This window comes from Ruegeria sp. AM9, assembly GCF_056540565.1.
On sequence record NZ_JBQFWY010000001.1, the window covers coordinates 784,055 to 838,438 of the forward strand.

62 protein-coding genes (2 of these 62 only partly in view) are annotated in these 54,384 nt (G+C 60.5%); 33 read left to right on the forward strand and 29 right to left on the reverse strand.

Going from position 1 to position 54,384, the window contains the following annotated elements:
- Positions 1–41, forward strand: the 3' end of a protein-coding gene (locus tag ACR0DO_RS03970) for a nitroreductase family protein (protein WP_480556819.1). The gene continues 538 nt to the left of window position 1, outside the view; only the last 41 of its 579 coding nucleotides appear in the window; the start codon falls outside the window, past its left edge; it ends in the stop codon at positions 39–41.
- Positions 41–736, forward strand: coding sequence for an EI24 domain-containing protein (locus ACR0DO_RS03975; protein WP_480556820.1), 696 nt, complete (start codon positions 41–43; stop codon positions 734–736). Before ACR0DO_RS03970 ends, ACR0DO_RS03975 begins: the two co-directional genes overlap by 1 nt.
- Positions 737–739: 3 nt before the next feature.
- On the opposite strand, the gene ACR0DO_RS03980 is transcribed toward ACR0DO_RS03975, so the two are convergent.
- Positions 740–1,015 carry a DUF1467 family protein gene (locus tag ACR0DO_RS03980; protein ID WP_170440869.1) on the reverse strand — a complete coding sequence of 92 codons (276 nt, stop codon included), beginning with the start codon at positions 1,013–1,015 and terminating at the stop codon, positions 740–742.
- Between the two features lie 16 nt (positions 1,016–1,031).
- Positions 1,032–1,436, reverse strand: a complete 405-nt coding sequence (mce, locus tag ACR0DO_RS03985) for a methylmalonyl-CoA epimerase (protein ID WP_170440867.1) — start codon at positions 1,434–1,436, stop codon at positions 1,032–1,034.
- Between the two features lie 134 nt (positions 1,437–1,570).
- Between mce and ACR0DO_RS03990 the strand changes: the two genes are divergently transcribed.
- Entirely contained in the window at positions 1,571–2,287 is a 717-nt protein-coding gene (locus ACR0DO_RS03990; protein WP_480556821.1) for a response regulator, read from the forward strand.
- Between the two features lie 190 nt (positions 2,288–2,477).
- Here the strand turns inward: ACR0DO_RS03990 and aspS are convergent, their stop codons facing one another.
- The 4 genes from aspS to ACR0DO_RS04010 all read right to left on the reverse strand — a co-directional run bounded on the left by aspS (position 2,478) and on the right by ACR0DO_RS04010 (position 6,728).
- A complete protein-coding gene (aspS, locus tag ACR0DO_RS03995; protein ID WP_480556822.1) occupies positions 2,478–4,253 on the reverse strand; it encodes an aspartate--tRNA ligase in 1,776 nt (591 codons plus the stop codon).
- Positions 4,254–4,330: 77 nt separating this feature from the next.
- Entirely contained in the window at positions 4,331–5,002 is a 672-nt protein-coding gene (locus tag ACR0DO_RS04000) for a CPBP family intramembrane glutamic endopeptidase (RefSeq protein ID WP_480556823.1), read from the reverse strand.
- The gene (locus tag ACR0DO_RS04005) at positions 4,999–5,646 is read right to left on the reverse strand and encodes an aminotransferase class IV family protein (protein WP_480556824.1); all 648 of its coding nucleotides are present in this window, start codon (positions 5,644–5,646) and stop codon (positions 4,999–5,001) included. The genes ACR0DO_RS04000 and ACR0DO_RS04005 overlap by 4 nt, the downstream gene beginning before the upstream one ends.
- Positions 5,601–6,728, reverse strand: coding sequence for an aminodeoxychorismate synthase component I (locus ACR0DO_RS04010; RefSeq protein WP_480556972.1), 1,128 nt, complete (start codon positions 6,726–6,728; stop codon positions 5,601–5,603). Before ACR0DO_RS04010 ends, ACR0DO_RS04005 begins: the two co-directional genes overlap by 46 nt.
- Positions 6,729–6,904: 176 nt before the next feature.
- Here ACR0DO_RS04010 and carB point away from each other — a divergent pair, with 176 nt between their 5' ends.
- Together carB and ACR0DO_RS04020 are read left to right on the forward strand one after the other, a co-directional pair.
- Positions 6,905–10,249: a carbamoyl-phosphate synthase large subunit gene (gene carB, locus ACR0DO_RS04015; RefSeq protein WP_480556825.1), complete on the forward strand. Its 3,345-nt coding sequence runs from the start codon at positions 6,905–6,907 to the stop codon at positions 10,247–10,249.
- Positions 10,250–10,503: 254 nt separating this feature from the next.
- Positions 10,504–10,914: a VOC family protein gene (locus ACR0DO_RS04020; protein ID WP_480556826.1), complete on the forward strand. Its 411-nt coding sequence runs from the start codon at positions 10,504–10,506 to the stop codon at positions 10,912–10,914.
- Positions 10,915–10,934: 20 nt separating this feature from the next.
- On the opposite strand, the gene ACR0DO_RS04025 is transcribed toward ACR0DO_RS04020, so the two are convergent.
- Genes ACR0DO_RS04025 through ACR0DO_RS04035 form a run of 3 tightly spaced genes read right to left on the reverse strand, consistent with a single transcriptional unit; the run spans position 10,935 to position 15,488 of the window.
- Positions 10,935–13,976 carry an efflux RND transporter permease subunit gene (locus tag ACR0DO_RS04025; RefSeq protein WP_480556827.1) on the reverse strand — a complete coding sequence of 1,014 codons (3,042 nt, stop codon included), beginning with the start codon at positions 13,974–13,976 and terminating at the stop codon, positions 10,935–10,937.
- Between the two features lie 10 nt (positions 13,977–13,986).
- Entirely contained in the window at positions 13,987–15,024 is a 1,038-nt protein-coding gene (locus ACR0DO_RS04030) for an efflux RND transporter periplasmic adaptor subunit (protein ID WP_480556828.1), read from the reverse strand.
- A complete protein-coding gene (locus ACR0DO_RS04035; protein ID WP_480556829.1) occupies positions 15,021–15,488 on the reverse strand; it encodes a MarR family winged helix-turn-helix transcriptional regulator in 468 nt (155 codons plus the stop codon). The genes ACR0DO_RS04030 and ACR0DO_RS04035 overlap by 4 nt, the downstream gene beginning before the upstream one ends.
- Positions 15,489–15,655: 167 nt before the next feature.
- On the opposite strand from ACR0DO_RS04035, the gene ACR0DO_RS04040 reads away from it, so the two are divergent.
- Together ACR0DO_RS04040 and ACR0DO_RS04045 are read left to right on the forward strand one after the other, a co-directional pair.
- Positions 15,656–16,780, forward strand: a complete 1,125-nt coding sequence (locus tag ACR0DO_RS04040) for a beta-ketoacyl-ACP synthase III (protein ID WP_480556830.1) — start codon at positions 15,656–15,658, stop codon at positions 16,778–16,780.
- Between the two features lie 153 nt (positions 16,781–16,933).
- Positions 16,934–17,491, forward strand: coding sequence for a class I SAM-dependent methyltransferase (locus tag ACR0DO_RS04045; protein WP_480556973.1), 558 nt, complete (start codon positions 16,934–16,936; stop codon positions 17,489–17,491).
- A gap of 40 nt (positions 17,492–17,531) precedes the next feature.
- Here ACR0DO_RS04045 and ACR0DO_RS04050 read toward each other — a convergent pair whose 3' ends face one another.
- On the reverse strand, positions 17,532–17,993 hold the full coding sequence (locus ACR0DO_RS04050; RefSeq protein WP_170440842.1) for a hypothetical protein: 462 nt from the start codon (positions 17,991–17,993) through the stop codon (positions 17,532–17,534).
- Positions 17,994–18,351: 358 nt separating this feature from the next.
- Between ACR0DO_RS04050 and ACR0DO_RS04055 the strand changes: the two genes are divergently transcribed.
- Positions 18,352–18,930, forward strand: a complete 579-nt coding sequence (locus ACR0DO_RS04055; protein ID WP_480556831.1) for a thymidine kinase — start codon at positions 18,352–18,354, stop codon at positions 18,928–18,930.
- On the opposite strand, the gene ACR0DO_RS04060 is transcribed toward ACR0DO_RS04055, so the two are convergent.
- The 5 genes from ACR0DO_RS04060 to ACR0DO_RS04080 all read right to left on the reverse strand — a co-directional run bounded on the left by ACR0DO_RS04060 (position 18,927) and on the right by ACR0DO_RS04080 (position 22,122).
- Complete coding sequence (locus ACR0DO_RS04060) at positions 18,927–19,877, reverse strand: 2-hydroxyacid dehydrogenase (protein WP_480556832.1); 951 nt, start codon at positions 19,875–19,877, stop codon at positions 18,927–18,929. The genes ACR0DO_RS04055 and ACR0DO_RS04060 overlap by 4 nt on opposite strands.
- Positions 19,877–20,215 carry a tRNA-binding protein gene (locus ACR0DO_RS04065; RefSeq protein WP_480556833.1) on the reverse strand — a complete coding sequence of 113 codons (339 nt, stop codon included), beginning with the start codon at positions 20,213–20,215 and terminating at the stop codon, positions 19,877–19,879. Before ACR0DO_RS04065 ends, ACR0DO_RS04060 begins: the two co-directional genes overlap by 1 nt.
- Positions 20,208–21,023 (reverse strand): pyrroline-5-carboxylate reductase, encoded by an 816-nt coding sequence (gene proC, locus ACR0DO_RS04070; RefSeq protein WP_480556834.1) that lies wholly within the window; start codon positions 21,021–21,023, stop codon positions 20,208–20,210. The genes ACR0DO_RS04065 and proC overlap by 8 nt, the downstream gene beginning before the upstream one ends.
- 36 nt (positions 21,024–21,059) lie before the next feature.
- The gene (locus ACR0DO_RS04075; RefSeq protein WP_480556835.1) at positions 21,060–21,560 is read right to left on the reverse strand and encodes a type III secretion system chaperone family protein; all 501 of its coding nucleotides are present in this window, start codon (positions 21,558–21,560) and stop codon (positions 21,060–21,062) included.
- A gap of 313 nt (positions 21,561–21,873) precedes the next feature.
- Positions 21,874–22,122: an accessory factor UbiK family protein gene (locus ACR0DO_RS04080; protein WP_050604795.1), complete on the reverse strand. Its 249-nt coding sequence runs from the start codon at positions 22,120–22,122 to the stop codon at positions 21,874–21,876.
- Positions 22,123–22,219: 97 nt separating this feature from the next.
- Between ACR0DO_RS04080 and lgt the strand changes: the two genes are divergently transcribed.
- From lgt to ACR0DO_RS04105, 5 genes are all read left to right on the forward strand, one after another.
- Positions 22,220–23,107, forward strand: a complete 888-nt coding sequence (gene lgt / locus ACR0DO_RS04085; protein WP_480556836.1) for a prolipoprotein diacylglyceryl transferase — start codon at positions 22,220–22,222, stop codon at positions 23,105–23,107.
- On the forward strand, positions 23,104–24,171 hold the full coding sequence (locus ACR0DO_RS04090; RefSeq protein WP_480556837.1) for a class I SAM-dependent methyltransferase: 1,068 nt from the start codon (positions 23,104–23,106) through the stop codon (positions 24,169–24,171). Before lgt ends, ACR0DO_RS04090 begins: the two co-directional genes overlap by 4 nt.
- Complete coding sequence (gene pgeF / locus ACR0DO_RS04095) at positions 24,168–24,926, forward strand: peptidoglycan editing factor PgeF (protein WP_480556838.1); 759 nt, start codon at positions 24,168–24,170, stop codon at positions 24,924–24,926. Before ACR0DO_RS04090 ends, pgeF begins: the two co-directional genes overlap by 4 nt.
- Positions 24,927–25,197: 271 nt before the next feature.
- Positions 25,198–25,326 (forward strand): hypothetical protein, encoded by a 129-nt coding sequence (locus ACR0DO_RS04100; RefSeq protein WP_480442649.1) that lies wholly within the window; start codon positions 25,198–25,200, stop codon positions 25,324–25,326.
- A 332-nt stretch (positions 25,327–25,658) separates the two neighbouring features.
- Positions 25,659–26,441: a Hint domain-containing protein gene (locus ACR0DO_RS04105; protein ID WP_480556839.1), complete on the forward strand. Its 783-nt coding sequence runs from the start codon at positions 25,659–25,661 to the stop codon at positions 26,439–26,441.
- Positions 26,442–26,556: 115 nt separating this feature from the next.
- Here the strand turns inward: ACR0DO_RS04105 and ACR0DO_RS04110 are convergent, their stop codons facing one another.
- The gene (locus tag ACR0DO_RS04110) at positions 26,557–27,057 is read right to left on the reverse strand and encodes an Lrp/AsnC family transcriptional regulator (protein WP_170440823.1); all 501 of its coding nucleotides are present in this window, start codon (positions 27,055–27,057) and stop codon (positions 26,557–26,559) included.
- Positions 27,058–27,283: 226 nt separating this feature from the next.
- Between ACR0DO_RS04110 and trxB the strand changes: the two genes are divergently transcribed.
- The 4 genes from trxB (at position 27,284) to ACR0DO_RS04130 (ending at position 32,352) form a co-directional block, all read left to right on the forward strand.
- Positions 27,284–28,225, forward strand: a complete 942-nt coding sequence (trxB, locus tag ACR0DO_RS04115; RefSeq protein WP_480556840.1) for a thioredoxin-disulfide reductase — start codon at positions 27,284–27,286, stop codon at positions 28,223–28,225.
- A gap of 4 nt (positions 28,226–28,229) precedes the next feature.
- Positions 28,230–28,688, forward strand: a complete 459-nt coding sequence (locus ACR0DO_RS04120; protein WP_480556841.1) for an RES family NAD+ phosphorylase — start codon at positions 28,230–28,232, stop codon at positions 28,686–28,688.
- Positions 28,689–28,746: 58 nt separating this feature from the next.
- A complete protein-coding gene (locus ACR0DO_RS04125) occupies positions 28,747–30,417 on the forward strand; it encodes an adenylate/guanylate cyclase domain-containing protein (RefSeq protein WP_480556842.1) in 1,671 nt (556 codons plus the stop codon).
- 216 nt (positions 30,418–30,633) lie between these two features.
- Positions 30,634–32,352 carry a bifunctional sulfate adenylyltransferase/adenylylsulfate kinase gene (locus ACR0DO_RS04130; RefSeq protein WP_480556843.1) on the forward strand — a complete coding sequence of 573 codons (1,719 nt, stop codon included), beginning with the start codon at positions 30,634–30,636 and terminating at the stop codon, positions 32,350–32,352.
- A gap of 53 nt (positions 32,353–32,405) precedes the next feature.
- Here the strand turns inward: ACR0DO_RS04130 and ACR0DO_RS04135 are convergent, their stop codons facing one another.
- The 4 genes from ACR0DO_RS04135 to ACR0DO_RS04150 form a co-directional block, all read right to left on the reverse strand.
- Positions 32,406–33,266, reverse strand: coding sequence for a hypothetical protein (locus tag ACR0DO_RS04135; RefSeq protein ID WP_480556844.1), 861 nt, complete (start codon positions 33,264–33,266; stop codon positions 32,406–32,408).
- Positions 33,263–34,150: a PhzF family phenazine biosynthesis protein gene (locus tag ACR0DO_RS04140; protein WP_480556845.1), complete on the reverse strand. Its 888-nt coding sequence runs from the start codon at positions 34,148–34,150 to the stop codon at positions 33,263–33,265. The genes ACR0DO_RS04135 and ACR0DO_RS04140 overlap by 4 nt, the downstream gene beginning before the upstream one ends.
- 86 nt (positions 34,151–34,236) lie before the next feature.
- The gene (locus ACR0DO_RS04145) at positions 34,237–34,461 is read right to left on the reverse strand and encodes a DUF1150 family protein (RefSeq protein ID WP_170423088.1); all 225 of its coding nucleotides are present in this window, start codon (positions 34,459–34,461) and stop codon (positions 34,237–34,239) included.
- A 5-nt stretch (positions 34,462–34,466) separates the two neighbouring features.
- Positions 34,467–34,880: an Hsp20 family protein gene (locus ACR0DO_RS04150; protein ID WP_085821398.1), complete on the reverse strand. Its 414-nt coding sequence runs from the start codon at positions 34,878–34,880 to the stop codon at positions 34,467–34,469.
- Positions 34,881–35,044: 164 nt separating this feature from the next.
- On the opposite strand from ACR0DO_RS04150, the gene ACR0DO_RS04155 reads away from it, so the two are divergent.
- The 4 genes from ACR0DO_RS04155 (at position 35,045) to ACR0DO_RS04170 (ending at position 37,642) form a co-directional block, all read left to right on the forward strand.
- The gene (locus ACR0DO_RS04155; protein ID WP_170440808.1) at positions 35,045–35,269 is read left to right on the forward strand and encodes a YdcH family protein; all 225 of its coding nucleotides are present in this window, start codon (positions 35,045–35,047) and stop codon (positions 35,267–35,269) included.
- A 65-nt stretch (positions 35,270–35,334) separates the two neighbouring features.
- Positions 35,335–35,820: a 5-(carboxyamino)imidazole ribonucleotide mutase gene (gene purE / locus ACR0DO_RS04160; protein ID WP_480556846.1), complete on the forward strand. Its 486-nt coding sequence runs from the start codon at positions 35,335–35,337 to the stop codon at positions 35,818–35,820.
- Complete coding sequence (locus ACR0DO_RS04165) at positions 35,817–36,578, forward strand: NAD(P)-binding domain-containing protein (RefSeq protein ID WP_480556847.1); 762 nt, start codon at positions 35,817–35,819, stop codon at positions 36,576–36,578. Before purE ends, ACR0DO_RS04165 begins: the two co-directional genes overlap by 4 nt.
- Positions 36,575–37,642, forward strand: coding sequence for a 5-(carboxyamino)imidazole ribonucleotide synthase (locus tag ACR0DO_RS04170; RefSeq protein WP_480556848.1), 1,068 nt, complete (start codon positions 36,575–36,577; stop codon positions 37,640–37,642). The genes ACR0DO_RS04165 and ACR0DO_RS04170 overlap by 4 nt, the downstream gene beginning before the upstream one ends.
- Positions 37,643–37,700: 58 nt before the next feature.
- On the opposite strand, the gene ACR0DO_RS04175 is transcribed toward ACR0DO_RS04170, so the two are convergent.
- The 6 genes from ACR0DO_RS04175 to ACR0DO_RS04200 all read right to left on the reverse strand — a co-directional run bounded on the left by ACR0DO_RS04175 (position 37,701) and on the right by ACR0DO_RS04200 (position 43,563).
- The gene (locus ACR0DO_RS04175) at positions 37,701–38,852 is read right to left on the reverse strand and encodes an alpha-D-ribose 1-methylphosphonate 5-triphosphate diphosphatase (RefSeq protein ID WP_480556849.1); all 1,152 of its coding nucleotides are present in this window, start codon (positions 38,850–38,852) and stop codon (positions 37,701–37,703) included.
- On the reverse strand, positions 38,849–39,622 hold the full coding sequence (locus ACR0DO_RS04180; protein ID WP_480556850.1) for an alpha/beta fold hydrolase: 774 nt from the start codon (positions 39,620–39,622) through the stop codon (positions 38,849–38,851). Before ACR0DO_RS04180 ends, ACR0DO_RS04175 begins: the two co-directional genes overlap by 4 nt.
- 30 nt (positions 39,623–39,652) lie before the next feature.
- The gene (locus tag ACR0DO_RS04185) at positions 39,653–40,504 is read right to left on the reverse strand and encodes a DMT family transporter (RefSeq protein ID WP_480556851.1); all 852 of its coding nucleotides are present in this window, start codon (positions 40,502–40,504) and stop codon (positions 39,653–39,655) included.
- A gap of 246 nt (positions 40,505–40,750) precedes the next feature.
- A complete protein-coding gene (groL, locus tag ACR0DO_RS04190) occupies positions 40,751–42,394 on the reverse strand; it encodes a chaperonin GroEL (RefSeq protein ID WP_480556852.1) in 1,644 nt (547 codons plus the stop codon).
- A 54-nt stretch (positions 42,395–42,448) separates the two neighbouring features.
- Positions 42,449–42,736, reverse strand: coding sequence for a co-chaperone GroES (groES, locus tag ACR0DO_RS04195; protein WP_039523824.1), 288 nt, complete (start codon positions 42,734–42,736; stop codon positions 42,449–42,451).
- 152 nt (positions 42,737–42,888) lie between these two features.
- Positions 42,889–43,563 (reverse strand): DUF2161 domain-containing phosphodiesterase, encoded by a 675-nt coding sequence (locus tag ACR0DO_RS04200; protein ID WP_480556853.1) that lies wholly within the window; start codon positions 43,561–43,563, stop codon positions 42,889–42,891.
- A 124-nt stretch (positions 43,564–43,687) separates the two neighbouring features.
- On the opposite strand from ACR0DO_RS04200, the gene ACR0DO_RS04205 reads away from it, so the two are divergent.
- Entirely contained in the window at positions 43,688–44,668 is a 981-nt protein-coding gene (locus ACR0DO_RS04205; RefSeq protein WP_480556854.1) for a TraB/GumN family protein, read from the forward strand.
- Positions 44,669–44,779: 111 nt separating this feature from the next.
- Positions 44,780–45,700, forward strand: coding sequence for a manganese-dependent inorganic pyrophosphatase (locus tag ACR0DO_RS04210; RefSeq protein ID WP_480556855.1), 921 nt, complete (start codon positions 44,780–44,782; stop codon positions 45,698–45,700).
- A 29-nt stretch (positions 45,701–45,729) separates the two neighbouring features.
- On the opposite strand, the gene ACR0DO_RS04215 is transcribed toward ACR0DO_RS04210, so the two are convergent.
- Positions 45,730–46,536, reverse strand: a complete 807-nt coding sequence (locus ACR0DO_RS04215; protein ID WP_480556856.1) for a hypothetical protein — start codon at positions 46,534–46,536, stop codon at positions 45,730–45,732.
- A gap of 157 nt (positions 46,537–46,693) precedes the next feature.
- Here ACR0DO_RS04215 and ACR0DO_RS04220 point away from each other — a divergent pair, with 157 nt between their 5' ends.
- The 7 genes from ACR0DO_RS04220 (at position 46,694) to ACR0DO_RS04250 (ending at position 51,000) form a co-directional block, all read left to right on the forward strand.
- Positions 46,694–47,569, forward strand: a complete 876-nt coding sequence (locus tag ACR0DO_RS04220; protein ID WP_480556857.1) for an HAD family hydrolase — start codon at positions 46,694–46,696, stop codon at positions 47,567–47,569.
- A gap of 100 nt (positions 47,570–47,669) precedes the next feature.
- Positions 47,670–48,113 carry a MaoC family dehydratase gene (locus tag ACR0DO_RS04225; protein WP_170440782.1) on the forward strand — a complete coding sequence of 148 codons (444 nt, stop codon included), beginning with the start codon at positions 47,670–47,672 and terminating at the stop codon, positions 48,111–48,113.
- Entirely contained in the window at positions 48,073–48,288 is a 216-nt protein-coding gene (locus ACR0DO_RS04230) for a Stf0 family sulfotransferase (RefSeq protein ID WP_480556858.1), read from the forward strand. The genes ACR0DO_RS04225 and ACR0DO_RS04230 overlap by 41 nt, the downstream gene beginning before the upstream one ends.
- Positions 48,231–48,428, forward strand: a complete 198-nt coding sequence (locus ACR0DO_RS04235; protein WP_480556976.1) for a hypothetical protein — start codon at positions 48,231–48,233, stop codon at positions 48,426–48,428. The genes ACR0DO_RS04230 and ACR0DO_RS04235 overlap by 58 nt, the downstream gene beginning before the upstream one ends.
- 135 nt (positions 48,429–48,563) lie before the next feature.
- On the forward strand, positions 48,564–49,496 hold the full coding sequence (locus tag ACR0DO_RS04240) for a bifunctional riboflavin kinase/FAD synthetase (RefSeq protein ID WP_480556859.1): 933 nt from the start codon (positions 48,564–48,566) through the stop codon (positions 49,494–49,496).
- Positions 49,493–49,966: a YcgN family cysteine cluster protein gene (locus ACR0DO_RS04245; protein WP_480556860.1), complete on the forward strand. Its 474-nt coding sequence runs from the start codon at positions 49,493–49,495 to the stop codon at positions 49,964–49,966. The genes ACR0DO_RS04240 and ACR0DO_RS04245 overlap by 4 nt, the downstream gene beginning before the upstream one ends.
- Positions 49,966–51,000 (forward strand): threonine aldolase family protein, encoded by a 1,035-nt coding sequence (locus ACR0DO_RS04250; protein WP_480556861.1) that lies wholly within the window; start codon positions 49,966–49,968, stop codon positions 50,998–51,000. The genes ACR0DO_RS04245 and ACR0DO_RS04250 overlap by 1 nt, the downstream gene beginning before the upstream one ends.
- Here the strand turns inward: ACR0DO_RS04250 and ACR0DO_RS04255 are convergent.
- Together ACR0DO_RS04255 and ACR0DO_RS04260 are read right to left on the reverse strand one after the other, a co-directional pair.
- Positions 50,997–51,806 (reverse strand): alpha/beta fold hydrolase, encoded by an 810-nt coding sequence (locus tag ACR0DO_RS04255; protein ID WP_480556862.1) that lies wholly within the window; start codon positions 51,804–51,806, stop codon positions 50,997–50,999. The genes ACR0DO_RS04250 and ACR0DO_RS04255 overlap by 4 nt on opposite strands.
- Entirely contained in the window at positions 51,803–52,405 is a 603-nt protein-coding gene (locus tag ACR0DO_RS04260; RefSeq protein ID WP_480556863.1) for a DsbA family protein, read from the reverse strand. Before ACR0DO_RS04260 ends, ACR0DO_RS04255 begins: the two co-directional genes overlap by 4 nt.
- Positions 52,406–52,513: 108 nt before the next feature.
- Between ACR0DO_RS04260 and ACR0DO_RS04265 the strand changes: the two genes are divergently transcribed.
- From ACR0DO_RS04265 to ACR0DO_RS04275, 3 genes are all read left to right on the forward strand, one after another.
- The gene (locus tag ACR0DO_RS04265) at positions 52,514–53,533 is read left to right on the forward strand and encodes a ribose-phosphate pyrophosphokinase (RefSeq protein WP_170440769.1); all 1,020 of its coding nucleotides are present in this window, start codon (positions 52,514–52,516) and stop codon (positions 53,531–53,533) included.
- Positions 53,534–53,593: 60 nt separating this feature from the next.
- Positions 53,594–54,037, forward strand: coding sequence for a ribose 5-phosphate isomerase B (rpiB, locus tag ACR0DO_RS04270; protein ID WP_480556864.1), 444 nt, complete (start codon positions 53,594–53,596; stop codon positions 54,035–54,037).
- Between the two features lie 305 nt (positions 54,038–54,342).
- A protein-coding gene (locus tag ACR0DO_RS04275; protein WP_480556865.1) for a hypothetical protein crosses the window boundary here: on the forward strand, positions 54,343–54,384 show its start. 642 nt of this gene lie beyond the right edge of the window; 42 of the gene's 684 nt are visible here — the first part of the coding sequence; it begins with the start codon at positions 54,343–54,345; its stop codon lies beyond the right edge, outside the window.

Sequence of the window (54,384 nt, forward strand, 5' to 3'; positions counted from 1 at the left end):
GTCCCGATGTCGCGGCGCTGACCGAGTGGGTTTCGGAGTGATGATCCTCAACGCGTTCTTCGCAGCATTAGGTCAGATCGGAGACCCCAGGTTCCGCTCCGTTCTGCTGCGCGGCGTTGGTCTGACAATTGTGCTACTGATCGCAGCCAGTGCCGGAGCAATCTGGCTGATCAACTGGCTGTCCGGGGACGAGATTTCGCTGCCCTGGATCGGTGCCGTGCCGTGGCTGAACGACCTATTGAATTATTCCGGCATCTTTTTGGTGCTGATCCTGCCGGTGTTCCTGATGATGCCCGTCGCCTCGGCCATTATCTCGATGTTTCTGGAAGAGGTCGCGCAGGCGGTCGAGGACAAACACTATCCCACCCTGCCCGCCGTTCCCGGCATCCCCTTCAGCGAGGGAATGCGTGATGCGGCAGAGTTCATGAGCGTGCTGATCGTCGCCAACCTGCTGGCGCTGATCCTCTATGTGATTTTCACGCCATTGGCTCCGTTTATTTTCTGGGCAATGAACGGGTTTCTGCTGGGCCGGGAATATTTCACACTGGCCGCGATGCGGCGTGTGGGGCGGGACGGCGCGCGCAAACTGCGCGCCAAGCATATGCCGACAATCTGGCTGGCTGGCACCCTGATGGCCATCCCGTTGTCAGTGCCGCTGGTGAATCTGGTGATCCCGATCCTCGGGGCGGCCACCTTCACCCATCTCTACCACAAGCTGTCGGGGCGGACGCCCTGACGCTTACTGGCGCGGCTCAAGCTGGTTCAGCCAGTCGAAGTCGCGCACCGAAATCACGCCCGAAATGATGATCCCTGCGATGATCGCCCAGAGCACCACCGAAATCCCGGTGGTGATCCAGAGCTTTTTCTTCATGTGATGCACTTCCGGCGCACCCGCATGGGTGCCCGGAACAATGTCGCCCAGATCACCCTGCGTCTTGATGCGGATCGGCAGCACGACCAACAGCGTCATGAACCAGATGACGGCAAACAGGACCAGTGCAGCGGTAATCGTCATGACAGCCTCGCTTGGGTCAGACCTGTTCCAGTTCGACCAGGCAGCCGTTGAAATCCTTCGGGTGCAGGAACAGCACCGGCTTGCCATGTGCGCCAATTTTGGGGTCGCCCGATCCCAGAACGCGGGCACCGGTTTCTTTCAGGTGGTCGCGGGCGGCGATGATGTCGTCGACCTCATAGCAGACATGGTGAATGCCACCAGCCGGGTTCTTTTCCAGAAATCCGTTGATCGGACTGTCATCGCCCAACGGATACAGCAGTTCGATCTTGGTGTTAGGCAGTTCGATGAACACCACGGTCACGCCATGATCCGGTTCGTCCTGCGGCGCACCAACCTTGGCACCCAGCGCACTGCGGTACTGCTCGGATGCGGCCTCAAGGTCAGGCACGGCAATGGCGACATGGTTCAGACGACCAATCATGGAACTCTCCTCCGTTCTGCGTTGCAGCGGTTATGGGGGCTGTTTGGGCAAAGAACAAGTGCGCCAAATTGCCGTTAACGTCGTGTTAGCCAGAACTTCCTAGCGTGGGGCATCTGCTGATTAGGAGTTCTGCCATGGACGATTCGAGCCCCTTCGCCTCTCCCGCGCAGCCGACGGCCACGCGGCCTCTGCTGGGCCAAACCATTCTGGTTGTCGAAGACAGCCGCTATGCCTGTGACGCAATCCGGCTGATGTGCCTGCACAGCGGCGCCCGCATCCGGCGCGCGGATTGTTTGACCTCGGCACGGCGTCACCTGCAGATCTATCGCCCTTCGGTCATTCTGGTGGATATCGGCCTGCCGGACGGGTCGGGCGCAGAACTGATCGCCGAACTGACCGAAGCCAGCCCGCGCATCGGTGCCATTCTGGGGATGTCCGGCGATGACGATGCACAGGACTCTGCGCTGCAGGCAGGGGCCGACGGCTTTTTGCACAAGCCGCTGAAATCACTTTCATACTTTCAGAAGTTCATTCTGGAAAGCCTGCCCGAAGATCGCCGCCCCAACAGCCTGCACGCGGTCCGGGATGAGGTCATTCGCCCTGACCCGATGGCCTATCAGGACGACATGGCACATATCGCGGATGTTCTGGCCGGGCCGAACGATCACCGCACATTGGACTATGCGGCGCAATTCCTGCGCGGTGTGGCCCGCGATGCCGAAGACACCATTCTGGCCGATGCGGCGCAAAAGCTGGCGGAATCGCGTGCAGGCGGCACGCCAGTTACCGCTCTGGCCGCACAAGTTGCCGGCATCGTTCAGGCGCGGCTTGAACAGCGCGAGGCGATCTGAGATGGCAGCCGCATATTTTCTGACGGCCACGATCCTGTTCATCTGGGCCTATTACCAGACCAGAACAACGGCTCGGAACATTCGCTTGGCGCGTGACGCACGCCCCTGCCCTTTGTGCTTGAACGGGAATTCGGGCTTGGTGCTCTCAGCAAAAGAAAAACCCGCCGCATAGTCTGCGGCGGGCTGTTGATCAATCCTGCGGGATGATGCGCAATCCCAGCTCCATCAACTGATCCGAGGTCGGATCGGATGGCGCGTCCATCATCAGGTCCTCGGCGCGTTGGTTCATCGGGAACATCATGACTTCGCGGATGTTGGCCTCATCAGCCAGCAGCATCACGATCCGGTCGATCCCGGCAGCACAACCACCGTGCGGTGGGGCGCCATAGTGGAAGGCGTTGAACAGGGCACCAAAGCGGGATTTCACTTCATCCTCGCCATAGCCGGCCAGTTCGAAGGCCTTCAACATGATCTCGGGCTTGTGGTTCCGGATCGCGCCCGAAACCAGCTCATACCCGTTGCAAGCCAGGTCATACTGATAGCCGCGCACGTCCAGCGGATTGCCGTTCAGGGCGTCCAAACCACCCTGCGGCATTGAGAACGGGTTGTGTTCAAAGTCGATTGCGCCGGTCTCTTCGTCTTGCTCGTAAATCGGGAAATCCACGATCCAAGCAAAGGCAAAACGGTCTTTCTCGGTCAGGTTCAGCTCGTCGCCGATAACATCACGGGCCTTGCCTGCGACCTTTTCAAAGGCTTTCGGCTTGCCACCCAGGAAGAATGCCGCATCGCCCACACCCAGACCCAGCTGTTGGCGGATCGCTTCGGTGCGCTCGGGGCCAATGTTCTTGGCCAGCGGGCCTGCAGCTTCCATGCCTTCGCCCTGATCGCGCCAGAAGATATAACCCATGCCGGGCAGACCCTCTTTCTGCGCAAAAGCGTTCATGCGATCACAGAACTTGCGGCTCCCACCGGTGGGCGCCGGGATGGCGCGGATTTCCGTGCCTTCCTGCTCCAACAGCTTCGCGAAGATCGCGAAGCCAGACCCGCGGAAGTGGTCGGAGACCACTTGCATTTTAATAGGATTGCGCAGGTCGGGCTTGTCGGTGCCGTACCACAGGGCCGCGTCCTTGTAGGAAATCTGCGGCCACACCTGATCGACCTTGCGGCCACCGCCGAACTCTTCGAACACGCCGGTCAGAACAGGCTGGATCGTGTCGAATACGTCCTGCTGTTCGACGAACGACATCTCGAGGTCAAGCTGGTAGAAATCGGTGGGCGAGCGGTCGGCACGCGGGTCTTCGTCGCGGAAGCACGGCGCGATCTGGAAATACTTGTCGAAGCCCGACACCATGATCAGCTGTTTGAACAGCTGCGGGGCTTGGGGCAGCGCGTAGAACTTGCCCGGATGCAGACGTGAGGGCACCAGAAAGTCGCGCGCACCTTCGGGCGAAGACGCGGTGATGATCGGCGTCTGATACTCGCGGAAGCCCTGATCCCACATGCGTTTGCGCATCGAAGCCACAACGTCCGAACGCAGTGTCATGTTCTGCTGCATCGCATCGCGGCGCAGATCCAGATAGCGATAGCGCAGGCGGGTTTCCTCGGGGTATTCCTGATCACCGAACACCATCAACGGCAGTTCGTCAGCGGCTCCCAGAACCTCAATCTCGCGCACGTAAACCTCGATCTCGCCGGTTGGCAGCTTGGGGTTCACCAATTCGGGATCACGCGCTTTGACGTTGCCATCAATGCGGATACACCATTCAGAGCGGACCTTCTCAAGCTCGGCAAAGGCCGCGCTGTCACCGTCGCACAGAACCTGTGTCACGCCGAAATGGTCGCGCAGATCGATGAACAGCACGCCGCCGTGATCTCGGACACGATGCACCCAACCGGACAGGCGGACGGTTTCACCGACATTGGCGGCAGTCAGAGCGGCGCAGGTGTGGCTGCGATAGGCGTGCATGGAATATCCCTTCGGGCGCAGAATTCGTCGCGCCGATACACCCCGTCAGGCTTGGAAAGTCAAGGCAGGTATACCGCTCAAAACGGCCTTTGCACGTTGCCCGAGTAGAAATAGATGCCCAGACCCGCGGCAAAGATGATGTTCCCCGCAATCGCGTGCAGCAGGACAGCGTAGAAAAACGATCCGCGCTGGCGATAGGCCCAGGTGAACAGAAGCCCCCCGGCAAAGGTCATGATGGCGACGATCCAACTCCAATACATAAGATGCGCCAGCGAAAACAGCGCCGCATTCAGCAGATAGGCCGCCCGCCCGTTCGGGAGGATCGCATGGTAGCGGCGGAAGAACAGGGACCGGAACAGCAGTTCTTGCGGCAGGGCCGACAGCAGCGGATAGCCAAGCCAGATAACCAGCAGAAATTCGGGCCGGTTGCGCAGCAGAAAAAACGCCGCTTCTGGCCGGGTGGCCATCACCAGAGCGGTGCAGAAAGAGGTCATCGCAACCGCAAACAGAGCGACTTCGCGCCAGGACCAGTTGCGCCAGTTGTATCGCAGCTCGGCCCAGGCAAAACCCGGCGTGAAATGCAAAAGCACGATGCCGATGGCCGTGAAGGCGAACAACGACGGAAACATCCAGTTCGGAGGGAAAAACACCGCGATCAGCACCGGTACAGCCATGAAGAACAGCCCGAATTCCAGTCGCAATCGCAGATGTGGGACTGCGCTGTCCGCCCATTCGGTTTGTTTGCTCACTGTACTGCCAACTCCGCCCGGATCAGACCACGCAATGAATTTCCCATATAGATTTTTGATGCGTTTTTCAGGTCGGTCAAGGTCAGGGTGGCCTCGGTAACCTGTTTATTATCCAGCAGTTCTTCGCGCAGGATGCCCGGCAGGACGCCGCAGGACAAAGCGGGCGTAAGGTGGCGGCCATCGGGCATGTGCAGAAACAGGTTGGTGATGGTGCCTTCGCACAACTCATCGCGTTCGTTCAGGAACAGAACCTCGTCGATCCCTTTCGGCAAGGACGCACGGGCGTTGTCATAAAGCGCACGTTGGGTCGTCTTGTGCCGCAGCCAGGTGTCATCAGCGGTCAGCCGCGTCTGAGAAAGCGCCACCCGCCAGATCGGAGGGTTGTCGGCCAGCGCCCCTGTCGTCACGTCCAGTTGTCCTTCTGCAGCCAGCGTCAGACGGCAGCGCAGCGGCGAGGTGCCGACGACCGCGTCCAGTTTGTCAGCGGCCACCCCGTCATCGAACGGAAACCCAAACGCTCTGGCCGAGCGCGCCATGCGGGCCAGATGCCGGTCCCGCCGCACAAATCCCTGCCCCGGCCGAAAAGCCAGCGTTTCAATCAGGCGGAAGTCAGGGTCAGTTGGTGCGCAAAGCGGGCTTTCCATAGCGCTTCCTCATATTCCGAAGGGGCCGTGCTGTCCCAGACCACACCGCCGCCCACGTTCAGCGTGGCTTTGCCATCCTCGACCATCAGCGTGCGGATTGCCACGTTGAACTCGGACCGTCCGTCGGGCGCGGCCCAACCGATGGCGCCGCAATAGATATCGCGGGGCCAGGGTTCGAGGTCCGACAGGATCTCCATCGCGCGGATCTTCGGCGCGCCGGTGATCGAGCCACAGGGGAACAGCGCCATCAGGATATCAGATAGCTCGGCCCCCAGATGAAGCTGCGCCTGCACCAGCGAAATCATCTGATGCACGGTGGCGTAGGTCTCGACCTTGAACAGCTCGGGCACCTTGACCGATCCGGGCAGCGCAACGCGGCTGATATCGTTGCGCAGCAGGTCGACGATCATCAGGTTCTCGGCCCGGTTCTTTTCATCGATGGACAGGAAGGCGCGGCGGCGCGCGTCTTCGGCCATATCCTCACTGCGGGGCTGGGTGCCCTTCATCGGGCGGGTTTCGATCATCCGGTCCGCATCGGTGCGAAAGAACAACTCGGGCGAGCGGCTGAGCAAGTCGGGCAGGTCATCCTGCTGAACCAGTGCGCCATGACCTACCGGCTGTCCGCTGGCCAAAGCGGCATAAAGCGCAGCGCTGTCCCCCTCGACAGTCAGGTCGATGGGAAAGGTCAGGTTGGCCTGATAGATATCCCCGGCCCCGATGGCATCGTGAACCTGCTGAAAGGCGCGTGTATAGCGCACCTCGTCCCAGCGTGGCTCAAAACCGGTAATACCGCCCGCTGTCCGGGGAAGATCACATTGAACAGGCGCATCATAGACGCCGAAACACAGCAGAGGCAGGCGGCGGTCCTGTGGCAGGCGGTCGGTCAGGCGGGGTTCCAGCACATAGCCCAGCTCATAACTGGCATAGCCCGCCAGCCACGCACCCTCGGCGCGCGCCTCATCCAGCGCCGCCAACGCGTGGGGCACGTCCTCCGCGTTGTCTGCGCGGATCACCTTGGCTGGCCGGTCGAAACTGGTTCCGGGCCCGGCTGGCCCCTGATCAAACCGAATACGCAATTGCATCCTCATTTGCCGTGTTGCGCGGTATAGAGAATACGGCGGCAAGGGAAAGAGGGGAAAGCGGCAATTTCACACCCAATTCCGATACCCCTTGAACCTTTTCGCGCGGTCCCTATAACGCAGGACAATTTGGGCGCTTGGGGGCGCCCTGACTCGCGAACAATCGAAGGAACGTGGCCATGCCGAGAAGAACCGACATCAAGTCGATCATGATCATCGGGGCGGGCCCCATCGTTATTGGTCAGGCCTGCGAGTTCGACTATTCCGGTGCTCAGGCCTGTAAGGCGCTGCGTGAGGAAGGATACCGGGTCATTCTGGTGAACTCAAACCCGGCGACGATCATGACCGATCCCGGACTGGCGGACGCGACTTATATCGAGCCGATCACCCCCGAAGTTGTCGCCAAGATCATCGAGAAGGAACGCCCCGACGCCCTGCTGCCCACAATGGGCGGGCAGACCGGCCTGAACACCTCGCTGGCGCTGGAAGAGATGGGCGTGCTGGACAAGTTCGAGGTCGAAATGATCGGCGCCAAGCGCGACGCCATCGAGATGGCCGAAGACCGCGCCCTGTTCCGTGAGGCAATGGATCGGCTGGGCCTTGAAAACCCAAAGGCAACCATCGTGACCGCGCCCAAGCGCGAGGATGGCTCGACCGATCTGGATGCGGGCGTACAGATGGCTCTGGATGAGCTTGAGGAAATCGGCCTGCCCGCCATCATCCGTCCTGCCTTTACCTTGGGCGGCACCGGCGGCGGTGTGGCCTATAACCGCGAAGATTACATCCACTTCTGCCGCTCGGGCATGGATGCCTCGCCGGTGAACCAGATCCTCGTCGATGAAAGCCTGCTGGGCTGGAAAGAATACGAGATGGAGGTGGTGCGCGACACTGCTGACAACGCCATTATCGTCTGTTCGATTGAAAACGTCGATCCGATGGGCGTGCATACCGGCGACTCGATCACCGTGGCCCCTGCGCTGACGCTGACTGACAAGGAATATCAGATCATGCGCAACGGCTCGATTGCCGTGCTGCGCGAGATCGGTGTCGAGACCGGCGGGTCGAACGTGCAGTGGGCGATCAACCCCGATGATGGCCGCATGGTCGTGATCGAGATGAACCCGCGCGTGTCGCGATCGTCCGCTCTGGCCTCCAAAGCAACCGGTTTCCCGATTGCCAAGATCGCCGCGAAACTGGCCGTGGGCTATACGCTGGATGAGCTGGACAATGACATCACCAAGGTCACGCCCGCCTCGTTCGAGCCGACCATCGACTATGTCGTCACCAAGATCCCGAAATTCGCATTCGAGAAATTCCCCGGTTCCGAACCCTACCTGACCACCGCAATGAAGTCGGTGGGTGAGGCGATGTCCATCGGCCGCACCATCCACGAATCGATGCAAAAGGCGCTGGCCTCGATGGAATCGGGCCTGACCGGGTTTGATGAGATCGAAATCCCCGGCCTGAACGTTGGTGTTTGGGACGAGGCCGACGACAAGGCCGCTGTGATCAAGGCGATCAGCCAGCAGACCCCCGACCGTCTGCGCACCATCGCACAGGCGATGCGTCACGGGCTGAGCGACGACGAGATTTTCGGTGTCACCAAGTTCGATCCGTGGTTCCTGGCCCGTATCCGTGAAATCATCGAAGCCGAGCGCCAGGTGCGCAAGAACGGCCTGCCGGTGACCGAGGAAGGCATCCGCAAGCTGAAAATGCTGGGCTTCACCGACGCGCGTCTGGGCAACCTGACCGGTCGTGACGAAGACAACGTCCGTCGCGCTCGCCGCAATCTGGGCGTGAAGGCCGTATTCAAACGCATCGACACCTGCGCGGCTGAGTTCGAAGCGCAGACGCCCTATATGTATTCGACCTACGAGGCCCCGATGATGGGTGAGGTTGAGTGCGAGGCACGTCCGAGCGACCGTAAGAAAGTTGTAATCCTCGGCGGTGGCCCGAACCGGATCGGTCAGGGGATCGAGTTCGACTATTGCTGCTGTCACGCCTGCTTCGCACTGACAGAGGCGGGCTACGAGACCATCATGGTCAACTGCAACCCCGAGACGGTGTCCACCGACTATGACACCTCGGACCGTCTGTATTTCGAACCGCTGACCTTCGAACACGTCATGGAAATCCTGACGAAGGAGCAGGAAAACGGCACGCTGCACGGTGTGATCGTTCAGTTCGGCGGTCAGACCCCGCTGAAACTGGCGAACGCGCTGGAGGCCGAAGGCATTCCGATCCTCGGCACCACACCGGACGCGATCGACCTTGCCGAAGACCGCGAACGGTTCCAGGCGCTGGTCAACGATCTGGGCCTGAAACAGCCCAAAAACGGCATCGCCTCGACCGACGAACAGGCGCTGGAGATTGCCGAAGAGATCGGTTTTCCGTTGGTGATCCGCCCCTCTTACGTTCTGGGTGGCCGCGCGATGGAAATCGTCCGCGATATGGAGCAGCTGAAACGCTATATCAACGAGGCCGTCGTGGTCTCGGGCGACAGCCCCGTGCTGCTGGACAGCTATCTGGCCGGTGCGGTCGAGCTGGACGTGGACGCGCTGTGCGACGGCACCGACGTGCACGTCGCCGGCATCATGCAGCATATCGAAGAGGCGGGCGTTCACTCAGGCGACTCGGCCTGTTCACTGCCGCCCTACTCGCTTTCGAAAGAGATCATCGGCCAGATCAAGGATCAGGCGTTCAAACTGGCCAAGGCGCTGAACGTTGTTGGCCTGATGAACGTGCAGTTTGCGATCAAGGATGATGAGATCTACCTGATCGAAGTGAACCCCCGCGCCTCGCGCACCGTGCCGTTTGTTGCCAAGGCGACCGACAGCGCGATTGCGTCGATCGCAGCCCGCGTCATGGCCGGCGAAAAGCTGTCGAACTTCCCGATGCGCCCGCCGTATCAGGAAGGTCAGGACACCAAGATCGCCGACCAGATGACGCTGGCCGACCCGGACATGCCTTGGTTCTCGGTGAAAGAGGCGGTGCTGCCCTTCGCGCGTTTCCCCGGCGTCGACACGATTCTGGGCCCGGAGATGCGTTCGACCGGTGAGGTCATGGGCTGGGACCGTGACTTCCCGCGCGCCTTCCTCAAGGCGCAGATGGGGGCGGGTATGGTGCTACCCTCCTCGGGCCGCGCGTTTATCTCGATCAAGGATGCCGACAAGACCGCAGCGATGCTTGAGGCCGCGCAGGTGCTGATCGAGCAGGGGTTCAAGCTGATTGCGACCCGCGGCACCCAAAGCTGGCTGTCCAACCACGGCGTCGACTGTGACGTGGTGAACAAGGTCTATGAAGGCCGTCCGGACGTCGTCGACATGCTGAAGGACGGTCAGGTCCAACTGTTGATGAACACCACCGAAGGCGCGCAGGCGGTCGAGGACAGCAAGTCCATCCGCTCGATCGCGCTCTATGACAAGATCCCCTATTTCACCACGGCTGCCGCCAGCCATGCAGCCGCGCTGGCAATCAAGGCGCAGGCCGAAGGGGATGTCGAGGTGAAATCGCTGCAGGGCTGACCGGCTCGAACCCGCTTAAATGCAACACATTTTAAGCGCCCGTTGACCCCATGTCTTCGGGCGCGCATCTTTTCTGCAAACGAGCAGAAGGATAACAGAAATGCGCAGGTTTATGGTTTTCGCCGCTCTGATGACGCTGGCCGCGTGTGACGTACCGCTGGTTCCGCTGATCTGACACGGCCTTCAAAGCTGTTTTCACTGTCCCTGTGCGCGCGCGGGCTGCATGATGCTGTCTTGAAACCAGCAGGAGAGCCATGCGCCTTTACACCACATACGGCACCAACGACCTGAAGCAGGCCATCCGGTTTTATGACGCGATCTTTGCTGTTCTGGAGCAGCCGCGCCTGCCGGGATGGACCGAAGATCGCGCGGGATGGGGAGCCGAACCTGACGCAGGTGTCGGGTTTTGGATATGCTCACCCTTTGACGGCCAGACGGCCAGCGTCGGCAACGGCACGATGATGGCCTTCCCTGCCGACAGCGCCGAGCAGGTCAGGCGGTTTCACGCAGCGGGGCTGGAATATGGTGGCTTCGACGAAGGGGCGCCGGGCACACGGAATTACTATTCCCCCGAATTCTATGTCGCCTATCTGCGCGATCCGGATGGCAACAAGCTGTCTTGTTTTTACTACCATTACGACCCCGTAGGGGACCCGGGCGACTGAAAACAGCCGCCCGGTATTCGTCAGGCTGCTGCGGCCTCGCGTTTTTCATCCCGCGCGAAGAACACGAGGTAGAAAACCGGCGCCGCAACCATCGTCAGGATCGTGGCAAAGGCCAGACCTCCCATGATCGTCACCGCCATGGACCGGAAGAACGCATCCGTCAGCAGTGGTGCCATCCCCAGAATGGTGGTGATCGCCGCCAGCATCACGGGGCGCAGACGCGAGACCGAGGCCTCGACAATCGCCTCGCGCAGCGGTTTGCCGGTGGCGCGGACCAGATCGATCTCCTCGACCAGAACGATGCCGTTCTTGATCAGCATCCCCGACAGGCTGAGCAGGCCCAGCAACGCGGTAAAGGTGAACGGCAGGCCGGTGCCCAGCAAACCGATGACGACCCCGTTCACCGACATCGGCACCAGCAGCCAGATGATGATCGGCTGCCGGATGGCGTTGAAAATCAGCACCGAGATCAGCACCATGATCAGCAGGCTCAGCGGCAGCTGACGCCCAAGGCTTTCATTGGCTTCACCTGCGTTTTCAAACTCACCGCCCCATTCCATCCGGTAGCCCGGCGGCAGGTCCATGCCCTCGATGGCGGCGCGGACTTCCGAGTGGACCTGAGCCGCCGTCATGTCGGGTGGGATGTCGGCCCCCACGGTGATCGTCAGAACCCGGTCGCGGCGATGGACCAGCGTGTTGAGCGGTTTGTATTCGAACCCGTCGACCATTTGCTCAATCGGAACAAACCTTTCGGATTGATCCGAGTACACGACCTGATCGACGATCGAATAATCCCCGTCCGCAGGGCGGCGCAGGATGATGGGGATCAGGCGGTCCCGCTCGCGGAAACCGCCAGCGGTGATCCCGTCTGTCGAAAACTGCAGCGTTGCAGCAATGTCTTCGCGCGAAACACCGGCGGTCTGCGCCCGCTCGGTCGCGTAGATCGGCTGCACTGCCAGTTCCTGCTCGCGCCAGTCGTGATAGACGTTCAGCGCGTTGGGCGAGGCCTCGCGCATTTTCAGCACCGCCGCCTCGGCCAGTTCACGCAAAACCGCCGGATCACTGCCCGAGAACCGCGCCTGAACCGGATCACCGCCGCCCGGACCAAAGATCAGCCGCTTGGTGCGGAACTGCCCTTCGGGGAATTGGGCCTGACCAAACGCCTCAAGATCCGCCTGCAACGCCGGAATGTCCTCCAGCGAGTTGGTACGGATGATCATGTGACCATAGCTGGGGTTCGGTTTTTCCGCCGAATAGGTCAACAGGAACCGGGTCGCGCCCTGCCCGACAAAGGTGGTGACCGACACCACGTCGTCACGTTCGGCCAGCCAGTCTTCGAACACGGTCATGTCTTCGGCGGTGCGGGCAATCGGCGTGCCTTGCGGCAGGTTGTAATGCACGAAGAACAGCGGCGTGTTCGAGTCCGGGAAGAACTGCTGCTTTACCAGACCAAAGCCCGCGAAACAGGCCACCGTGACCCCGACCAAGGCGGCAATCACCAGCCAGCGCATCCGCAGCGACCAGCGCAAGATCGCCCCATAGACGCGGAACATGATGCCACCGTAAGCATCGACCGCGCCCTCTTTGCCCTGCTGGAAGAAGTAATGCCCCAGTAAAGGCGTCACGGTCAGCGCCAGCACCCAGCTGAGCATCAGCGAGATACCGATCACCGCAAACAGCGAGAACAGGAACTCGCCGGTCGCATCGGGGCTGAGACCGATCCCGGCAAAGGCCATGATGCCAATCACCGTTGCCCCCAGCAGCGGGATTTGTGTTTTCGAGGCCGCTTCATCCGCCGCGTCACGCGAATTCTTGCCGCGCAGCATTGCGATCTGCATCCCCTCGGCCACCACGATGGCGTTGTCCACCAGCATCCCCATAGCGATGATCAGGGCACCCAGCGAAATCCGCTCCATCTCGATCGAGAAGATCGACATGAACAGCAGAGTTCCCACAACGGTCAGCAGCAGGGTCGAACCCACAACCACCGCCGCGCGCCAGCCCATGAAGATGCCCAGCACCGCAACCACGATACTGACGGACATCGCCAGGTTTTTCAGGAAATCGTTCGAGGCCTGCTCGACCACCACATGCTGCTGATAGATCGGCAGGATTTCCACGCCAAAGGGGATTTGGGCGTCCAACTCGGCAAACTTGGCATCGGCGCGCTGGCCGACCTCAACAATATTCTCGGTCGACAGGCCCGCGATACCCAGCGTGAATGCCTCCGCGCCATTGAACCGGATCATCACGTCCGGGTCAGTCTGACGGCCCCGGAACACGTGGGACATATCGAACAGGTTGATCACCTGCCCCTGCGAGCCTACGGACAGTCCGGCAATGGCCGAGACGGAATCCGACCCTTCGGCCGTCAGGATCGTGGTGCGGTCATTACCGGACCGGACGGATCCCGACGCGTTGACGGAATCCGCGTTGGCGATGGCGTCGTTGATGGTCTGGATCGGCACGTTCTGATTCACGGAAATGGCCAGATCGGGTTCGACAAAGATCGCCTCTTGCGGCAGGCCCATCACCTCGACGTCGGCGACACCGGAAACGGTCAGCAACTCGCGCCGCAGAAAGGTTGCCAATTCGTGTTTCTCGGCGTCTGAAAAGCCCTCGGCGGTGACGGCATAGAACAGGCCGAACACATCGCCGAACCCGTCATTGACCAAAGGTGCGCCAACACCCGGAGGCAAGCTCCGCGCCGCGTCGCGCGTCTTGGCGCGCAGTTCGGTCCAGATACGCGGCAGTTCCGTGCCGTCATAGGTCGACTTGATCTCGACCTCGATCAGCGAGAAACCGGGTTGGTTGACCGACGTAATTGTATCGACCTCACCCATTTGTTGAATGGCGGATTCCAGCGGCTCCGAAACCTCCAACGCCACCTGTTCCGCCGTAGCCCCCGGGTACTGGGTTGCGATAACGGCGTTTTTGATGGTGAAAGCCGGGTCTTCCAGGCGGCCCAGCGACAGGAACCCCCAGACCCCACCAAACAGGGCAAACAGGATGATCAGCCAAGTATAAAGCGGCCGGTCGATTGAGGCGCGTGCGATGTTCATTTGCCCACCCTCAGTTCGCAAAACCGGTAAAGCGGCGCACGGCCTGACCATCGGTCAGCGCACCGCCTCCGGCGACGACAATCTCGTCACCATCCGACAGGCCGGTCAGCACCCGAACATCACCCGTCTGGGTCGGCTCGATGGTGACGGGCACGTGACGGATGGTTCCTTCATCGGCACCAACCGGTGAAAACACCATCACACCCAACGCACCGTCAGCATCGGCAACGATGGCCGAGGCCGGAATGATGATGCCTGTGCGGGCATCCTGAACCTGAACATTCACCGTCACGGACGAGCCGGGCAGGATTTGCAGCCCCTCGGGCGGGGTCAGGCCAAACTGGATGCGAAACGTCTGCCCGACGGTCGAGCTTTCGGCATCGAACTCGCGAATCTGAAGGGGAAACACTTCGTCGCTGGCTGGGAATTTCGCAGTGATCGTAAGGTCATCTTCCTGCGAGGACCGCTGGAATAGTATCTCGGGTACGTCGACCTCGATCCGCAGCTCGGACATGTCATGAATGCGCACGATGGGCGTCCCCGCTGACACGGTCGTGAAAGCCTCGACCGCCCGGCTTGAGACCAGCGCATCAAACGGTGCGGACAGCGTGGCGTGTTCCAGATCGTATTCCGCATCCCGCACCGCGATCTCGGCCAGTTGCGCGGCGGTTTCCGCATCGTCTACCGCCACCTGACTGGCCGTCGTCCCACGCAGACGCGACAGGCGGGCCAGGGTTCGATCGGCCTGGTCCTTTTGCAGCACGGCCCGGTCATAACGGCGCTGGAACGGGGCCTGATCCAGTTGCGCAATCAACTCGCCCTTGGGGATCACAAAGCCTTCGTTTACCGGCATTTCCACGATCTGACCGGACACCTGAAAGGCGAGGTCAACAGTCTGCCGGGCGGCCACCCGCCCAAAAAACTGCCGCGAAAACCCGGGCGAGGTTTCCCGCACCTGCATCAGTTTGACCGGCTTGGCCGTATCTTGCGCCACAACCGTGGCCGCCAGCGCGATCAGGGTCGCGCTCAGAACAGAGAGGAGTTTCATTTCGTCAGTCCCTCGGGAATTCCCGTTTTAAGAATGTTGTCTCGGATTTTGCGCGCCAAACGCGCGAATTGGGCCGTTTCTTCCGCATCCAGGCCAGAGGCGCGGTGGAACAGGTCTCCGGCCACGGACACCAGCATGTTACGCATCTCTTGTCCCTGCTCTGTCAGAACCAACAGCCAGGCCCGGCGGTCCTCAGGATCGCGTTCGCGGGTCAGCAGACCCGCCTTTTCCAAACCGTCCGCCGTTGCGGTGATGGTCGATGGAACGGTCAGCATGTCGGCGGCCAGAACGCCCATGCGCTTGGGCTGATCCAGCTTGATCAGCATGTGGCACTCAAGATGGCTGAGATCGGTTTCGACGCAGTCAAAGGCCTCTTCCAGTTTCCAATACAGCGCATACACCCCCATGATGGCCTGAATTTCGGGGCTGAGCCGGCCTAGCCTGGTGCTGATATCGTCTGACATACGAACCCTCCGGATGAGTCAGGCTGGTCATATACTTCGAATTTCGAACTATTCAAGATATGAAGCTGAATTAGATTAACCCCCGTGCATTCCGTTAGGTCACCATACCTTGATCATACCCGGCTGTGACTGCATTTTAGGCCAACTCGAAACGTCCAGGACCCGCCATGTATACCCCTGCAATCACCGGCACCGGTGTTTTCACCCCCGAAAACGTTATCACCAACGCCGAGCTTGTCGCCGCCTTCAACGCCTATGCCGACAAGCAGAACGCCGCGAATGCCGACGCAATAGCAGCGGGCGAGATAGAGCCGATGCAGCACTCATCGGAAGAGTTCATCCTAAAAGCGTCGGGTATCGAGAACCGCTATGTGATGGACAAATCGGGCGTTCTGGACCCGGACGTGATGCACCCCCTGCTGCGCCAGCGCAGTGATGATGAGCCGGGTATCATGACCGAGATGGCGGTGGACGCCTGCAACAAAGCGCTGGCTCAGGCCGGGCGCAGCGCCGAGGATGTCGATCTGGTGATCTGCGCCGCCTCGAACCACGAACGCGCCTACCCGGCGATTGCGATCGAGATCCAGCAGGCACTGGGGATCAATGGCTTTGGCTTCGACATGAACGTCGCTTGTTCCTCGGCCACATTCGGCATTCAGGCGGCGGCGGACATGATCCGCTCGGGCTCGGTGCGGTCGGCTCTGGTGGTGAACCCCGAGATTTGTTCGGGCCATCTGGAGTGGCGCGACCGCGACTGCCACTTTATCTTTGGAGACGTGGCCACGGCCACGCTGATCGAACGGGTCGAAGACGCGACGGGCCCGCATTTCGAAATCCTCTCGACCCGCTGCGCCACGTCGTTCTCGAACAACATCCGCAACAATAACGGCTTCCTGCGCCGCTCGCGCCCCGCCGGGGTGGTTGATCGCCGTGACATGCAGTTCATGCAGAACGGCCGCAAGGTGTTCAAGGAAGTGCTGCCGATGGTCAGCAAACACATCTCGGACCACATGGAGTCCGAAGGGGTGGCCAGTGGTGACCTGAAACGCATATGGCTGCATCAGGCCAACAAGACGATGAACGATTTCATCGGAAAAAAGGTGCTGGGCCGCGAACCAGAAGCAGGCGAGCAACCCAACATCCTGCAGGACTATGCCAACACGTCCTCAGCCGGGTCCATCATCGCGTTTTCCAAGTATTCCGACGACCTGACGGACGGGGATGTCGGCCTGATCTGTTCCTTCGGCGCCGGATATTCGGTGGGATCGGTGATCGTGAAGCGGCGCGGGTAAAAAACGACATTAAACTGCGTTGCAATCGAACGCCGCCGAGCTTGCATTGTCTGGATTTGAGCCTTCATTTATGGCAAGCCATTCCTGATGGCGCATCCAACCGCAGAAACTACGCCTCGCTATGACGCCGCCGCGCCGCGGTGGCGGGACAAGATGCGCGCATTGGGATACTATGACGCGTACCTCGGCTTTCTATCCTCGCCACGGTCAAGTCCGGTTGCCGGGTTGAGCGTCATTGATATCGGAGCGGGGACAGCTGCTTTTGCCGAGGCGTGGGTCGCAATCTACGGACCTCCTGAAGAAATGACCCTGCTTGACCCAAGCAGCGCAATGCTAAAGCGAGGTCAGGCCGCGCTGCGCGCGCGCAGCGTAGAGCCCACGTTAATTCAGAACGCACTAGGGAGCACAGCCCAGAATTCAGCAGATGTTGCCTTGGCCGCGCACGTCCTTGAGCATTGTGACGATCCTCTGACAGCGCTTGAGCAAATGCGCAATCACTTGCGCCCACGTGGCCGCCTGTACCTTGTCGTTTCGAAACCGCATTGGTGTAATGTCATAATCTGGCTTCAATGGCGGCATCGAACGTTTTCCGAGGACGAAATCACGGGTTTGTTGCAGACAGCGGGGTTCGAGATTGAACGGCTATATTCCTTCCCCTCGGGCCCGCCATCGCGAACAAGCAGAGGCATCGTCGCAATTCGACCTGACTGAACACTTTTGAAGGAACAACCAGGACCAAAGCAAGCAAGCTTCAGCTCACGCTTTCCTCTTCCAGATGCAGTTTCATCTCGATCAGCACCTGTTGCAGCAGGCTGGTTTCTTTCAGCAGCCGCTTGGCTTCGTTCACGGTGATGATGCCGTCTTCGATGGCGGCCTGGTATTCGGTCATCAGCATCGCGAACCGCTGACTCAGGGCGATGACGTCCGAATTCACCCCGCCAGTGCGCGGTTTTTCCGAATTGCGACACTCATAGGACAAGGTGATGTTCTTCAGATCCGCCAGCGCCGAAGTGACGTGCGGATAGGTCGATACGGCCTCAAGCCGGGCCACTGCGTCCACCGGCATGAACCGATCAACATGTTCGGCGTTGTCTGAGTAATACCGGCCCAGAGTCGCCTTGGATTTGCCGGTGATCTCACATGCGGATTCAATGCCGACATCTTTGACCAATGCTTCTGTGTGCTTTTTCAGATAGGCCCCGATATCTGCCATGTTTTTACCTTTTCTGCCTGTCTCCCCCACAACATCTGCCACTGTGGGGGAAAGGGAAAAGAAATTTCCCATACTCGATTCATAATTGAAATGTCATACATTGGCTATCCCTCAGATATTCGGGGGTTTTGTGAGTGAGTGACGGCAGTTCCAGCCGGTGATGAGTAATTGTGGGGCAGAATTTTAGCCCCGCTCTGTATTGGCCGCCTGTCGGCCATCGGCGTCGTTGTTGTTGACGCGGGGGATCCATCCCCCTTGAGCTTTACGCTCGGCCCCTGCAACAACAATGACGACGTCGCTTCTTTGCCCCGATTTTGGCATCTTGCCCAAGGGGGTCAGGCGTTTTAGACCCGGGCGCATGGCAAAGCTGTACTTCAATTATTCGACCATGAACGCGGGCAAATCGACCGTGTTGCTGCAGGCCTCGCACAATTATCGCGAAAGGGGCATGGACACCTATCTTATGACCGCCGCGCTGGATGGGCGGGCCGGGGTGGGGAAGATCGCCTCGCGGATCGGAATTTCCGCCGATGCCGATACATTCTCGGTCGGCGATGATGTGTTTGCGATGATCGAAGCACGCTTGAGCCGGGGTGAGATCGCCTGCGTCTTTGTCGACGAGGCGCAGTTTCTGACCGAAGACCAGGTCTGGCAACTGGCGCGCGCCGTGGATGATCTGCGCGTTCCGGTTTTGGCCTATGGGTTGCGGGTGGATTTTCAGGGGCACCTGTTCCCCGGCTCGGCAGCCCTGCTGGCGCTGGCCGACGAGATGCGCGAGGTCCGCACGATCTGCAAATGCGGGCGCAAGGCGACGATGGTGATTCGTCAGGACGAGAACGGCAATACCATCACCGAAGGCGCGCAGGTGCAGATTGGCGGGAACGAGACCTATGTCTCGCTCTGCCGCAAACATTGGCGCGAGGCGGTGGGCTCCTAGACCGGATTCGGCAGCGCCCGACCCGCGACAAAAGCCGCAACGTTGTCCAGCGCCATATGGCCCATATCGGTGCGCACTTCCTCGGTCGCGGTACCAAGATGGGGCAGCAGGGTCACGTTCTGCATGTCGCGCAGAGCCTGCGGGACGGCAGGTTCGAATTCGTAAACGTCCAGACCTGCACCCGCGATCTCGCCGGCTTGCAGCGCCGCAATCAAGGCGGACTCGTCCACGACCTCTCCGCGCGCGATGTTGATCAGGATGGCCGAGGGGTTCATCGCCCCAAGCACCAAAGCGCCGATCAGATGACGGGTGTCTGCGCCACCGGGAACCGCCAGAATCAAGAAATCGACAGAACCAGCCAGCGCTTTGAGATCGCTGGTGTACACGGCCGGAAAGTCCAAATCTTTCGGACTGCGCGACTGATAGGCGACCTGCATTCCGAACCCGAAATGGCAACGGCGGGCGATAGCCTGACCGATGCGCCCCATGCCGACGATACCGACCCGTTTGCCGGTGACGTGATGGCCCAGCATCTGCGTCGGGTGCCAGCCCTGCCAGTCACCTGCACGGACCAGCCGTTCGCCTTCACCCGCGCGGCGGGCGGTGGACAGCAGCAGGGTCATGGCGATGTCCGCAGTGGCATCGGTCACCGCGCCGGGTGTGTTGGTGACGGCAACGCCAGCGGCACGAGCCGCGTCCACATCGATGTGATTGTAACCGACGCCGAAATTCGCCAGCAGTTTGCAGCGGGGACTAGGCGCTTCGGCGAAAACCTGGGCGGAGAACTGGTCGCCCAGCGTAGGGACGACCACGTCAAACTCTGTCAGCGCTCGCAGCATCTCATCATGGGTCATCGGCAGCGTTTCACTGCGGAGCTCGGCATTGAACTCGGCGTGAGCACGCGCTTCGACGGCAGCCGTCATCGGACGAGCGATAAACAGTTTCATCAGTGCATCCGCCCGCCGACAGGAACCTCGCCATCCGGGCCGATCAGAACGATTTCACCGTTTTCATCGGGCAGACCCAGCACCAGAACCTCGGACATGAAGCGTCCGATCTGGCGCGGAGGGAAGTTGACAACGGCCATCACCTGTTTGCCCACCAGTGTCGTCGGGTCGTAATGCGCGGTGACCTGGGCCGAGGTTTTCCGCTCACCAATCTCATCGCCGAAGTCGATCCACATCTTGATCGCAGGCTTGCGGGCCTCAGGGTACGGTTCGGCGCGGGTCACCTCACCCACACGGATATCGACCTTGAGGAAGTCATCGAAGGTAATCTCACTCACGGGACAGCTCCTTGGATCGGTCGGTGGCGGCTTTGACGGCGCGGTGCAACAGGTCGGGGAAGCCTTCTTCCTCGTGCATAAGCACCTCAAGCGCGGCCTGCGTGGTGCCGTTGGGCGAGGTCACGTTGATGCGCAACTGCGACGGGTCTTCCTCGGCCGCCAAAGCCAAAGCCCCTGCCCCGGCGACGGTGGACTTGGCCAGCTTCATCGCCAGTTCGTGCGGTAATCCCTGCGCCTGACCGGCGGCGGCCAGCGTTTCGATCAAGTGGAAGACATAGGCCGGGCCCGAACCGCTGAGGCCGGTAACGGCGTCCATCTGCGCCTCATCCTGCAACAGCACCGTTTCGCCAATGGCCGACAGCAGATCTTGGGCCAGCGCGACATCCGTATCCGAGGCAACCGAATTGCCGATCAGCGCCGTGATTCCCTGCCGGATCGCGGCAGGCGTGTTCGGCATGGCGCGGACAATCGGCGTTCCCTCACCCAATACGGTTTCAAAGGTGGCAATCGAGGTGCCCGCCGCGACCGACACAAACAAGCTGCCCCCGCCGCCCAGCGCTTTGATCGCGGGCAAAGCCTCACCCATCATCTGTGGCTTGACGGCCACCAGCACCACCGCGGGCGCTTCGGGCAAAGGTGTGTTGATGTTGACGCCCTGCGCCTTCAACCAGTCCGAGGGGTTCGGGTCGATCACCCAGACCGCTGACGCAGGAAGGCCATGCTCCAACCATCCGGCGAGCATGGCCGATCCCATCTTGCCGCACCCCAGAAGCACCAGCCCCCGCTCGGCGACGCGTGACATGTCCATGATTGCCCCTCCCCTTTGTCGGCTTGGGGCAAAGCTTTACGCGCGGCCGTAGGCCTCTGCAATGGCGACTTGCATCGCCTCTTCGGGGGTGCGGTTGCCCCATGTGACCAGTTGGATGGCAGGGTAGAACCGCTCGGCGCTCAGTACCGCTGCGTTGATCAGCGTGTCGATCTGCTCGGGGCTGGCCATCTGGCCGCCGGACAGAACCAGACCGTACCGATAGACCATCAGCTTCTGTTTGGCCCAATAGGTAAACGCCCCGGCCCAGCACTGATCGTTCATCTTGTTCAGCAGCTCATACAGCTCGCTCTCACGCTCGGACGGTGGCTCCATTTCAAAGGAGCAAACCATCCGCAGGGTTTCGTCATAGTGCGACCAGGCCAAAGTGATCGAATATGTGCGCCACTGCCCTTCGACAGCCATGGCGATCTGATCATCCCCGATCCGGTCAAAGTCCCAGTCGTGGTGTTCAGCCAAATGTTCAACAATATCGATCGGATGAAGGTCTTCTTCGAGAAACTGCTCGGAAAGGGCCATAATGCCACCTCACTAATCTCTAGCATTTCGGGGCTGGCAGCGCCCCAGCGCTAGTTGCCTGCTCTACAAGCCGGGCTTCCCCCATAGGCCTGTACTAAATATGGTGCGATGCAAGATGGGTTCTGGCAACCCTATTTATTGGGGATAACAGCAATAAGTTGTGGACAGAAGGCAACGACGATCAAAATATTGGCGCATCACGCAGCTTTGTCTTGATTAAATTCCGCAAGGCGGCATGATACACAGCGCCGCACAACCCAGGCTCGGATTGCGCGACGGATGCCTTTTTTCTCGAAAATTTCTGAGTTGGACGTTACTTGTCCAGTTTCGCCTCAAGCGCGGCGATGCGTGCCTCAAGCGCTGCGTTCTCTTCGCGCGCCTTCTGGGCCATCGCGCGGACGGCATCGAATTCCTCACGCGTGACGAAATCACGGTCGGCCAGCCAACGGTCGATCATCGACTTCATCGCGTTCTCGGCCTCTTCCCGCGCGCCCTGCGCCACACCCATGGCGTTGGTCATCAGCTGGGATACGTCGTCGAGGATCTTGTTGCGGGTTTGCATGGCTTTACTCCGAAATCGCGGTTGGTCTCTATATGGGGAATGATTGGCGCGGGCTCAAGGTTGACTTGCCCCGCAAACCCCGGGCAATGAGACGCACATGCAGGCTGTTCTGAATTTCCCCGATCTGTCGCCCGAATTATTCTCGATCTCGCTGTTCGGGATGGAGTTCGCGCTGCGGTGGTACGCGCTGGCCTATATCGCCGGTATCCTGATTGCATGGCGGATGGGGGTTATGGCGCTGAAGCGCCCGGCCCTGTGGCCCGGCAAGACGCCACCGATGAAGCCCGAACAGCTTGAGGACCTGATCACCTGGATCATCCTCGGCGTGATTCTCGGAGGGCGTCTGGGGTTCGTGCTGTTCTATCAGCCTTCCTATTACCTTTCGAACCCTCTGGAGATTCTGAAAGTCTGGCAAGGTGGCATGGCGTTTCACGGCGGGCTGCTGGGCGTTGTGATTGCATCTTACCTCTATGCGCGGCGTCATCAGATTCCGGTGCTGTCGATGGCGGATCTGATCGCCCACACGGTGCCGCCGGGATTGCTGCTGGGGCGGCTGGCGAATTTCATCAATGCCGAACTCTGGGGTCGACCCAGCGAGTTGCCCTGGGCCGTCATCTTTCCGGGCGCAGCCGCACAGGACTGTCCCGGCGTGGTCGCGGGCATGTGCGCCCGGCATCCGTCACAACTGTATGAAGCCGCCCTGGAAGGGCTGCTGTTGGGTACCCTGCTGCTGTGGCTGGCTTATCGGCGCGGAGCCTTCCACAAGCCCGGCCTGATCATGGGCCTGTTCATGGCGGGCTATGGCGCCTCGCGATTCATTGTCGAATTCTTCCGGCAGCCCGACGCACAGTTCATCTCGCCCGGTAACCCGCTGGGGCTGGCCCTGCAGATCGGCGGGTACGGCCTGACGATGGGTCAATTGTTGTCACTGCCGATGATCGCGCTTGGCTTGTGGTTCGCCTTACGTGCAAGATCGACGGTATGAGTCTGAAAGATCATCTGCTGGCGCGGATCGCGCAGGACGGCCCGATGAGCGTGGCCGACTATATGACGGACTGCCTGCTGCACCCGACGCATGGCTATTACACCACCCGTGATCCGCTGGGCGCGCAGGGGGATTTCATCACCGCCCCGGAAATCAGCCAGATGTTCGGAGAGCTGATCGGCCTGTCGCTGGCGCAGAGCTGGCTGGATCAGGGGCATCCGGATCATTTCATACTGGCCGAGCTTGGGCCGGGGCGCGGCACGCTGATGGCAGATATGCTGCGTGCCACGGCGCGCGTGCCGGGTTTCAATGACGCCGCCGAGGTTGTACTCGTCGAGGCGTCGCCCATCCTGCGGGACATGCAGGCGCAGGCGTTGAAGGACCATGACCCGCGTTGGATCGATTCGGTTGCCGACCTACCCGAAGCACCCCTGTTTCTGGTCGCGAACGAGTTTTTCGACGCCCTGCCCATCCGCCAGTTCCTGCGTGACGGCGATGGCTGGCGCGAACGGCTGATCGGTCTGGATGGCGATGCGTTGGCCTGGGGGCTGGGACCGCAGGGCGAACAGGTTGCGCTGAAAGATCGGCTGGATGACACCAAGGACGGCGATCTGGTGGAGCTGTGCCCAGCAGCGATTCCCATCATCACCGTGATCGCCGGGCGGATCGGCACCCATGGCGGCGCCGGGCTGATCGTGGATTACGGCGACTGGCATTCGCAAGGCGATACATTTCAGGCGTTGCAGGCGCATGAACGTACAGATCCTCTGGCCCTACCCGGTCAGGCCGACCTGACCGCGCATGTGGATTTCGAACCGCTGGCCCTGGCGACCCGCGCGGCGGGATGCGCCCATTCACGCCTGACACCGCAGGGCGTGTTCCTTGAACGGCTGGGAATCACCACCCGCGCGCAAGCATTGGCGGCACCGCTCGGCGGGTCTGAGCTTGAAGTGCTGGTTGCCGCACATCGCCGGTTGACCCACCCCGAGGAAATGGGAAACCTGTTCAAGGTGCTGGGCCTCTACCCCACCCCTTCCTCGCCGCCACCGGGACTGGAGCCATGACCCTGGAGATTCTGACCTCAGATTTGCTGTCGCCCATGCGCCACGGGTTCTTTAGCCGGCGCGGCGGAGCCTCGTCAGGCGTGTTTGCCGGCCTCAACTGCGGCTATGGCTCGTCTGACCAGACCGAGGCCGTCGCGGTTAATCGCAAGCGGGTGGCGCAGGCGATGGACGTCACACCCGAGGCGCTGATCGGCGTTCATCAGGTGCATTCGCCAACCGTTCTGACCGTCGATGCCCCCATCAACGGCGAAAAACCCAAGGCCGATTCGGTGGTCACGGCGACACCCGGCCTGGCGCTGACGATCCTCACCGCTGATTGCCAGCCGGTCCTGTTCGCCGATTCTGACGCAAATGTGATCGGTGCCGCCCATGCCGGTTGGCGGGGTGCTCTGGACGGCGTGCTTGAGGCAACGCTGGACGCCATGGAAGCCCTGGGCGCGAAACGGGAAAACACCGTGGCCGTGATCGGCCCGTCGATCTCACAACGCGCCTATGAGGTAGGCCCCGAGTTTCTGGACGAGTTCGTCGCCGATTCTCCGGAAAACCTGCAATTCTTCGCAAATGGCACAGGCGACAGGCTGCAATTCGACCTGCCCGCCTTTGGCCTGCACCGATTGCGGCAGGCGGGGGTCGGTCAGGCCGAGTGGACGCTCCACTGCACCTATTCCGACCCGGACAGATTCTATTCCTACCGCCGGTCGACCCACGCGAAAGAGGCCGATTATGGCCGCCTGATTTCAGCCATAAAACTTTAAGAACGCGCCTGGATTGCGGCAGTTCCGCCGCTTTTTCGCCACAATCCTTTTGTCTATCTGAGTCGCAGCAATTCGATTTTTATCGTCCGCTCTCAGGTGGTTATCAACCAAAACTCCGGTCGAGCGTGACGTAACCCGAAAAGAGGTATCGCCAACCGTCCTTTGTCCTGAATTCATCCCGGATCAGCCTTATCGCCGCCGCATTGGTCCGGCACATTAAGGGCTCAGAGGAAAACGGGGCGACAGTCCCCAAAGTCGGGCAGGACAAAACATGAAGACGAAATCTCGCTTTCTCAGCGCCGTGGTTGCGGCCACCAGAGAGCACCAGCTGGAGATGCCGTGGAAACGGGTTTCCAGCCACTCGGTCAGAGTCGCACGCCGTCTGGCGGCACGTCGCTGATCACAAGGCTCCACGAACCAAGCTGCCGGTTCTTGGACAACCAAAGACGCACAGCGGAGGAAGGCTCCGATCCGGTGTGTGACCGAACGCCAATATTGCGAGCGGCTCAGGTTAGGGGCACGTGTGCGCAGGCAATTTCGCCCGCGTTTGTATGAGTTTGTCTGGGGGACAAGTGGTGACTAATAGCGTAGGGATTTTTGTTGCGACAAGCGCCGATCAAGCCCGCTGTTCTGCGGTCGTCAGCTTCTTTCTAGACAAGAGTAAAACCGATCAAGCGGGCCTGTACGGGGGTTCAGCCTGCCTGTGCGGTAGTCAGAGGGGACGGAATTGAAATGGATATTCCACGTTCGTTATCACGCGCTGCCAGAAATGCCGTTGAAACCTCGTCATTGCTGCGCGACGCACCAAGACCGACTACACAGAAAAAAGCGCAGTTGCGGCGCTTTGAGGTCAGTACACTGATGAAAAACGGGGATGTCGTGCAGACCCGTCACATCGCGCCTGCCCTGCCCATGTTCGAAGACGCGTTCTGCGCCTTTACCCGCGGATCTCTGGTTGAAACGGAATTCGGGCCGATGGCGATCGAAGACCTGATGCCTGGCGATACTGTCCTGACCCAAAGCGGCAGCTCGGAAACAGTGCTGTGGAAGGGATCGGTCACCCTGGTGCCCGGCCGCGAGGACGCCCGAGGCCGAACACGACCGTTGACGCGCATTATGGCCGACACGTTCGGTATGCAAAAACCGATGTCGGGCGTCATCACCGGCCCGTCCGCGCGGCTGCTGGGAACGCCTGCGCACCTGCGGCATCTGCATGGCGACGATCAGATTTTAACACCGGTTCACGAGTTCCAGGACGGCACAAGCATCATCGAAACACTGCCGCCGACGCCGGTCGAGCTGTTTCACATCTGCCTCAAGCGCCATGCGGTGATCGGGGTCGACGGGCTGCAGTTCGAATCCTATCACCCCGGCGTCAACACCATTCGCAAGGTCAGCCGGTCACTGAAGTCGATCTATCTGAACCTGTTCGCGCATATTGACACGCTGAACGACTTCGGACCGTTGGTTCTGCCGCGCGCCGGAGACGGAGAGGTCAATGCGATAAACGCCTGAATCCGGGCTTTTCTGCAATGTGGGGGCATTATGCAGTTATTATTAAGTTGGGTGTTTTACATGACGGTGGCAGCTTTTCTGCCACCGATGAAGCCGCATCCGAAGGGCGCAGCGCTTACGCCATCCGGCTCATTCGTTCTTCCAGAACATCGAAAGGCACACCGGGTTCGTCTTTTGCGCCGCGGATGACCAGCGAGGTCTTGACGCTGGCCACGTTAGGGGTGGTCAGCAGCTCGCCCGTCAGGAATTGCTGAAAACTGCTGAGATCCGGTGCGACGCATTTCAGGATAAAGTCGACTTCGCCGTTCAGCATGTGGCATTCCCGAACCAGAGGCCATTCGCGGCAGCGTTCCTCGAACGCGCTCAGCTCGGATTCGGCCTGGCTTTCCAGACCGACCATGGCAAAGACCTGAACCTCGAAGCCCAGTTCGCGCGAGTTCACTTCGGCATGGTAGCCGCGGATCAGGCCCGATTCTTCCAATGTCCGCACGCGCCGCAGGCAGGGAGGCGCTGAAATACCCACGCGCTTTGCCAGCTCGACATTGGTCATGCGACCGTCTGCCTGCAATTCCGCCAGAATTTTGCGGTCAATCTCATCCAGCCGTATCGCGACCATCAAATGCTCCTGATTTTTCGGTTGTTATATCAGCACCCGGAGGATGCGCAATAATCTTTCGTGGTCGCGCAATATTGTTTATTTTCAATGTCCTTATTTTGCGCGCCATTCACGCGGCACATAGCAGGTGTGAAACAGGAAGGGGCTTTAAGCGCGGCACAGGGGTCGCTATATCCATCGGCCAAGGGCCGCGCGCCCATATCAGGCATATCGAGTCGGGGGTACCATGTCCGAAACACGTCACACCAAGGTTCTGATCATCGGGTCGGGACCGGCCGGTTATACTGCGGGCGTCTACGCAAGCCGCGCGATGCTGGAGCCGATCCTGGTTCAGGGCATCGAACCCGGCGGTCAGCTGACCACCACTACGGATGTCGAGAACTATCCCGGCTTCACCGAAGTTCAGGGGCCTGATCTGATGATCAAGATGCAGGAACACGCTCAGGCCATGGGCTGCGAGGTGATCGGCGACTACATCAGCGATCTGGACCTTTCGAAACGCCCCTTCACCGCCAAGGGCGACAACGGCACCACCTATACCGCCGATGCGGTCATTCTGGCCACCGGCGCGCGCGCGAAATGGCTGGGCCTGCCGTCGGAAGAGAAATTCAAGGGCTTTGGCGTATCTGCCTGTGCCACCTGCGACGGCTTCTTCTATCGCGGGCAGGAGATTGTGGTGATCGGCGGCGGCAACACCGCCGTGGAAGAGGCACTGTTCCTGACCAACTTCGCCAGCAAGGTCACTCTGGTCCACCGCCGCGACGAGCTGCGGGCCGAGAAAATCCTGCAGGATCGGCTGCTGAAGCACGAAAAAATCGAACCGCTGTGGTTCCACGAGCTGGAAGAGGTGGTCGGCACCGATGCCCCGCTGGGCGTCGAAGGCGTGCGCGTCAAGAATGTGAAAACCGGCGAGATCACCGAGATCCCCTGCAAAGGCGTGTTTGTCGCCATCGGTCATGCCCCGTCCAACGAACTGGTCAAGGATACGCTGGAAACCCATATGGGCGGCTATGTCGTGACTAAGCCGGGCTCGACCGAGACCTCGGTCCCCGGTGTCTTCGCCGCCGGTGACCTGACCGACCACATCTATCGTCAGGCCGTCACCAGCGCCGGCATGGGCTGCATGGCCGCGCTGGATGCGGAACGCTTTCTGGCGGAGCAGGACTAACCCAATGCTGGAATTCTCCGGCCCGGTCTGGAGAATTCTGTTTCTGTCACAGATCGACGCCCCTCTGGCCCCCGCACAGGCGCCCGAGGGGCGTTTTCATTATTCCGGTCAGACAGCCCTTTATGCCTCTCTCAGCGCAGAGGGTGCCGGGGTCGCGATCCGGCGGTATGTGTCGGACGGTGACCCGCCAAGGGTCTTGCAACGCGCGCACATTACCAGCGCAAGGCTGGCGGACCTGCGCGGACACCCCGAGGCCTCGATTGTCTGGCAGGGCATCCACGACATTCAAGGACGCTCACCGACATGGCGGTTTTCCGATGATGCCCGTGCGATCGGCGCCGACGGGTTGTTGTACAGCTCACGCTCGCGACCTGAACTCAGCCATGTCGTGCTTTTCAACATCTCCCCTGTCCTGATCCGCACGGACGCTGCGGCAACCGAATGGGTTCCGTCTTATTCTTGACCCGTTCGCCCGCCCGTATCAGACTCGTTCTCAAACAACGCGAATGCAGGTGATCTGAGTGAACAGCGTTCTATGGCGAGGCGGGTGGGCAACCCGGCTGAGGATCGGCAGCGGCCTGATCCTGTTCACCTTTGCCTTCTTTCACTTCATCAATATCGGACTTGGGCTGTTTCACACCGACTACCTGCACGGAATGCAGGATGGCCGCAAAGCCGTTACCCGTCACGACGCCATGAGCGTGATCTTATACGCCGCCCTGCTGGTACATGCCGGGCTGGCGCTGCATTCGATCAGTCAACGCCGAACATTGCGGATGCCATTTGCAACCGGATTGCAGGTTGTTCTTGGCCTGCTGATCCCGCTGCAACTGATCTCTCATATCGTGCAAACGCGCTATGCGCATGAAATCTATGATGTAAATGACGAGATGGGCTATATCATCATCCTGATGTGGCCCGGCACCGTGATCTGGATGCAGAGCCTGCTGTTGCTGCTGGTCTGGGTGCACGGCTGCATCGGGCTGCACAGATGGCTGCGGCTGACCCGCTGGTGGTCGAAAACTGTGCCCTACCTGATCGGCGTTGCCGTGTTTATCCCATCCTTTGCGCTGGCCGGGCTGCTGACCGAAGGGCGGCGCATCTGGGCGGACTTCGCCGATCCTTTCCTGCGCGAACAATATATCGAGCATTACAACTGGCCCTCACCCGAGGCATTCGAGGCCATGTTCAGCGTCAAGGACAATGCGCTGATGGCGTTCTGGATCGCGCTGGGGGCGGCGCTGGCGGTATTTGCGATCCGCAAGCTCTGGCGGCGTCGGCATTCCGTGCGGGTGAAATATGTCGAAGGCCCCGAGGTTGTGGCCGAAAAGGGAATGACCCTGCTTGAGATTTCGCAGGCCAATGGCATTCCGCACACGGCCTTGTGTGGCGGCAAGGGGCGCTGCACCACCTGCCGGGTGATCGTCGAGGAAGGCGCTGACAGCCTTCCCGCCCCAAGCGAGATCGAGGCCCGCAGCCTTGCTGCTGTTGGTGCCCCCAACGAGGCGCGGCTGGCCTGTCAGATTTGCCCGATTGCGCCACTGACCGCGTTTCGCATGTTCCGTCCGGACGGCGGGCGGCACCGTGCGCATGCAAGCCAGGGGCAAGAGCGCAAACTGGCCGTTCTGTTTCTGGACATGCGCGGGTTCACCTCGCGCACCACCGGCCAGTTGCCCTATGACATCGTGTTCCTGCTGAACCGGTTCTTCGACGCCATTGTTCCAGCGATCACCACTGACGGCGGTGTGGTCGACAAATACATGGGCGATGGCCTGCTGGCGGTGTTCGAAACACCCGACACCGAAAGCTCGGCCCGGGCGGGATTGAAGGCAGCGGCCGATGTCAGCCGCGCCCTGGCGCAGTTCAATCAGCGGCTTGAGGCCGAGGGCAGCCCCCGCATACGCATCGGGATGGGGCTGCATCTGGGCGATCTGGTGCTGGGTGAAATCGGCGCTGCCGGCCATGCCGCGCGCACCATCATCGGTGACGCGGTCAACGTGGCCAGCCGGCTTGAGGGCGAAACCAAAGCGCTGGGGGTCGAGCTTCTGGTCTCGGCCGAATTGCTGCAGGCGGCAGGGTATGAGGGTGATCAGAATGGCATCAAACCCTTTGACCTGCGCGGCGTGACCCGCCCGATTCCCGCCCTGCCGGTGACCAGCGCCTCGGACTTGCTGCTGGCCACCGCAGGATAGGAACGGATGTGCTGAATTCGCACAGGCACCGCACGTCAGCGGGAATTAAATCGCAAAAAGACGCGCCCGTCGAAATTTCCTTCCAATCCGGGTAAAAACCGCGCATATCGTCCTTAATTTCGTGAATGTATATGGACTTCGACCATCAGTCGGGGCAAATGCCCCGCAAACATCCCTGAACCACCGGTAAAACCGCACTTCGACAAGAGTATTCCCATGACGATGTTAAGCAATCTGGCTCCGATCCCCGAGCTGTATGTATCTTATGAATCGGCCCAAAAGCTGAAAGTGGAAGCCGCCGACCTGACCAGCTGGGACCTGAGCCCGCGTCAGATCTGCGATCTGGAGCTTCTGATGAATGGCGGGTTCAACCCGCTCAAGGGTTTTCTGTCCGAGGCCGACTACGACAACGTCGTCGAAAACATGCGTCTGGCCGATGGCACTCTGTGGCCGATGCCGATCACGCTGGATGTCAGCGAAGATTTTGCCGAGACCATCGAACTGGGTCAGGACATCGCCCTGCGCGATCAGGAAGGTGTCATCCTCGGCACCATGACGGTCACCGACCGCTGGACCCCGGATAAGGCACGCGAGGCCGAAAAGGTCTTTGGCGCCGATGACGATGCGCACCCGGCGGTGAACTACCTGCACAACGTGGCGGGCAAAGTTTATCTGGGTGGCCCGGTGACCGGCATCCAACAGCCGGTTCACTATGACTTCCGCGGCCGCCGCGACACCCCGAACGAGCTGCGCGCCTATTTCCGCAAACTGGGCTGGCGCCGTATCGTTGCGTTCCAAACCCGCAACCCGCTGCACCGCGCGCACCAGGAACTGACCTTCCGTGCCGCCAAGGAAGCGCAGGCCAACCTGCTGATCCACCCGGTTGTCGGCATGACCAAGCCGGGTGACGTGGACCACTTCACCCGCGTGCGCTGCTATGAGGCGGTGCTGGACAAATACCCGGCCTCGACCACGTCGATGTCACTGCTGAACCTGGCCATGCGCATGGCTGGCCCCCGCGAGGCGGTCTGGCACGGCCTGATCCGCGCCAACCACGGCTGCACCCACTTCATCGTTGGCCGTGACCACGCAGGCCCCGGCAAAAATAGCCAGGGCGAAGACTTCTACGGCCCCTATGACGCACAGGACCTGTTCCGCCAGTTCCAGGATGAAATCGGCGTCGAGATGGTTGATTTCAAACACATGGTCTACGTGCAGGAACGCGCCCAGTACGAGCCCAACGACGAGATCGAAGACAAGGAAAACGTCACGATCTTGAACATCTCGGGCACCGAACTGCGCCGCCGTCTGGCCGAAGGCCTGGAAATCCCAGAATGGTTCAGCTTCCCCGAGGTTGTGGCCGAACTGCGCAAGACCAAACCGCCGCGCAGCCGGCAAGGCTTTACCGTGTTCTTCACCGGCTTGTCGGGCTCGGGCAAATCCACCATCGCCAACGCGCTTATGGTCAAGCTGATGGAAATGGGTGGCCGTCCTGTCACGCTGCTGGATGGCGACATCGTGCGTAAGAACCTCAGCTCGGAACTGGGCTTCTCGAAAGAGCACCGCGATCTGAACATCCGCCGCATCGGTTACGTGGCCAGCGAGATCACCAAGAATGGCGGTATCGCCATTTGTGCTCCGATCGCGCCCTACGCCACCACCCGCCGCGCCGTTCGGGAAGACATCGAACAGTTCGGCGCCTTCTGCGAAGTGCACGTTGCGACCTCGATCGAGGAATGCGAACGCCGCGACCGCAAGGGCCTGTACAAGCTGGCGCGTGAAGGCAAGATCAAGGAGTTCACCGGCATCTCGGACCCCTATGACGTGCCTCAGAACCCCGAGCTGAGCGTCGAGACCGAAAATGTGGACGTCGACAACTGCGCCCATCAGGTTCTGCTGAAGCTGGAAAGCATGGGTCTGATCGCCGCGTCGTAAACCGGTACCAGAAACATTCAAAGGCCCTCGCATCGCGGGGGCCTTTTTTGTGGTCAGAGCTCGGCGCGGATGGCCGCGACGGCGCGGGCTTCGAAATCACCGAACTCGGCCGCCTTGGGCTGGATCGCCTGCAGGTGCGGCAAGCGGGCGGCATAACCCTCGGCTGAGGCCGCCTGAATTGCGCGCTGAATATCGGCCTCGGTCTCACACAGGATCATGCCGGACGTATCGAAGAAATCCCCGATATTCGGACAGCCCCAATAGATCGGCACCGTCGAACACAGAATCGCATCCGTCAGCTTTTCCGAGAAATAATTCCGTTCCCGCACATTCTCGATCACCACGGAATAGCGGTATGGGGCCAACCCGTCGGATTTGCGGTCAAAGGGCGTATAGCCGCGCCCCATGATATCCACATCCGCACCGGTTTCCCGCACCCAGTCGATCACCGAATGGCGCAGCTGATGCCCTTCGAGGTCACGCTTGGCCGAGGCGATCAGTGAGCAGGATTTGGTCTTCGTGACATCAAGGTCCTGCCAGTCGGGCACCATGGTCACGCCATAGGGCAGGAATACTGAATTCGGAATGTTCTGCAGCAGCACGTCATGGAAGGTCAGAACCCGGAAGAACCGGCGCCACGTATATCGCAGCATACGGTCGTGTTTGCCGTGAATGGCCGAAGGTTCGCCCATCATCAGCGATATCCGCGCGCGGGTGCCCCGGCGCAGGCGCAGATGGACGGTTGAGTTCGGGTACATGATCAGGTGATCGGTGGGCTCAAGATCACCCACAGTCTTGCCGGACAGTCGGTCCGGGCAGCCCTCAGGCCAGATCAGCTCGGACAACGGGACCGAGGCCAGTTTCGGCCCCAGCCGGTGCCCATAGGGCAGGATCGCAATTGCGGGTTGGGTCATTGCACAACCTCAGGCAGATCGACCTGGCCGCGCATCAGAACGTGGCCGCGCCCCGCGACCTTGATGCCGGTCATCGCATCCACCGGGCCAACGCGGGTGACCGTCGCCTGACCCGGGCGCCCCATGTCGTGCCCCTGCTCGGCGATGAATGTATCTTTGGACATCAACCCGTGCTTCCACAGATAGGCTGCCATTGCACCGGTGGCCGATCCGGTGAACGGATCTTCGGGCGGGCTGGGCGGTGCCATCAACAGGCGTGAAAACGTGTCGCCCGCTTCGGTCGCACCTTTGAGGGTGACAAGGAAAGGCTCGGCCATATCCGACCCCGAAAACCCGGCCTTCTCAGATATTTGTGGCAGCATGCCGACGTCCAGCTTTGCGGCGCGCAAGGCCTCGTGATCGCGCAGAACGGTGACGCAGAAGGGCAGCCCGGTAGAGACAAACTGCGGCGGGGAAATGATAGCGTCTTCGGAAAGGCCGATGGCGGCGGCGACCATATCGACCGGTACGGCACTGCCAAATTGCGGCGCGACCTGTGTCATTTCGATTTCATCGCCGTTCAGGCGGATCGAGACGATCCCGGCCCCGGTCTCCAACGTCAGCGTATCGCCCTGAAACAGGTCGCGTGACCGCATTGCGGCAACGGTGGCGATGGTGGGATGCCCGGCAAAGGGAATCTCGCGGCTGGCCAGAAAATACCGCACCCGGATATCAGCCACATCGGACGGGCCGGTAAACGTGCATTCGACCAGAGAGGTTTCGCGCACATAGGCCATGCAGACCTCTTGCGACAGAACAGCGCCGCCATGAACCACAGCGCAGCCGTTGCCACCAAACGCACGGTCGCTGAAGGCGTCTACCCAGTCAAAGTCAAACCAGCTCATGTATTGCGCCCTTTCGATATGCGAACCGCTACAGGTCCGCATATCTCGCCCGCGGGGCGGCAGATGTCACGGGGAAATCGAGTGGCTCAGTGGACGGCCACCGGTGAAAAATCATGTTCGCGCGCCAGAACAAAAGCCAGCTTGCGGTCGGCGACCAGCGCCAGTTGCTGCCCGTCGGAATCGTGAACGGCGTAAAGCTGATCCAGATCGCCCGCCTGCTCGCGCACTTCCCGAGGCAGATCAGCGACGTCGACAGCTTTCACATAGACGATCCGGTCGCCTTCGGTATTCAGCTCAATCGGTGTATTCATTGCTCTTACCCCTTTCTTATGTTGATCGTTTGCACCACGGTTTCAGGTACGGCGCGGGTCAGATCCACATGCAGCAGACCGTTTTCCATGATCGCCTCGCCCACCTCGACACCATCAGCCAGCACGAACATACGCTGGAACTGACGCGCCGCGATGCCACGGTGCAGGAAAACTCGCCCCTCGCTGTCGTCACGTTGACGGCCCCGGATCACCAGCTGGCGATCCTCGATGGTGATCGACAGATCCTCTTCTGCGAACCCGGCCACAGCCAGAGTGATACGGTACGAAAAGTCCGAGGTCTGTTCGATGTTATAGGGTGGGTACCCTTCGTTGCCGGCCTTTGCAGACCGTTCCAGAAGGCGTTCCAACTGCTCGAACCCCAAAAGATGCGGGTATGAGCCAAGAGTAAGTTTCGACACGTATTTTCGTCCTTTATTGCCAAAGCGACGTGTGGTGCGGCCCCGTTCTGGCAACCGCGTAGAATAGAATATGGGAATATGCGGGGATGTCCACAAGGTCTGGCCGGATAAACCCTGACACACTATCTTGTGTGCTAAGCACCACAAAAGGCACTGAGTCGCACATGAACGCGCCCACCGATCTTTCGATGAAAACAGACGAGGTTTTGCGGGTTGAACTGGAGGTTTTCCGCCGCCAGCACCGTGATCTGGACCAGGCGATTGAGGCGCTGCAGTCCACCGGCACGGCCGATCAGCTGACGCTCAAGCGGCTGAAAAAGCAGAAACTGCGGCTGAAGGACATCATTCGCCTGATCGAAGACCGTTTGACCCCTGACATCATCGCCTGACGCATTGCCACGAAGTGGGATTTGGCTATAGTGCGCGCTCTTTCGAAAGGCAGGGACGCAAGCGGATGAGCGACGTGAAAGTGGGGATCATCATGGGCAGCCAGTCGGACTGGCCCACGATGAAAGAAGCCGCAGACATTCTGGATGAGCTGGGCATCGCGTATGAGAAACGCATCGTTTCGGCGCACCGGACCCCCGACCGGTTGTGGGATTACGGCAAGACCGCCGTTTCGCGAGGGCTGCATGTGATCATTGCCGGGGCCGGAGGGGCCGCGCATCTGCCAGGCATGATGGCCTCGAAAACCCGAGTGCCGGTGATTGGCGTTCCGGTGCAGACACGGGCGTTGTCGGGTGTCGATTCGCTGTATTCCATCGTGCAGATGCCCAAGGGTTTCCCGGTGGCGACCATGGCGATTGGCGCGGCTGGCGGCGCAAATGCGGGCCTGATGGCGGCTGGTATTCTGGCCCTGCAGGACGATGCTCTGGCCCAGCGATTGGATGACTGGCGCGCAGCATTGTCGGCATCAATCCCCGAGGAGCCACAGGGATGAGCCGGATCGGATTCATCGGAACCGGGCATATTGCGGCTCCGATGGTTCGGTTTTTGGCCTCGAAAGGGCATTCCATATCCGTTACCGAACGTAACACCGACGTTTCAGCGGCCCTCAGGACCGAACTGGGTGTGACGGTCACTGATGCGCAATCTGTAATCGACACCTCGGACATCGTGTTTCTGTGTCTGCGCCCGCAGATTGCACCGGACGCCCTTGAAACGCTGACGTTTCGCGCCGACCAGCAAATCATTTCGGTCATGGCGGCGGTATCGGCCCAGCAACTGGCGCAGCTTTGCGCCCCGGCCTCGGATTTCGTTCAGACGATCCCTCTGGGTTTTCTGCAACAGGGTGGGTGCCCCCTGGCAGCCTTTGGAAATGACACTCTGCTGGCGGATTTGTTCCAACCGGAAAACCCGGTCGTCAGTGTCTCGGACGAGGCGGCGCTGAATGCGCATTTCGCGATTTGCGCAATGGTCCCCGGGATGCTTGACCTGATGGCGACCGGTGCCGCGTGGCTGACCGAACAAACCGGCGACGCGGACGCCGCCGAATTCTATACCACTCAACTATTGTCAGGGTTCCTGTCCACAATGGAAACGGGTACGTCGGGGCGGTTGACCACTGAGCGCGACGCTCTGGCGACCGAGGGAACGCTGAGCCTGCAGATGACGGATGGATTGCAGTCCGGTCGCGCCCATGATGTGTTGCGCGCGACGCTGGCGGCGATTGGATCACGGTTGGAGACGAAAGAATGACCGACACACTAAAACCACGCGCGAAGATCGGTATCCTGGGCGGTGGTCAGCTGGGCCGGATGTTGTCCGTGGCGGCGGCGCGTTTGGGATTTGTAACCCACATCTTCGAACCCGGCGCCAACCCGCCCGCCGGGCAGGTGGCCGACCGGGTGACCACCGCGGCCTATAACGATGCAGACGCCTTGCGCGCCTTTGCCGAGTCGGTCGACGTCATCACCTATGAATTCGAGAACATCCCGACCGAGGCGCTGGACCTGCTGGAATCCCACCGCCCGATCCGCCCGGGGCGCGAGGCGCTGCGTGTCAGCCAGGACCGGCTGACCGAGAAGAACTTTCTGCAAGGTCTTGGCCTGCAAACCGCACCCTTTGCCGACATCACCGACCTGAACAGCCTGAACGCGGCGATCAACCAGATCGGCACGCCTGCCATTCTGAAGACCCGCCGCTTTGGCTATGACGGCAAGGGCCAGGCGCGGTTGCGTGGTCCCGAGGATGCCGAGGCTGCGCTGGCCGATATGGCGGGCGCTCCGGCGATCCTTGAAGGGTTCGTGGAGTTCAGCCACGAGGTTTCGATCATCGCCGCGCGCGGGGTGGACGGCCAGGTTGCCTGTTTCGATCCGGGCGAGAACGTGCACCGCGACGGCATCCTGCACACCACGACGGTCCCTGCCCGCCTGCGCCCGGCGCAGCGTACGGATGCCGTGCTTTTGGCAGCCAACATCCTCAACGCGTTGGACTATGTCGGTGTCATGGGTGTTGAGCTGTTTGTCACCCCCACCGGTCTGATCGTGAACGAGATTGCGCCGCGGGTGCATAACTCGGGGCATTGGACCCAGAACGGCTGTGCGGTGGACCAATTCGAGCAGCATATCCGCGCGGTGGCCGGGTGGCCGTTAGGGGACGGGCAACGGCATTCGGATGTGGTCATGGAGAACCTGATCGGTGCCGACATGGATCGCGTGCCAGAGCTGGCGCAGGAACGCGACGTGGCCCTGCATCTGTATGGCAAGGCCGAGGTAAAGGCCGGTCGCAAGATGGGTCATTTCAACCGCATCTCGCGCTAGGGGGTCGCGCTGCCGCGCGATGCCTCCGGCGGGAGTATTTGCGAAAAGATGAAGCGGGTTAGAGGACGAACCGGGCCGCGATATCTCCGGCCATGTAGCTAACTCGGCCAGCTGCCAGAGTGGCGGCAACGCGGCGGGTTTCGGCATCCAGAATGACCAGATCGGCACGCTGCCCCGAAGCCAGCGTGCCCCGGTCATGCAGTCCCAATACGCGCGCAGGCCCCGAAGACACCAGCGCCCATGCGCCTGCCATATCCACCAACCCGGATTTGGCCAGCATCAGCGCGGCCCGTCTGGGGCTGGGATAGTGGTAGTCCGAGGCCAGCGCGTCGCAATATCCCATCGTGATCAGGTCCAGCGCGCTGACATTGCCCTTGTGCGACCCCCCGCGCACAACATTGGGCGAACCCAGAATGATATAGTCGCCACAGGCACGGGCGGCCTCGGCGGCCTCGAGGGTTTCAGGGAATTCGGCAATCTGCGCCCCGCGCGCGCGCCAGTCGGCGCGGGTTTGCGCGGTGGCATCGTCATGGCTGCCCATGCGCACGCCCTGCTTGGCGAGGGCTGCACACAGAGCGTCCAGCGCCGCAGGCACCTCGGTCCGGCGGTCGTGCATGGACAGCAACAGTTCGAAGTGTTTCTCTGGGTTACGCCCGGCCTTGAGCGCCTGTCCGGTCAGGCGCGGTGGTTTGCGCCGCTCGGCCAGACGGTCATGTGGAAGGTGATCGTTGAATACCACATAGGGTACCTGCCATTCGGCAATGCGTTTGGGCAGTCCCGCATAGTCGTCCAGCATATGCGTCTCGAACCGAAGCTGAGGCATCAGATCGGTCACGACGCGATCCTTGACCGCAGCAATGGCCTCAAACACCTGCCCTGCGAATTCGGGGCCGCGCACGCCGCCCTCCCAGCTGTGGAACTGGGCCAGAACGGCGGTGGTGATGCCGTTGGCGGCCAGCTCAGCCTCGACCGAGAGGATGCCCTCGTCCATCTGCTTCATCGCCCCGCGACGCGGCGCGATATGGCGCTCGAACCCGTCCCCGTGCAGATCAATGATGCCGGGCAGCACGAGGTATCCTGACAGATCGATTTCACGCCCGGTGCGGTCCGGCTGAATGACACCGTCTGCCATGGCCAAGTCAGAATGCACAAGGCCTTGCTCCGGCAGCAGCACCTCTGCGCCGGTCAGGGTCAGATTCAATGCGGTCATTGCGATGGCTCCGAGGCAGGTTCCGAGCAATCCTGCCCGATGCAGATTTCGTCGATGATATCCATCACGCCGTCCAGCCAGGTGATTTGAGGATCAAACTGCCCGTACTCGATGAAATGCAGCGCCTGTGCCATGACGCGCGGGTTGTTCATCATGAAGGTGTGGGTCACCGGCAGGACGATGTGATCCTTCATCCCTTCAACTTTCGTCGTCTCGATCGACACTTTGCCGTCATCCCGGCCGTCGATCATGGACGAAAACACCGGGTTCAACGAGTTCTCACCGGCAATCACGCCCAGTTCGAAATCCACCGGAGGCAGTTGGCTTGGGATGCCCTCGGGGCCGGTACCCAGCGCCAGTCCGGCGGGTCCGTGCAACATGCCGAATACTTCATACGCGCCCAGTTCATCCACCAATTGACTGCCCTGATTGGGCGGGCCGAGCATGACCACGCGTCCCAAATTCTCGGGCTGATGATCCTGCAGCCAATAGCGCAACAGAATGCCGCCCATCGAATGCGCCACCACGTTTACCCTGTCGTTGCCACAGGCCGCAAAAGCACTCGGCAGGGTCTGTTCGGCCAGCTCGGATATCGGCAGGTCCGTTGACGGATATCCCGGACGCACAACGTTATAGTCATGCGCCTTGAACAACTGTTCCATCACGGTGAACGACGCCTCGGTCCGCGCAAGCCCATGCAACAGCACCACGCATTTCGCATGAGCCGCCATTGGGGCGAGCAACAGAAAGATGGCAAGCAGGTATCTCATAGCCGCCAGATAGAGCTTAACCCGAGTTGATTAAACCCCCTGACGGGGTTTCAGCCTCAGAACGGCCAGCGCGATTCCGCCCAGTACCAGCCCTGCGCCAAGGACCAGACGCAGGCTGGCCGTTTCGCCCAAAAGGACGACCCCTCCGATAATCGCAATAATCGGGACGCTCAGTTGCACGACCGCTGCAGTGGTGGGGGGCAGCTGAGGCAGAACGCGGTACCAAAGCGCATACCCCAGACCCGAGGTGACGCCTCCGGACAATGCCGCCAGCATGTAGCCCGTTGCGGACATTCGCCATTCCATTCCGGCGGTCAGCAAGGCCAGCGCAGTGAGCGGCAACGCGACCACGAAATTTGCAGCCGTACCCGCCAGCGCGTCCGGTTCTGACCGTCCAACCAGCGAATAGACTGCCCAGCCGATCCCCGCCGCCGTCATCAAAGCGGCGCCGACCGGATTGACCGGAACCGCGCCCGAAGGCCAAAGCACATAGGCCAATCCCGCAAGCGCAATCGCGGCACCGGCAACCTGCCGCATTTGCGGAGTGTTACCCGACATCGAGTTAACCGCGAACATGGTAATCTGCACGACCCCGAACAGGATCAAAGCCCCCAACCCGGCATCCAGGGTCAGATACGCCACGGAAAACCCGATCATATAGAGGGACAACGACCCCGCCCCCGCGATCCTGCGCCGGTTGCGCAGCGGCAGGTGCCCGGCTCTTACCCAGACCAGAACAGCCAGCACCACAGCCCCGGCCAGAACCCGAACGACCGCGAACCCGGCGGGGTCGCTGGCCCCGCTATCGATGGCCAAACGGTTCAGGATCGAGTTCGCCGCAAAAGCGCACATGGTCAGCGCGGTGAGGAGGAACAGTCTCATATCAACCGCATAGCGGTTCCGCAGGGATTTGCACACTCACTTTCCTGCAGAGGAACGCCCCGCTTCATCTTTTTAAAAATACTCCCGCCGGAGGCATGCACGCGCAGCGGGCATCCTGAATAAAAAACGGGGCCGCCCGAAGGCGACCCCGTCCATATTCCAGCGACTTTTTCCTCTCGGCAGCTTGGCCTTGCAGCCAAGCGCCTGTCGGGACCGTCAGAACTCGCCGAGGCGAATTCGACGTGCTTACATCATGCCGCCCATGCCGCCCATGTCGGGCATGCCGCCACCCGGGGCCGCGCCTTCTTTGGCGGGACGGTCGGCAACCATCGCTTCGGTGGTGACCAGCAGACCGGCAACCGATGCCGCGTCTTCCAGAGCGGTACGGACGACCTTGGCCGGGTCGATCACGCCGAACGAGAACATGTCGCCATATTCTTCGGTCTGTGCGTTGAAGCCAAATGCTGCGTCGCCGCTTTCGCGGACCTTGCCAGCAACAACCGCGCCGTCAACACCTGCGTTCTCAGCGATCTGGCGCAGCGGCGCTTCGATTGCCTTGCGAACGATGTTGATGCCAGCGTTCTGGTCAGCGTTTGCGCCTTCCAGAGCTTCCAGTGCTTTACCGGCCTGAACCAGAGCAACACCACCGCCGACAACGACGCCTTCCTGCACAGCAGCGCGGGTCGCGTTCAGAGCATCGTCCACACGGTCCTTACGCTCTTTCACTTCAACTTCGGTCATGCCGCCGACGCGGATCACGGCAACACCGCCTGCCAGTTTGGCAACGCGCTCTTGCAGCTTCTCACGGTCGTAGTCCGACGAGGTTTCTTCGATCTGGGTGCGGATCTGAGCAACACGTGCTTCGATCTCGGCTTTCTCGCCTGCACCGTCGACGATGGTGGTTTCGTCTTTGGTGATTTCGATTTTCTTGGCGGTGCCCAGCATGTCCATGGTGACGGACTCGAGCTTCATGCCCAGATCTTCGCTGATGACCTGACCGCCGGTCAGGATTGCGATGTCTTGCAGCATGGCTTTACGGCGATCGCCGAAGCCCGGTGCTTTGACAGCAGCAATTTTCAGGCCGCCGCGCAGTTTGTTGACCACGAGGGTGGCCAGCGCTTCGCCTTCAACATCTTCTGCGATGATCAGCAGCGGCTTTTGCGACTGGATCACTTGTTCCAGCAGCGGAACCATCGGCTGCAGCGAGGACAGTTTCTTTTCGTGCAGCAGGATCATGCAGTCATCGAGCTCTGCGATCATCTTGTCTGCGTTGGTGACGAAGTAAGGCGACAGATAGCCACGGTCGAACTGCATACCTTCAACAACATCGGTCTCGGTTTCCAGACCTTTGTTTTCTTCGACGGTGATAACACCTTCGTTGCCAACCTTCTGCATCGCGTCTGCGATCTGCTGGCCGATTTCGGCTTCGCCGTTGGCCGAGATGGTGCCAACCTGCGCAACTTCGGCCGAGTCCTTGACTTCGCGCGAAGCCGACTTGATGCCTTCGACAACCTTGGCGGTTGCCAGGTCGATGCCGCGCTTCAGGTCCATCGGGTTCAGGCCAGCAGCAACCTGCTTCAGACCTTCGCGAACGATGGCTTGTGCCAGAACGGTTGCAGTGGTGGTGCCGTCGCCGGCTTCGTCATTGGTGCGGCTGGCGACTTCTTTCACCATCTGCGCGCCCATGTTTTCGAACTTGTCTTCCAGTTCGATTTCCTTGGCAACCGAAACACCGTCTTTGGTGATGCGCGGTGCGCCGAAGGATTTGTCCAGAACCACGTTGCGGCCTTTGGGGCCCAGGGTCACTTTAACAGCATCGGCCAGGATGTTCACACCTGCCAGCATACGGTTACGGGCATCGGTGTCGAACTTGACGTCCTTTGCAGCCATGTCGTTTCTCCTTGAGAAATAAGTTGGGAATGAAGATCAGAGAAGCGCGCGGGCTTACTCGATGATCCCCATGATGTCGCTTTCTTTCATCATCAGCAGCTCTTCGCCGTTGACCTGAACCTCGGTGCCCGACCACTTGCCGAACAGGATCTTGTCGCCAGCTTTTACAGCCATTGCGATCAGTTCGCCGCTGTCCTTGCGTGCGCCTTCGCCGGTTGCAACGACTTCGCCTTCGCTGGGCTTTTCTTTTGCGCTGTCAGGAATGATCAGGCCGCCTGCGGTTTTTTCTTCGCTTTCGGTACGGCGAACCAGCACACGGTCATGAAGCGGTTTCAATGCCATCTTTGCAGCTCCTTGGGCTCAAAGTTTGTTTATCCTCCCCTCACCGGATGGCGAGGCGTTAGCACTCGGGGTGTATGAGTGCCAGCGACGCATAGCTAGGGAGTCCAAATCCCCGAGTCAACAAGCTGTGATGGATTTTTTGGCAAATGACCTCAGTCGGCGCTTTCCCAGCTATAGGCCCAGTGTTTCAGGCCCTCGCTGCCTGCGTCTGACAGCGCATAGACGCCCTTGTCGATCTTGTCGAACCAGCCATAGTGGTTTTCCCGCATCAGGCGAGTGGCCGTGGGTACTCCGGTCGCTTTTGCCACCTCAGCCCCCTTGGTCGCGCCGCATTCGGCCAGATGAGCCGCGCATTTCAACGCGTCCTGCCGATAGGCCGTGACGATCCCATGCCGGGTGGCGCCTCCGGCATTGGGATCACCTTCCAGCCGGTCGAATTCACGCAGCAGCCGCGTGACCTTGGCCTTGTTCTTGCGCGGCGCATAGGGGCCGGGGTCGCATTGTACCTCGACCGTACCATCGGCCCGCACGGTGATCAGCCCCAGACCCAGACGGCGACACAGGGCGAGATTGTCCTTCAACGCCCGCCGGGCCGTGCGCCCCTTGGGTTTGCACACCCCGATATAGACCTGATCAGTCACCTTCAGTCGCGTGATCGCCTGATGGAACAGTGCCAGTGAAAACCGCAGCTTCAGTTCCACGATCACAGGCTCATCCCCATCCCGAACAGCAACGATATCGGCCGCGCCGACCTCGCCTTTGACGGTATAACCCTGACGCTCCAGCAACGCCTTGATGGGGGGATAGAGATCCTGCTCGCGGTCCATAGCTACATGCTAGGCGAAATGCCACAGATTGCCAGAGGTCGTGTGCAAACCCTTGATCCGCCTTGCACACCGCCCGGCACCGGGGCAAGCTCGGCGCCGAACTGACACAACCGGGATGATACAAATGCGCCTGTTCCTGTTTCTGATCTGCCTGCTGCTGCCCGCCACAGTGCAAGCTGCCTGCGAAGGGCGTGATCTGAAGGCCGATCTGGCACCCGCGGCATGGGCGGAACTGGAACAGGCCCTTGAAGGCGTACCCTATCCCGAAGGCAACCACTGGATCGCAACAAAGGGCGACACAGTTCTGCATCTGATCGGCACGCTCCACCTGAGCGATCCGCGCATGGATACGATCGTCGAACGCCTGACACCAACACTCAGCCAGGCCGACGCCTTCTATTTCGAAGTGACTCAGGACGAGATGGACGCCTGGGAACAGGAACTGGCCCGTGACCCAAGCCCGATCCTGATCACCTCCGGCCCCACCCTGATTGACCTGCTGCCAGATGAGGCATGGGCGGCCCTATCGTCTGCAATGGCCGAGCGCGGCATACCCAGTTGGATGGGGGCAAAAATGCGCCCCTGGTTTCTGGGCATGACGCTTGCCATGCCTGCGTGTTTAATTGCGGACCCCGAGGCCAGTCGCGGGCTGGATGCACGCCTGACCGAATTGGCCGAAGAACGCGGCATCCCGCAATTCTCGTTGGAGAGCATCGAGGAACTGATGGCGATGTTCGAAATCCACACCATCGAAGAACAGGCGGAATCGCTGGCGCGGATGTCCAATGCCTATGGCAACAGCGACGACCAGATGGTCACTATGGCAAATGCTTATTTCGACGAAAATCACGCGCATTCCATCGAACTGGGTCGCATCATGGCGCGCAAGTATTCCGGCATGTCACCCGAAATCTTTGACGAGGAATGGGACGCGTTCGAACAGCACCTGTTGATCGAGCGGAACAACAACTGGATGCCGCATATTTTGAACATTCAGGATCAGACTGCCGTGATTGCCGTGGGCGCCGGGCATCTAGGCGGCACGCACGGCCTTTTGTACCAGTTGCAACAGGCCGGATACACCCTGACCCGCGCCCAGTTCTGAGTGGATACGGGCGAATTTCAGACCAACCGTCGCAGCGTAAACACTGCCGGGTGACAAGTCCGGCGGTCCGACCTATAAGGCGCGCAAATTTATCATCCTCAGGACGCTGACATGACAACCCTTGTATTTGGCCATAAATCCCCCGACACGGACTCCACAGGCTCGCCGATCCTGTGGTCGTGGTACCTGAACGAAGTCAAAGGCGAGCAGGCCGAGCCCGTTCTGCTGGGCGAGCCCAACACCGAAGCCGCGTTCATGCTGCAGCGCTGGGATCTGCCCAAGCCGCGCATTATCGAAGATGTGGACGCGGATGCTCCGGTTGTCATCGTCGACACCAACAACCCGGCCGAGCTGCCCGCCGGCGTCAACAGCGCCGACATCCGTGCCATCATCGACCACCACAAGCTGGTTGGCGGTCTGGAAACCAAAGGCCCGATCGACATCACCGTGCGCCCGCTGGCCTGCACCGCGACCATCATGGTCGACCTGATGGGCGACGCCGCCGCCAAGATGCCCGAAGCCATCAAAGGCGCGGCACTGACCTGCATCCTGTCGGACACGCTGGAATTCCGCTCGCCCACCACTACCGCGCATGACCGCGAAGTGGCCGAGAAACTGGCCGCCGATCTGGGTCTGGACGTCTCGACCTATGCCGCCGACATGTTCGCGGCGAAATCGGACGTGTCGTCCTTTTCAGACGCTGAACTGATCCGCATGGACAGCAAGGAATACGAAGTCGACGGCACCAAGTTCCGCGTCTCGGTTCTGGAAACCACCGCGCCGGGCGTAGTGCTGGACCGCAAGGCCAGCCTGGCGGACTCGATGGCAAACGTCGCCAAGGAAGATGGTGTTGATCAAGTTCTGCTGTTCGTGGTCGACATCCTGAACGAAGAAGCCACCCTGCTGGTGCCCAACGATGTGGTCAAAGGCGTGGCCGAAAAAAGCTTTGGCGCATCGGTCGATGGCGACGCCGTTGTTCTGCCCGGCATCATGAGCCGCAAAAAGCAGATCATTCCGAACCTCAAGGTCTGATCTAATCTGAACACCAGTTGCAGGGGCGCCTATTCCGGTGCCCCTGTTTCGTTTGGGGCACCCGCATTCGCGTGTTGGTGAAACAAAAGCCCCTCGCGGCGATACAAAATCAAGCCGTGATCCGTATACAGATCACGTAGGAAAACCCGCTCCCACTTTCCCTGATCTGCAGATTTGTCCAGACGCCAATACTGAACACACAGGTCTGCCAACTCGACTTCAAGAATATCCCCCAGGCACTGGGTATCCCCAGATGGGACAAACGTTTCCACCTTGAATTCATAGCACGTTCGGAACGGGGCAATCCCCCGACATCGCTCAACCGCATAAAACTCGATGCGGTAGGCAAAGAGATTGACGTTAAAGAGGTCGCCAAAGAAAAGCACCTCATTCGTCTGCATTTCATTCCGATCCAGCCAATAATCGGGTGAGAAGAACTCGAACGCCGTTGCGTACATGAACTCTCGCTCACCCCACTTTCCATCAAAGCGATAGGGTTTGTGCGAGGCCGAACTCCAGTAGTTTATGACCGGTTCCTCGCCTTCTTCGACCGGCAGGAAATGTTCTTCGCCGAACAGCGCCGTGGCAAAAATCAGGGTAAGTTCCTTATGGCCCGTGTTTCGCACGGTCGAAGAAATTTTGACCGGCACCATCCCCGTCTCGATTACCGGCTCTCCGACCGAGGTCGAAACATTCACCTCCAACACATAGCTCTTGCCAAATTCAAGCAAGCCGAACTGAAACACTGCCCACAAACCGGCGAGCGATATTGCGATGATCTGAAACCATCGGAAAACCGCTTCGGTCCTACCCTGAGAGCCGCCCTCTTTCTGCATCCTGCAATCGCAATAAACGTAACAAATCGGCACGTATCATAACACAAATCCGGCTCTGAGCCGAATGGCGCGCTGCCCGCTGACACCGTGCGGGATGGTCATTCTGCCCGCGCTTTGGCATAGCTAGCGCAAACCTGTTTTCTTACCCGAGGCCATTATGACCCAGATCATCCACGCCCTGTCCGACGTATCCGACCGCTATAAGGCGCTGTTCGTTGACCTCTGGGGCTGCGTTCACAATGGCATCACCGCCTTCCCCGAGGCCGTTGCCGCCCTGCAGGCCTATCGGGCAAAAGGCGGGATTGTGGTGTTGGTCACCAACTCTCCGAAACCCCGCGCGGGCGTGGCCGAGCAGCTGGCACAATTCAACGTGCCCGACAATGCCTATGACACCATCGCCACCAGCGGCGACTCGGCGCGTTCGGCGATGTTTCGGGGTGCGGTGGGCGAAAAGGTTTATTTCATGGGGGAATGGCAGCGCGATGCCGGGTTCTTTGAACCGCTGAAACTGCTGCACCACCCCATCCACATCGAACGTGTCCCTCTGGACGAGGCCGAAGGCATCGTCTGCTGCGGCCCGTTCGACCCGATGGCGGACCCGTCGGTGAACCGCCCAGATTTCCTCTATGCCAAGCAAAAGGGCATGAAGCTGCTCTGCGCCAACCCCGATATCGTGGTCGACCGGGGCGAGGTCCGGGAATGGTGCGCGGGCGCGCTGGCCAAACTTTATACCGAGATGGGCGGCGAGAGCCTCTATTTCGGCAAGCCGCATCCGCCGATCTACGATCTGGCCCGTCGTCGGCTGCAGGAATTGGGTCATGACATCCCTGATGGCGACATTCTTGTGATCGGTGACGGCCCGCATACCGACATTCTGGGCGGCATGGGAGAGGGGATTGATTCTCTGTTCATTTCCGGCGGATTGGCTGCGGCCGAAACAAAAACGTCGCACCATCCGCATCAAGAATCCCTAACTGATTATATCGCAAGGGAAAACATCAACCCCACCTATACAATCGGCCGTCTGAGATAATCAGAAAAGACTTGATTTTCTGCGACTGCGAAGTAATAAAGTTGCCGAACTAGGGCAGCTTTGGTTTTTTTGTTGCCCTGCGGATTCAAGTGAGGGCGACATGTTGGACAATCTTCCGCGCGGCACGATCTGTATCGAAGACATCGAAATGGGCATGACCCGTTACCTGCGCAAAGTGGTAACGGACGAAGATATCGAGATGTTCGCGCAGGTTTCGACTGACCGGAATCCGGTGCATCTGGACGACGATTACGCCCGCGACACGATCTTCGAGGGCCGCATCGCGCACGGGATGCTGACCGCCGGCCTGATCTCGGCCGTGATCGGGGAACAACTGCCCGGCCACGGCACCGTATACATGGGTCAGTCGCTGAAATTTCTGGCCCCGGTCCGCCCCGGCGACATGGTCTATGCCGAGGTCAAGGTGATCGACATCGACTTTTCAAAGCGCCGGGTCAAGTTGGACTGTCACTGCTCGGTCGACGGTAAGAAAGTGCTGATCGGTGAGGCCATGGTGCTGGCCCCGTCGCGCAAGTTCGACTGAGCCGAATCCAGGCTCTACCTGTCATGTTTCAGCCACCGGCCCGGTCTACCTCCGGGCCGTGAGCCATCTCGGCGCGCACGTCATCTGTGCAAACCCATGCAGAGGCAGCACGTTTCCGTGCAAACGGCTGACCGCAGCCGGATGCGCGGCCAAACCGGCATCCTACTTTCGCTGACCGCCTCTGATCGACTGGATGACGCATTCGATCAGGGTCAACACGCCTATCCGAACCCGTACGCCGTCCTGCGCATGGTCTTTGACAAGGCCCGCCGACGAGTGACTCAGTTGGGCATTGATCCTTCCCGTGCAGCCTAGGTCACACCTCAGACCGCCAGACCGGCGGATACGACAAATCAGAAATAGGTCCGACGACTTCAAGCCGGCAGGCCCACGGCAGGACGGCGAAATCAGGCGCTTGAACCCACCCCGCAGTCCCGCTAGGCAGGCACTATGCGCATTATCCGGGATTTTCAGTTTATCGAGCCTCAGGACCGTGGCGCCAGCGTGGCGATCGGGAACTTTGACGGCGTCCATATCGGCCACCAATCGGTGATCGAACTGGCGCGCAATGCTGCCCCGGATGCCCCTTTGGGTGTAATGACGTTTGAACCCCACCCGCGCGAGTATTTTGCACCCGACGCGCCCCCCTTTCGCCTGATGCGCGGCAATGCCCGCGCGCACCGGTTGGAAAAGCTGGGTGTGCGAAAGCTGTACGAATTGCCCTTCAACGCGGCCTTGGCCGGGCTGACTCCCGAGGAATTCGCCCGCAACGTGATCTGCGACGGGCTGGGCCTGTCACATGTGGTCGTAGGTGCCGATTTCTGTTTCGGCAAAGGCCGCAGCGGAACGGCGGATGACATGGCCCGCTTTGGGCAGGAAATGGGGTTCGGCGTCACCATTGCCCCGCTGATGGAGCGGTCCGAAAACGTGGTGTCCTCGACCGCAATCCGCACCGCCTTGTCCGAAGGCCGCCCGCGCGATGCTGCCGCCATGCTGGGCCATTGGCACCGGATCGAGGGCGAGGTGATCGGCGGCGAACAGCGGGGCCGCGAACTGGGCTTCCCAACGGCAAACATGTCCATCGAGGGGCTACACCCGCCGAAATTCGGCGTCTATGCGGTGCTGATCGATGTGCTGGACGGCCCCCATCAGGGCAGCTATCACGGCGCGGCCTCGGTGGGGATCAGGCCGATGTTCCACGGCGAAGTGCCCAATATCGAGACCTTTCTGTTCGACTTTTCGGGCGACCTTTATGGCGCGACCCTTTCGGTCGGGTTGATCGACTATCTGCGCCCCGAGATGACCTTTGGCGGGCTCGACGGTCTTATCACCCAGATGGATGCCGATTGCGCCAAGGCCCGCAGCATTCTGGCGGCGCTATGACCACCGATCCGATTGATCGCAAAGGCCTCAGCCCCCGTTTCTGGGAACGCAAACCACTGGCCAAGATGAACCAGCACGAGTGGGAGGCACTGTGCGACGGCTGTGGCAAATGCTGTCTGAACAAGCTGGAGGACGAGGATACCGGCGAGGTCGCCCTGACCTGCGTCGCCTGCCGCCTGCTGGATGATGAGACCTGTCGCTGCACCCAATACGACATCCGCCACCAGTTCGTGCCGGAATGTATCGTGATGAAGCCCGACAACATAGACGACCATGCCTATTGGCTACCGCAGACCTGCGCTTATCGGCTGCTGTGGGAAGGCAAACCTCTTTACGACTGGCACCCGTTGATATCTGGTACGCCGAACAGCGTGCACGCCGCCGGGATGTCGGTTCAGGGCCGCACGGTGTCCGAGTTCGAAACACCGCTTGAAGAGTGGGAAGACTATATCATCGAGGAGCCCAGCTGATGTATTTCGCCTCTGACAATTCCGGGCCGGTTCACCCGCAAGTCATGGCCGCTTTGAACGCGGCCAATGAGGGCTATCAGATGGCCTATGGCGCCGACACGCTGATGAACGAGGTGCGGGACCGCATTCGCGGCCTCTTCGAGGCTCCGGGCGCGGCGGTTTATCTGGTGGCCACCGGAACGGCAGCGAATTCGCTGGCGCTTGCGACGCTGGCAAACCCTTGGGATACGGTATTCTGCTCGCCGGTGGCGCATATCCACGAGGATGAGTGCAACGCGCCGGAGTTCTACAGCGGCGCCAAGCTGACGCTGGTGCCGGGCGGTGACAAGATGGAGCCCGAGGCGCTGCGCCGCTCGATTCTGGCGGAAGAGACGCGCGGTGTGCACGGCCCCCAACGCGGTCCGGTGTCGATCACGCAGGTCACGGAACGCGGTTCGGTCTATTCACTGGCCGAGTTGCAGGCGCTGTGCGGTGTAGCCAAGGAATACGGCCTGCCAGTGCATCTGGACGGCGCGCGGTTCACCAACGCGTTGGTTGCGCTGAACTGCTCTCCGGCCGAGATGACGTGGAAAGCGGGCGTGGACGCAGTCAGCTTTGGCGGCACCAAGAACGGGTTGATGGGGGTCGAGGCGGTTGTCTTCTTCGACGAATCCAAAGCCTGGGAATTCGAACTGCGCCGCAAGCGCGGGGCGCATCTGTTTTCCAAACACCGCTACCTGTCGGCGCAGATGGCGGCCTATCTGCAGGATGATCTGTGGCTGAAACTGGCACGTCAGGCCAATGACAACTGCGCCCGACTGGCCGAGGGGTTGCGCGCTAAAGGCGCCTCGTTCCTGCACGAACCGCAGGCGAACATGATTTTCGCGCAATTCTCGCGCGCGCGGCACAAACAGCTGCACGACGCAGGTGCCGTCTATCACCTGTGGGGGGCGGAGCTGGACGGCGACGATGACGCGGAAATCCTTGCCTGCCGCCTGGTCTGCGACTGGTCGATCAGCGCCGAGGAGATCGACCGGTTCCTCGCCCTGCTTTAACGGCTGCCGACGTCCTGCCAGAACTGCCGTACAAGGCGCGCAGTGTCTTGCGGATGCGAAATCGGTAACATATGCCCTGCCCCCTCGACCATGGCGCAGGATGCATTGGGCAGCCGCCTTTGCAGCCCCTGAGCAATCACAGGCATCACCGGATGCGTCCTTGACCCGCTGAGGATCAGAACCGGCATGGCCGCTCGGTCCAGAACGCCGGGGCTCAGCAGCCCTTTCCGGTCCTGAAACAGAACATCTTCGACCGCTGGAACAACGTGCACGCCCCGCACCATTGCGGCACGCGTCCGCTCCGGCAGGTCCGGCCAGCGGGGGCTGTCATCGGTGCTCCACATCCTGTTGAACAGGCGCGCGGCCAGCGCCATATCTCCGGCGGCCAGAGCATCCGTATAAGGCTGCGCCTCGTGGTCGTGCATCGCCATCAAATCGGGCGCGTCCTGTTTCGCGACCGCAAAGAACACAGGCTCGATCAACACCGCGCTGCGGATCAGTTCAGGGTGTTCGACCGCAAGATGCAGCGCAATCATGCCGCCAAATGAATGACCGATCACGTCCATCGGCTCGGTCAGCTGTGCGACCGCCGCTTCCGTCGCGAGGTCGAAGAAACACCCCTGTCCGTCCCAATCCGGGCTGCGGCCGTGAGACAGCATGTCGGGCGCAATCAGGGTCGCCTCGCCCTCCAGCGCCGCTGCCAGACCCGACCACGCACCGGAATGCGCAATCGTGCAATGAAGGGCCAGCACCTTGCGCGCGCCCTGCCCCAAGATTCTGACATGAACCGGCGGCAGGTTCGTCACTCTTTCATCTCGGTCAGGTGCCGATCCAGATCGTCCAGCCGATCCTGCCCCCAGAACCTCTGATCATCCTCGGTGATATAGAAGGGCGCACCAAAAACACCGCGATCCACAGCCTCTTCCAGATTGGCGGCGTATGTTTCGGCCCCCACCAGCAGGCCACTATCCGCAAGGTTCGGATCAAACCCGGCCAGTGACAGGCAATCGCGGATCACGTCATCCTGCGCGATGTCCTTTTCCTCGGCCCAGCAGGCGCGCAGGAAGGATTGGACCAGCTTGCCCACATCGCCAGAGCCGTCCTTGACCGCCGCGATCACCGCATAAGAGGACGGCGCCATATTGGTCGGCCAGTGCGCCGGTTGCAGATTGAACTCCACGCCCAAACTTCTGGACTGCCGCAGCAATTCCTGCGCCCGGTATTCGACGCGCGAGATATGCCGATCCTTCGGTGGCGTCCCCCCGGTGCGTGCGAACAGCGCCATGATATCCAGCGGTTTGTAATTGATCGTCGCGCCGTGCTTGGCCGCAATTTCTTCCAGCCGCGCGCCAGCCAGATAAGTGTATGGCGAGAGTGTCGCAAAAAAGTAGTCAATCCGGGACATGTTCACTTTCTCCGCAGCGTTATCTTTGCTGGACGGTAAGGCCATGCTAAGCGGTGTCAACATCACGAATCTGTCACATTTGCCATTGCTGCCCGGGGACCTCAGCCGATGCCGACACTCCACGAACCCAAGCTTATCGCTGGGAACGCCAATCTTCCGCTTGCCGAATCCATTGCCCGCCGCATGAGCCTGTACCGCGGAGTCGATCAGGGTCTGGTCGATGCGCGGGTCGAACGGTTCAACGATGGCGAGATTTTCGTCGAAGTGTTCGAAAACGTCCGTGGCGAGGATATGTTCATCGTCCAGCCGACCTCGAACCCGGCCAATGACAACCTGATGGAGCTGCTGATCATCGCCGACGCGCTGCGCCGCTCGTCCGCGCAGCGGATCACCGCCGTGATCCCCTATTTCGGCTATGCCCGTCAGGACCGCCGCACCAAGGCCCGCACGCCGATCAGCGCCAAGCTGGTGGCCAACATGCTAACCGGCGCCGGGATCGAGCGGGTTCTGACCATGGACCTACATGCCGCGCAGATTCAGGGGTTCTTTGATATCCCCGTGGACAACCTCTATGCCTCGCCGATCTTTGCGCTGGATGTGAAAAATCAGTTCAAGGACAATCTGGACGAGATCATGGTGGTCTCGCCCGACGTTGGCGGCGTGGCCCGCGCGCGTGAGCTGGCCAAGCGGATCAACGCCCCCCTGTCAATCGTGGACAAGCGCCGCGAAAAGGCCGGTGAAGTGGCCGAGATGACCGTGATCGGGGACGTGAAGGACAAGATCTGCCTGATCGTGGACGATATGTGCGACACCGCCGGAACGCTGTGCAAAGCGGCGCAGGTGTTGCTGGATAACGGCGCGAAAGAGGTCCACTCGTACATCACCCACGGCGTCATGAGCGGCCCGGCGGTCGAACGCGTGACGAACTCGGTGATGAAGTCGCTGGTGCTGACCGACACCATCCAGCCCACCAAAGAGATCGACAAAGCCAAGAACATCCGCATCGTGCCGACCGCGCCGATCTTTACCCAGGCGATCCTGAACATCTGGAACGGCACCAGCGTGTCGTCCCTGTTCGAGGACAAGACCCTGACGCCGATCTACGAATCCATGTACCACATGGACTGACAGAGACGGGCGGCCCAACAGCCGCCCTCTTTCGTTATAATACCAAATCAGGACGTTCCAGTGACCGCCTCAAAACGCATTGTTCTTTCCAGCGACCACGCAGCCATCGATCTGCGTCAGGCCGTTGCCAACCACATCGCAGCACAGGGCTGGGACGTGGTGGATATCGGACCGACCACACCCGAAAGCACGCATTACCCCAAACACGGAAAAGCCGCAGCGCAGGCCGTGGCCTCGGGGGAGTGCGAACTAGGGATCATTCTGTGCGGCACCGGACAGGGTATCATGATGGCGGCGAACAAAGTCCCCGGCATCCGCTGTGGCGTCTGCTCGGACGCGTTCTCGGCCCGGATGATCCGTCAGCACAACAACGCCAACATGCTGTCCATCGGCGCGCGCGTGGTGGGTGAAGGTCAGGCGCTGGACATCGTCGATGCGTTTCTGGAGGCCGAATTCGAAGGCGGACGTCACGCGACGCGTGTTGATATGATCGAGGAAGAATAAAGGGCCTAAAGTAGCCCTTTTTTCAAAGCACCACGAAACCTGACGCCACTCTCTTGCAGAGCTTGGTCGAAATGCGTCTGACACATGTTGGAGCACTCTGGCGGTGCAACTGCCTGAGCAACCTTTGCTCGAGCGCGACGAATACCGCAGGAATTAGGCAAATTCAGGCGCCTAAAGCGCAGTTTTACTGCATACACCTTTCCTTGTGCCGGTGCACTAAATCCGCCGACATTCGGCCAATTTTCACCACATTATCTGGGTAGGGATTTTCGAAACCTTAAGTTCAATTCTTGAGACATCGACCTATGTCCAGCGCAAGCTTTCAAGACCACATTCAACGCATCAAC

Excerpts from the sequence above, each read along its gene's own strand:
- ACR0DO_RS04155 (WP_170440808.1), top strand. The coding sequence starts at position 35,045 with ATGAACGCGCCCACCGATCTTTCGATGAAAACAGACGAGGTTTTGCGG.
- ACR0DO_RS04040 (WP_480556830.1), top strand. The coding sequence starts at position 15,656 with ATGTATACCCCTGCAATCACCGGCACCGGTGTTTTCACCCCCGAAAAC.
- ACR0DO_RS04240 (WP_480556859.1), top strand. The coding sequence starts at position 48,564 with ATGCGCATTATCCGGGATTTTCAGTTTATCGAGCCTCAGGACCGTGGC.
- groES (WP_039523824.1), bottom strand. The coding sequence starts at position 42,736 with ATGGCATTGAAACCGCTTCATGACCGTGTGCTGGTTCGCCGTACCGAA.
- ACR0DO_RS04025 (WP_480556827.1), bottom strand. The coding sequence starts at position 13,976 with ATGAACATCGCACGCGCCTCAATCGACCGGCCGCTTTATACTTGGCTG.
- purE (WP_480556846.1), top strand. The coding sequence starts at position 35,335 with ATGAGCGACGTGAAAGTGGGGATCATCATGGGCAGCCAGTCGGACTGG.
- ACR0DO_RS04060 (WP_480556832.1), bottom strand. The coding sequence starts at position 19,877 with ATGAAACTGTTTATCGCTCGTCCGATGACGGCTGCCGTCGAAGCGCGT.
- ACR0DO_RS04245 (WP_480556860.1), top strand. The coding sequence starts at position 49,493 with ATGACCACCGATCCGATTGATCGCAAAGGCCTCAGCCCCCGTTTCTGG.
- ACR0DO_RS04050 (WP_170440842.1), bottom strand. The coding sequence starts at position 17,993 with ATGGCAGATATCGGGGCCTATCTGAAAAAGCACACAGAAGCATTGGTC.
- ACR0DO_RS04170 (WP_480556848.1), top strand. The coding sequence starts at position 36,575 with ATGACCGACACACTAAAACCACGCGCGAAGATCGGTATCCTGGGCGGT.
- ACR0DO_RS04010 (WP_480556972.1), bottom strand. The coding sequence starts at position 6,728 with ATGCAATTGCGTATTCGGTTTGATCAGGGGCCAGCCGGGCCCGGAACC.
- ACR0DO_RS04180 (WP_480556850.1), bottom strand. The coding sequence starts at position 39,622 with ATGAGATACCTGCTTGCCATCTTTCTGTTGCTCGCCCCAATGGCGGCT.
- ACR0DO_RS04145 (WP_170423088.1), bottom strand. The coding sequence starts at position 34,461 with ATGAATACACCGATTGAGCTGAATACCGAAGGCGACCGGATCGTCTAT.
- ACR0DO_RS04005 (WP_480556824.1), bottom strand. The coding sequence starts at position 5,646 with ATGGAAAGCCCGCTTTGCGCACCAACTGACCCTGACTTCCGCCTGATT.
- ACR0DO_RS04120 (WP_480556841.1), top strand. The coding sequence starts at position 28,230 with ATGCTGGAATTCTCCGGCCCGGTCTGGAGAATTCTGTTTCTGTCACAG.
- ACR0DO_RS04080 (WP_050604795.1), bottom strand. The coding sequence starts at position 22,122 with ATGCAAACCCGCAACAAGATCCTCGACGACGTATCCCAGCTGATGACC.
- ACR0DO_RS04135 (WP_480556844.1), bottom strand. The coding sequence starts at position 33,266 with ATGACCCAACCCGCAATTGCGATCCTGCCCTATGGGCACCGGCTGGGG.
- ACR0DO_RS04055 (WP_480556831.1), top strand. The coding sequence starts at position 18,352 with ATGGCAAAGCTGTACTTCAATTATTCGACCATGAACGCGGGCAAATCG.
- ACR0DO_RS04130 (WP_480556843.1), top strand. The coding sequence starts at position 30,634 with ATGACGATGTTAAGCAATCTGGCTCCGATCCCCGAGCTGTATGTATCT.
- ACR0DO_RS04045 (WP_480556973.1), top strand. The coding sequence starts at position 16,934 with ATGCGCGCATTGGGATACTATGACGCGTACCTCGGCTTTCTATCCTCG.
- ACR0DO_RS04165 (WP_480556847.1), top strand. The coding sequence starts at position 35,817 with ATGAGCCGGATCGGATTCATCGGAACCGGGCATATTGCGGCTCCGATG.
- ACR0DO_RS03980 (WP_170440869.1), bottom strand. The coding sequence starts at position 1,015 with ATGACGATTACCGCTGCACTGGTCCTGTTTGCCGTCATCTGGTTCATG.
- ACR0DO_RS04185 (WP_480556851.1), bottom strand. The coding sequence starts at position 40,504 with ATGAGACTGTTCCTCCTCACCGCGCTGACCATGTGCGCTTTTGCGGCG.
- carB (WP_480556825.1), top strand. The coding sequence starts at position 6,905 with ATGCCGAGAAGAACCGACATCAAGTCGATCATGATCATCGGGGCGGGC.
- ACR0DO_RS04250 (WP_480556861.1), top strand. The coding sequence starts at position 49,966 with ATGTATTTCGCCTCTGACAATTCCGGGCCGGTTCACCCGCAAGTCATG.
- ACR0DO_RS04140 (WP_480556845.1), bottom strand. The coding sequence starts at position 34,150 with ATGAGCTGGTTTGACTTTGACTGGGTAGACGCCTTCAGCGACCGTGCG.
- aspS (WP_480556822.1), bottom strand. The coding sequence starts at position 4,253 with ATGCACGCCTATCGCAGCCACACCTGCGCCGCTCTGACTGCCGCCAAT.
- ACR0DO_RS04210 (WP_480556855.1), top strand. The coding sequence starts at position 44,780 with ATGACAACCCTTGTATTTGGCCATAAATCCCCCGACACGGACTCCACA.
- ACR0DO_RS04110 (WP_170440823.1), bottom strand. The coding sequence starts at position 27,057 with ATGGTCGCGATACGGCTGGATGAGATTGACCGCAAAATTCTGGCGGAA.
- lgt (WP_480556836.1), top strand. The coding sequence starts at position 22,220 with ATGCAGGCTGTTCTGAATTTCCCCGATCTGTCGCCCGAATTATTCTCG.
- ACR0DO_RS03990 (WP_480556821.1), top strand. The coding sequence starts at position 1,571 with ATGGACGATTCGAGCCCCTTCGCCTCTCCCGCGCAGCCGACGGCCACG.
- ACR0DO_RS04020 (WP_480556826.1), top strand. The coding sequence starts at position 10,504 with ATGCGCCTTTACACCACATACGGCACCAACGACCTGAAGCAGGCCATC.
- ACR0DO_RS04265 (WP_170440769.1), top strand. The coding sequence starts at position 52,514 with ATGCCGACACTCCACGAACCCAAGCTTATCGCTGGGAACGCCAATCTT.
- ACR0DO_RS04260 (WP_480556863.1), bottom strand. The coding sequence starts at position 52,405 with ATGTCCCGGATTGACTACTTTTTTGCGACACTCTCGCCATACACTTAT.
- mce (WP_170440867.1), bottom strand. The coding sequence starts at position 1,436 with ATGATTGGTCGTCTGAACCATGTCGCCATTGCCGTGCCTGACCTTGAG.
- pgeF (WP_480556838.1), top strand. The coding sequence starts at position 24,168 with ATGACCCTGGAGATTCTGACCTCAGATTTGCTGTCGCCCATGCGCCAC.
- ACR0DO_RS04090 (WP_480556837.1), top strand. The coding sequence starts at position 23,104 with ATGAGTCTGAAAGATCATCTGCTGGCGCGGATCGCGCAGGACGGCCCG.
- ACR0DO_RS04225 (WP_170440782.1), top strand. The coding sequence starts at position 47,670 with ATGTTGGACAATCTTCCGCGCGGCACGATCTGTATCGAAGACATCGAA.
- ACR0DO_RS04030 (WP_480556828.1), bottom strand. The coding sequence starts at position 15,024 with ATGAAACTCCTCTCTGTTCTGAGCGCGACCCTGATCGCGCTGGCGGCC.
- ACR0DO_RS04220 (WP_480556857.1), top strand. The coding sequence starts at position 46,694 with ATGACCCAGATCATCCACGCCCTGTCCGACGTATCCGACCGCTATAAG.
- ACR0DO_RS04215 (WP_480556856.1), bottom strand. The coding sequence starts at position 46,536 with ATGCAGAAAGAGGGCGGCTCTCAGGGTAGGACCGAAGCGGTTTTCCGA.
- ACR0DO_RS04205 (WP_480556854.1), top strand. The coding sequence starts at position 43,688 with ATGCGCCTGTTCCTGTTTCTGATCTGCCTGCTGCTGCCCGCCACAGTG.
- proC (WP_480556834.1), bottom strand. The coding sequence starts at position 21,023 with ATGGACATGTCACGCGTCGCCGAGCGGGGGCTGGTGCTTCTGGGGTGC.
- ACR0DO_RS03975 (WP_480556820.1), top strand. The coding sequence starts at position 41 with ATGATCCTCAACGCGTTCTTCGCAGCATTAGGTCAGATCGGAGACCCC.
- trxB (WP_480556840.1), top strand. The coding sequence starts at position 27,284 with ATGTCCGAAACACGTCACACCAAGGTTCTGATCATCGGGTCGGGACCG.
- ACR0DO_RS04035 (WP_480556829.1), bottom strand. The coding sequence starts at position 15,488 with ATGTCAGACGATATCAGCACCAGGCTAGGCCGGCTCAGCCCCGAAATT.
- ACR0DO_RS04175 (WP_480556849.1), bottom strand. The coding sequence starts at position 38,852 with ATGACCGCATTGAATCTGACCCTGACCGGCGCAGAGGTGCTGCTGCCG.
- groL (WP_480556852.1), bottom strand. The coding sequence starts at position 42,394 with ATGGCTGCAAAGGACGTCAAGTTCGACACCGATGCCCGTAACCGTATG.
- ACR0DO_RS04075 (WP_480556835.1), bottom strand. The coding sequence starts at position 21,560 with ATGGCCCTTTCCGAGCAGTTTCTCGAAGAAGACCTTCATCCGATCGAT.
- ACR0DO_RS04100 (WP_480442649.1), top strand. The coding sequence starts at position 25,198 with ATGAAGACGAAATCTCGCTTTCTCAGCGCCGTGGTTGCGGCCACCAGA.
- ACR0DO_RS04200 (WP_480556853.1), bottom strand. The coding sequence starts at position 43,563 with ATGGACCGCGAGCAGGATCTCTATCCCCCCATCAAGGCGTTGCTGGAG.
- ACR0DO_RS04105 (WP_480556839.1), top strand. The coding sequence starts at position 25,659 with ATGGATATTCCACGTTCGTTATCACGCGCTGCCAGAAATGCCGTTGAA.